General features: G+C 68.2%; 49 protein-coding genes, 1 tRNA gene, 1 other RNA gene and 1 pseudogene (1 of these 52 running past the window's edge). 6 read left to right on the top strand and 46 right to left on the bottom strand.

The window, feature by feature from the left end; genetic code table 11:
- The 20 genes and pseudogenes from murB to VD964_RS24740 form a co-directional block, all read right to left on the bottom strand.
- Positions 1-588, bottom strand: a pseudogene (gene murB, locus VD964_RS24835) (UDP-N-acetylmuramate dehydrogenase) (its annotated part extends 321 nt beyond the left edge of the window); the annotation flags it as partial.
- A 14-nt stretch (positions 589-602) separates the two neighbouring features.
- Entirely contained in the window at positions 603-2,021 is a 1,419-nt protein-coding gene (gene murC / locus VD964_RS24830) for a UDP-N-acetylmuramate--L-alanine ligase (protein ID WP_324871161.1), read from the bottom strand.
- Between the two features lie 7 nt (positions 2,022-2,028).
- The gene (locus VD964_RS24825) at positions 2,029-2,214 is read right to left on the bottom strand and encodes a hypothetical protein (protein WP_236783611.1); all 186 of its coding nucleotides are present in this window, start codon (positions 2,212-2,214) and stop codon (positions 2,029-2,031) included.
- Between the two features lie 59 nt (positions 2,215-2,273).
- Positions 2,274-3,521, bottom strand: coding sequence for an undecaprenyldiphospho-muramoylpentapeptide beta-N-acetylglucosaminyltransferase (gene murG / locus VD964_RS24820; RefSeq protein WP_324871160.1), 1,248 nt, complete (start codon positions 3,519-3,521; stop codon positions 2,274-2,276).
- Positions 3,518-4,639: a putative peptidoglycan glycosyltransferase FtsW gene (locus VD964_RS24815; RefSeq protein WP_324871159.1), complete on the bottom strand. Its 1,122-nt coding sequence runs from the start codon at positions 4,637-4,639 to the stop codon at positions 3,518-3,520. Before VD964_RS24815 ends, murG begins: the two co-directional genes overlap by 4 nt.
- Positions 4,636-6,045, bottom strand: a complete 1,410-nt coding sequence (gene murD / locus VD964_RS24810; RefSeq protein ID WP_324871158.1) for a UDP-N-acetylmuramoyl-L-alanine--D-glutamate ligase — start codon at positions 6,043-6,045, stop codon at positions 4,636-4,638. Before murD ends, VD964_RS24815 begins: the two co-directional genes overlap by 4 nt.
- Before the next feature lie 13 nt (positions 6,046-6,058).
- Complete coding sequence (gene mraY, locus VD964_RS24805; RefSeq protein WP_324871157.1) at positions 6,059-7,144, bottom strand: phospho-N-acetylmuramoyl-pentapeptide-transferase; 1,086 nt, start codon at positions 7,142-7,144, stop codon at positions 6,059-6,061.
- A gap of 9 nt (positions 7,145-7,153) precedes the next feature.
- A complete protein-coding gene (locus VD964_RS24800) occupies positions 7,154-8,653 on the bottom strand; it encodes a UDP-N-acetylmuramoylalanyl-D-glutamyl-2,6-diaminopimelate--D-alanyl-D-alanine ligase (RefSeq protein WP_324871156.1) in 1,500 nt (499 codons plus the stop codon).
- Complete coding sequence (locus tag VD964_RS24795) at positions 8,650-10,089, bottom strand: UDP-N-acetylmuramoyl-L-alanyl-D-glutamate--2,6-diaminopimelate ligase (RefSeq protein WP_324871177.1); 1,440 nt, start codon at positions 10,087-10,089, stop codon at positions 8,650-8,652. Before VD964_RS24795 ends, VD964_RS24800 begins: the two co-directional genes overlap by 4 nt.
- Positions 10,090-10,102: 13 nt before the next feature.
- Positions 10,103-11,998 carry a penicillin-binding protein 2 gene (locus VD964_RS24790; RefSeq protein ID WP_324871155.1) on the bottom strand — a complete coding sequence of 632 codons (1,896 nt, stop codon included), beginning with the start codon at positions 11,996-11,998 and terminating at the stop codon, positions 10,103-10,105.
- Positions 11,995-12,810, bottom strand: coding sequence for a cell division protein FtsL (gene ftsL / locus VD964_RS24785; RefSeq protein WP_324871154.1), 816 nt, complete (start codon positions 12,808-12,810; stop codon positions 11,995-11,997). The genes VD964_RS24790 and ftsL overlap by 4 nt, the downstream gene beginning before the upstream one ends.
- Complete coding sequence (rsmH, locus tag VD964_RS24780) at positions 12,807-13,781, bottom strand: 16S rRNA (cytosine(1402)-N(4))-methyltransferase RsmH (protein WP_324871153.1); 975 nt, start codon at positions 13,779-13,781, stop codon at positions 12,807-12,809. Before rsmH ends, ftsL begins: the two co-directional genes overlap by 4 nt.
- Positions 13,781-14,227 (bottom strand): division/cell wall cluster transcriptional repressor MraZ, encoded by a 447-nt coding sequence (locus VD964_RS24775; RefSeq protein ID WP_014248340.1) that lies wholly within the window; start codon positions 14,225-14,227, stop codon positions 13,781-13,783. The genes rsmH and VD964_RS24775 overlap by 1 nt, the downstream gene beginning before the upstream one ends.
- 768 nt (positions 14,228-14,995) lie before the next feature.
- An RNA gene (rnpB, locus tag VD964_RS24770) (RNase P RNA component class A) lies at positions 14,996-15,397 on the bottom strand.
- An 85-nt stretch (positions 15,398-15,482) separates the two neighbouring features.
- Positions 15,483-16,079, bottom strand: a complete 597-nt coding sequence (locus VD964_RS24765) for a Uma2 family endonuclease (protein ID WP_324871152.1) — start codon at positions 16,077-16,079, stop codon at positions 15,483-15,485.
- Between the two features lie 69 nt (positions 16,080-16,148).
- Positions 16,149-16,841, bottom strand: a complete 693-nt coding sequence (locus VD964_RS24760) for an N-acetylmuramoyl-L-alanine amidase (protein WP_324871151.1) — start codon at positions 16,839-16,841, stop codon at positions 16,149-16,151.
- Entirely contained in the window at positions 16,838-17,716 is an 879-nt protein-coding gene (locus tag VD964_RS24755; protein WP_324871150.1) for a DMT family transporter, read from the bottom strand. Before VD964_RS24755 ends, VD964_RS24760 begins: the two co-directional genes overlap by 4 nt.
- Entirely contained in the window at positions 17,713-19,542 is a 1,830-nt protein-coding gene (locus VD964_RS24750; protein ID WP_324871149.1) for an ATP-binding cassette domain-containing protein, read from the bottom strand. Before VD964_RS24750 ends, VD964_RS24755 begins: the two co-directional genes overlap by 4 nt.
- Positions 19,543-19,673: 131 nt before the next feature.
- On the bottom strand, positions 19,674-20,810 hold the full coding sequence (locus VD964_RS24745; protein WP_324871148.1) for a hypothetical protein: 1,137 nt from the start codon (positions 20,808-20,810) through the stop codon (positions 19,674-19,676).
- 129 nt (positions 20,811-20,939) lie between these two features.
- On the bottom strand, positions 20,940-21,719 hold the full coding sequence (locus VD964_RS24740; protein WP_324871147.1) for a TerB family tellurite resistance protein: 780 nt from the start codon (positions 21,717-21,719) through the stop codon (positions 20,940-20,942).
- A gap of 307 nt (positions 21,720-22,026) precedes the next feature.
- Here VD964_RS24740 and VD964_RS24735 point away from each other — a divergent pair, with 307 nt between their 5' ends.
- Together VD964_RS24735 and VD964_RS24730 are read left to right on the top strand one after the other, a co-directional pair.
- Positions 22,027-22,608 carry a GNAT family N-acetyltransferase gene (locus VD964_RS24735; protein WP_324871146.1) on the top strand — a complete coding sequence of 194 codons (582 nt, stop codon included), beginning with the start codon at positions 22,027-22,029 and terminating at the stop codon, positions 22,606-22,608.
- 219 nt (positions 22,609-22,827) lie between these two features.
- Entirely contained in the window at positions 22,828-26,496 is a 3,669-nt protein-coding gene (locus tag VD964_RS24730) for a hydantoinase B/oxoprolinase family protein (protein WP_324871145.1), read from the top strand.
- 168 nt (positions 26,497-26,664) lie between these two features.
- Here the strand turns inward: VD964_RS24730 and VD964_RS24725 are convergent, their stop codons facing one another.
- Positions 26,665-28,596, bottom strand: coding sequence for a sigma-54-dependent Fis family transcriptional regulator (locus VD964_RS24725; RefSeq protein ID WP_324871144.1), 1,932 nt, complete (start codon positions 28,594-28,596; stop codon positions 26,665-26,667).
- 254 nt (positions 28,597-28,850) lie between these two features.
- On the opposite strand from VD964_RS24725, the gene VD964_RS24720 reads away from it, so the two are divergent.
- Positions 28,851-29,765, top strand: a complete 915-nt coding sequence (locus VD964_RS24720) for a diguanylate cyclase (RefSeq protein WP_324871143.1) — start codon at positions 28,851-28,853, stop codon at positions 29,763-29,765.
- A gap of 111 nt (positions 29,766-29,876) precedes the next feature.
- Here VD964_RS24720 and VD964_RS24715 read toward each other — a convergent pair.
- The 7 genes from VD964_RS24715 to epsC form a co-directional block, all read right to left on the bottom strand.
- Positions 29,877-29,951 (bottom strand) — tRNA-Met (locus tag VD964_RS24715).
- A 169-nt stretch (positions 29,952-30,120) separates the two neighbouring features.
- Entirely contained in the window at positions 30,121-31,284 is a 1,164-nt protein-coding gene (gene mnmA / locus VD964_RS24710; protein ID WP_324871142.1) for a tRNA 2-thiouridine(34) synthase MnmA, read from the bottom strand.
- 134 nt (positions 31,285-31,418) lie between these two features.
- A complete protein-coding gene (locus VD964_RS24705) occupies positions 31,419-31,748 on the bottom strand; it encodes a ferredoxin family 2Fe-2S iron-sulfur cluster binding protein (protein ID WP_194913406.1) in 330 nt (109 codons plus the stop codon).
- A 67-nt stretch (positions 31,749-31,815) separates the two neighbouring features.
- Positions 31,816-32,517: a molecular chaperone DnaJ gene (locus VD964_RS24700; RefSeq protein ID WP_324871141.1), complete on the bottom strand. Its 702-nt coding sequence runs from the start codon at positions 32,515-32,517 to the stop codon at positions 31,816-31,818.
- A 234-nt stretch (positions 32,518-32,751) separates the two neighbouring features.
- On the bottom strand, positions 32,752-33,891 hold the full coding sequence (locus tag VD964_RS24695) for a cysteine desulfurase family protein (RefSeq protein WP_324871140.1): 1,140 nt from the start codon (positions 33,889-33,891) through the stop codon (positions 32,752-32,754).
- A gap of 35 nt (positions 33,892-33,926) precedes the next feature.
- Positions 33,927-34,412, bottom strand: coding sequence for an Rrf2 family transcriptional regulator (locus tag VD964_RS24690; RefSeq protein WP_324871139.1), 486 nt, complete (start codon positions 34,410-34,412; stop codon positions 33,927-33,929).
- Positions 34,409-35,203: a serine O-acetyltransferase EpsC gene (epsC, locus tag VD964_RS24685; RefSeq protein WP_324871138.1), complete on the bottom strand. Its 795-nt coding sequence runs from the start codon at positions 35,201-35,203 to the stop codon at positions 34,409-34,411. Before epsC ends, VD964_RS24690 begins: the two co-directional genes overlap by 4 nt.
- A 345-nt stretch (positions 35,204-35,548) precedes the next feature.
- Between epsC and VD964_RS24680 the strand changes: the two genes are divergently transcribed.
- Positions 35,549-36,211, top strand: a complete 663-nt coding sequence (locus tag VD964_RS24680) for an alpha/beta hydrolase (protein WP_085089866.1) — start codon at positions 35,549-35,551, stop codon at positions 36,209-36,211.
- Between the two features lie 153 nt (positions 36,212-36,364).
- Here VD964_RS24680 and VD964_RS24675 read toward each other — a convergent pair whose 3' ends face one another.
- The 9 genes from VD964_RS24675 to VD964_RS24635 form a co-directional block, all read right to left on the bottom strand.
- Complete coding sequence (locus VD964_RS24675) at positions 36,365-36,769, bottom strand: DUF2155 domain-containing protein (RefSeq protein WP_324871137.1); 405 nt, start codon at positions 36,767-36,769, stop codon at positions 36,365-36,367.
- Between the two features lie 151 nt (positions 36,770-36,920).
- Positions 36,921-37,187: a hypothetical protein gene (locus VD964_RS24670; protein ID WP_324871136.1), complete on the bottom strand. Its 267-nt coding sequence runs from the start codon at positions 37,185-37,187 to the stop codon at positions 36,921-36,923.
- Positions 37,188-37,311: 124 nt separating this feature from the next.
- Positions 37,312-37,821: an outer membrane lipid asymmetry maintenance protein MlaD gene (mlaD, locus tag VD964_RS24665; protein ID WP_324871135.1), complete on the bottom strand. Its 510-nt coding sequence runs from the start codon at positions 37,819-37,821 to the stop codon at positions 37,312-37,314.
- A gap of 92 nt (positions 37,822-37,913) precedes the next feature.
- Complete coding sequence (locus VD964_RS24660; protein ID WP_310112758.1) at positions 37,914-38,306, bottom strand: NADH:ubiquinone oxidoreductase subunit NDUFA12; 393 nt, start codon at positions 38,304-38,306, stop codon at positions 37,914-37,916.
- A gap of 134 nt (positions 38,307-38,440) precedes the next feature.
- Complete coding sequence (locus VD964_RS24655) at positions 38,441-38,848, bottom strand: hypothetical protein (protein WP_324871134.1); 408 nt, start codon at positions 38,846-38,848, stop codon at positions 38,441-38,443.
- Between the two features lie 10 nt (positions 38,849-38,858).
- On the bottom strand, positions 38,859-40,109 hold the full coding sequence (locus VD964_RS24650; protein WP_324871133.1) for an MFS transporter: 1,251 nt from the start codon (positions 40,107-40,109) through the stop codon (positions 38,859-38,861).
- Between the two features lie 139 nt (positions 40,110-40,248).
- On the bottom strand, positions 40,249-41,190 hold the full coding sequence (locus VD964_RS24645) for a LysR family transcriptional regulator (protein ID WP_324871132.1): 942 nt from the start codon (positions 41,188-41,190) through the stop codon (positions 40,249-40,251).
- Positions 41,187-41,600: a type II toxin-antitoxin system VapC family toxin gene (locus VD964_RS24640; RefSeq protein WP_324871131.1), complete on the bottom strand. Its 414-nt coding sequence runs from the start codon at positions 41,598-41,600 to the stop codon at positions 41,187-41,189. The genes VD964_RS24645 and VD964_RS24640 overlap by 4 nt, the downstream gene beginning before the upstream one ends.
- The gene (locus tag VD964_RS24635; protein ID WP_324871130.1) at positions 41,600-41,902 is read right to left on the bottom strand and encodes a type II toxin-antitoxin system prevent-host-death family antitoxin; all 303 of its coding nucleotides are present in this window, start codon (positions 41,900-41,902) and stop codon (positions 41,600-41,602) included. The genes VD964_RS24640 and VD964_RS24635 overlap by 1 nt, the downstream gene beginning before the upstream one ends.
- Before the next feature lie 84 nt (positions 41,903-41,986).
- Between VD964_RS24635 and VD964_RS24630 the strand changes: the two genes are divergently transcribed.
- Positions 41,987-42,478 carry an NUDIX hydrolase gene (locus VD964_RS24630; protein ID WP_324871129.1) on the top strand — a complete coding sequence of 164 codons (492 nt, stop codon included), beginning with the start codon at positions 41,987-41,989 and terminating at the stop codon, positions 42,476-42,478.
- Here the strand turns inward: VD964_RS24630 and VD964_RS24625 are convergent.
- The 7 genes from VD964_RS24625 to VD964_RS24595 form a co-directional block, all read right to left on the bottom strand.
- Positions 42,426-43,298 carry an EAL domain-containing protein gene (locus VD964_RS24625; protein WP_324871128.1) on the bottom strand — a complete coding sequence of 291 codons (873 nt, stop codon included), beginning with the start codon at positions 43,296-43,298 and terminating at the stop codon, positions 42,426-42,428. The genes VD964_RS24630 and VD964_RS24625 overlap by 53 nt on opposite strands.
- A 199-nt stretch (positions 43,299-43,497) precedes the next feature.
- Positions 43,498-45,168, bottom strand: coding sequence for a Na/Pi cotransporter family protein (locus VD964_RS24620; protein WP_324871127.1), 1,671 nt, complete (start codon positions 45,166-45,168; stop codon positions 43,498-43,500).
- A gap of 148 nt (positions 45,169-45,316) precedes the next feature.
- Positions 45,317-46,417: a redox-regulated ATPase YchF gene (gene ychF / locus VD964_RS24615; RefSeq protein WP_324871126.1), complete on the bottom strand. Its 1,101-nt coding sequence runs from the start codon at positions 46,415-46,417 to the stop codon at positions 45,317-45,319.
- A gap of 104 nt (positions 46,418-46,521) precedes the next feature.
- The gene (pth, locus tag VD964_RS24610; protein WP_324871125.1) at positions 46,522-47,094 is read right to left on the bottom strand and encodes an aminoacyl-tRNA hydrolase; all 573 of its coding nucleotides are present in this window, start codon (positions 47,092-47,094) and stop codon (positions 46,522-46,524) included.
- Between the two features lie 90 nt (positions 47,095-47,184).
- Positions 47,185-47,781: a 50S ribosomal protein L25/general stress protein Ctc gene (locus VD964_RS24605; RefSeq protein WP_324871124.1), complete on the bottom strand. Its 597-nt coding sequence runs from the start codon at positions 47,779-47,781 to the stop codon at positions 47,185-47,187.
- A gap of 291 nt (positions 47,782-48,072) precedes the next feature.
- Positions 48,073-49,695 (bottom strand): hypothetical protein, encoded by a 1,623-nt coding sequence (locus VD964_RS24600; protein ID WP_324871122.1) that lies wholly within the window; start codon positions 49,693-49,695, stop codon positions 48,073-48,075.
- A gap of 240 nt (positions 49,696-49,935) precedes the next feature.
- The gene (locus tag VD964_RS24595) at positions 49,936-50,904 is read right to left on the bottom strand and encodes an SDR family oxidoreductase (protein WP_324871121.1); all 969 of its coding nucleotides are present in this window, start codon (positions 50,902-50,904) and stop codon (positions 49,936-49,938) included.
- Positions 50,905-51,225: 321 nt separating this feature from the next.
- Between VD964_RS24595 and VD964_RS24590 the strand changes: the two genes are divergently transcribed.
- Complete coding sequence (locus tag VD964_RS24590; RefSeq protein ID WP_324871120.1) at positions 51,226-51,711, top strand: hypothetical protein; 486 nt, start codon at positions 51,226-51,228, stop codon at positions 51,709-51,711.
- 45 nt (positions 51,712-51,756) lie between these two features.
- Here the strand turns inward: VD964_RS24590 and VD964_RS24585 are convergent, their stop codons facing one another.
- Complete coding sequence (locus tag VD964_RS24585; protein WP_324871119.1) at positions 51,757-54,801, bottom strand: transglycosylase domain-containing protein; 3,045 nt, start codon at positions 54,799-54,801, stop codon at positions 51,757-51,759.
- A gap of 81 nt (positions 54,802-54,882) precedes the next feature.
- Entirely contained in the window at positions 54,883-57,483 is a 2,601-nt protein-coding gene (locus VD964_RS24580; RefSeq protein WP_324871118.1) for an N-6 DNA methylase, read from the bottom strand.
- Positions 57,484-57,671: the final 188 nt, after the last annotated feature.

The raw sequence follows: 57,671 nt of genomic DNA, 5'->3' as shown, positions 1-57,671 counted from the left end.
GCCGGGTTCGCCGCGCAGCACGGCGCCGGTGAAGATGCAGTCCTCGGGCGCCGCGCTGTGGCGGTAGGTGAAGCCCATGCCGGCATGGCTGAACTCCAGCATCCGGCCGTCGCGCGCCACGGCGGTGGCGCTGACCAGCACGTCGGCCAGCTCGCGGCCATAGGCGCCGCCGTTCATGCGCAACGCGCCGCCGATGGTGCCGGGGATGCCCGACAGGAACTCCAGCCCGGCGATGCCGGCGTCGCGGGCGACCATGGCGACGTTGAGGTCGAGCGCCGCAGCACCGGCGGTCAGCGTCATGCCATCAGCCGAGATGTCGGTGAAGCCGCGGCCGAGCCGGATGGTGACGCCCGGCACGCCGCCGTCCCGCACCAGCAGGTTGGAGGCGACGCCGATCACCGTCACCGGCACCTCGGCCGGCAGGGCCGCCAGGAAGTCGGCGAGGTCGTCGGCATCGGCCGGGCGGAACATCACCTCGGCCGGGCCGCCGACGCGGAACCACGTCACCGGCGCCAGCGGGGCGTCGGCGGTCAGCCGGCCGCGCACCGCGGGCATCCGTTGGATCAGATGGCCGTCAGGGAGGCTCATGCGCGGCGCCGCCGTCATCGGGTAGCGCCGTAGAGGGCCGACAGCTCGCCCGGCAGGGCATTCGCCCACTGGGTGATGTTGCCGGCGCCGAGGCAGACGACGAAGTCGCCGGGCTTGGCCATCTCGCGCACCACCTGCGCCAGCTCCTGCTGGTTGTGCAGGGCGACGACGTGGCGGTGGCCGTGCATGCGCAGGCCCTCCACCAAGCTGTCGCGGCTGACGCCCTCGATCGGCGCCTCACCGGCGGCATAGACGTCGGCGACGATCACGGCGTCGGCGTCGTTGAAGCAGGTGCAGAACTCCTCGAACAGGGCGGCGAGGCGGGAATAGCGGTGGGGCTGGACCACGGCGATGGTGCGGCCGGTGCCGGCGGTGCGCGCGGCCTTCAGCACCGCGGCGATCTCCACCGGGTGGTGGCCGTAATCGTCGATGACGGTGATGCCGTTGGCTTCGCCGGTCTTGGTGAAGCGGCGCTTCACGCCCTGGAACTTGGCCATGCTGTCGCGCATCACCACGTCGGGCAGGCCCATCTCGTTGCCCACCGCGAAGCAGGCCAGCGAGTTCTGGACGTTGTGCGGCCCGTACATCGGCAGGCGCACGCCGGCGATGGCGCGGCTCTCGCCGCTGTGGCGGTCGTAGATCAGCACGTCGTACTTGGCGCCGTCGGGACCCAGCTCCACGTTCACCGCGCGGATGTCGGCCTGCGGCGAGAAGCCGTAGGTGACGATGCGGCGGTCCGACACGCGGGGGATCATCGCCTGCACCTCGGGATGGTCGATGCAGAGTGCGGCGAAACCGTAGAAGGGAATGTTCTGGACGAAGCTGTCGAAGGCGGCCCGCGCGTTGTCGAAGGTGCCGTAGAAGTCCAGATGCTCCGGATCCATGTTGGTGACGACCGCAATGCAGGCCGGCAGCTTCACGAAGGTGCCGTCGCTCTCGTCCGCCTCCACCACCATCCAGTCGCCGGTGCCGAGCCGGGTGTTGGAGCCGTAGGCGTTGATGATGCCGCCGTTGATGACGGTCGGGTCGAGGTTGGCGTGCTCCAGCATGTGGCCGACCATCGAGGTGGTCGTGGTCTTGCCATGGGTGCCGCCGATGGCGATGGCCCATTTCAGGCGCATCAGCTCGCCCAGCATCTCGGCGCGGCGGACCACCGGTACCAGGGCCGCGCGGGCGGCGACCACTTCCGGATTGTCGCGCTTGACGGCGGAGGAGACGACGACCACGGCGGCGCCGGCGATGTTCTCGCCGCGATGGCCGACGAACACCTTGATGCCCAGTTCGCGCAGGCGCTTGACGTTGGCGTTCTCGGCCAGGTCGGAGCCCTGGACGGTATAGCCCAGGTTCCGCAGAACCTCGGCGATGCCGCTCATGCCGATGCCGCCGATGCCGACGAAGTGGATGGTGCCGATCGAGAGGGGGAGGGCGCGCATGTCAGGCTTACTTTCCGCGGCGAAGCATCAGGCGAAGGGTGGCGTCGACCGCCCCGTCGGACAGGTCGTTGGGAAGGGGTTGCGATCCGTGGATCATCGACAGGCGATCCCGCAGAAAGCCGCCTTCGGCGAGGAAGCGCGGCACCAGCGGGCAGCCCGGACGGTTATACCAGCCGCCCTCGGTCCGCGTCATGTCCGCCGGCCAATCCTGGAGCGGGCGCGGCGTCGGTCGGGTCAGAGTCCTGGCTTTGATCATTCCGCGGCCCCCTTGGCGCTGGCGCCGGCGGCCCGCCGGGCGTTGTGGGATCGGTCGTGGTTGGTCCTTGTCGGGTCGGTCTGGTTGGAGCCGGCGTCGGCGGAGCGGTTTGCCCCGGTGCTGCCATCCAGCATCGCCAGAACGGCGTCGGCCAGGGAGCTTGCGGCGTCGGCGGTGCCCCAGCCATGGGCGGCCTGCGCCGATGCTGCGAGCGCCTGCGGGTCGGCCAGCAGGGCGGACAGCCGGTCGGCCAGGGCCTGGGCGGTGAAGGACGGCTGCGGCACCAGCCAGGCGCCGCCGGCCTCCGCCAGATGGCGGGCGTTGGCGGTCTGGTGGTCGTCGGTGGCGTGCGGGTAGGGCACCAGGATCGCTGGGCGGCCGACGCAGGTCAGCTCGGCGATGGTGGAGGCACCGGCGCGGGTGACGGCGAGATGGCAGGCGGCCAGCCGTTCCGGCACATCGCGGAAGAAGGTCTGCAACTCCAGCCGGGCAAGGCCCAGCGGCTCCAGCGCGGCACGGGCGGCTTCCAGATCTTCCGAACGGCATTGCTGCGCCAGATGGATGCGGGCGCGCAGGTCCTCCGGCAGCAGGGCCAGCGCCGCAGGGATCACCTCGGAAAAGACGCGGGCGCCCTGGCTGCCGCCCATCACCAGCAAACGGACGGGACCGCCGGGCTGCGGCGCCTCGTAGGGGGAGAGGCGGCGGGCGGCGACGGCGGGGCGGACCGGGTTGCCGGTGCGGACGATCTTGGCGCGCTGCGCCTCGCCCAGCTTTTCGATTCCGGGGAAGGCGACGGCGATGCGGCGGGCGCCCGCGATCAGCATCCGGTTGGCGCGGCCGAGAACGGCGTTCTGTTCGTGCAGAAGGGCCGGCAGCTTGGACTGGATGGCGGCATAGACGGTGGGGACGGACGGATAGCCGCCGAAGCCGACCACCGCGGCGGGAGCGAGCTGCCGCATCAGGGCGCGCGCCTCCAGCAGGCCCATCCCCATCTGCAGGGCGGCCTTCAGCTTGCCGACGATCCCGGCACCGGGGGAGGCGGCGCGGATGCGGTGGACCGGCACCTCCGGCAGATTGTCGCCGAAGGCATGGCCGCGCTTGTCGGTGACCAGCGTCACGGCACGGCCGCGGGCCAGCAGTTCGCGCGCCAGCGCCTCCGCCGGGAACATATGCCCGCCGGTGCCGCCGGCGGCCAGAACGATCACCTTGTGCGCTGCGGGGTCCAAATCCGTCGGCCTCCTCATTCCGCGGGGCCGAAGCGTTTGCGTGTCAAAGCCAGAACCATGCCCATGCCGAACCCGAGTGCCAGCAGCGAGGAGCCGCCGTAGGAAATGAACGGCAGGGTCATGCCCTTCGTCGGCATAAGATGCAAGGACGATCCCATGTTGATCGCCGCCTGAAGCCCGAACTGGATCAGAAGGCCGGCGGTCGCCAGCAGGACGAAGTAGTTGTTGTCGTTGAAGACCCGTGCGAATCCGCGCAGGACGACAAAGGCGAACAGCACCACCAACCCGAGGCAGAAGATCAGCCCCAGCTCCTCGCCGGCGACGGCGAAGATGAAGTCGGCGTGGCTGTCGGGCAGATAGAACTTCACCGTGCCCTGGCCGGGGCCGGTGCCCATCAGTCCGCCGTTGGCGAAAGCCTCCAGCGACCGGTTGACCTGATAGTTGTCGCCGGCATTCGGGTCGAGGAAGCGGTCGATGCGGCTGGTGACGTGGGGCAGCGTGTAATAGGCGCCGATCAGCCCGACCACGCCGAGCCCGCCGAGCCCCATCACCAGCACCAGGTTCAGACCGGCCAGGAAGAATTGGGTGAACCACACGGCGGAGACGACGAAGGTCATGCCCAGGTCGGGCTGCAGGATCAGCCCGGCAACGGTGATGCCGTAGAGCACGATCGACACCAGCGCGCCGGGAAAACCGGGATTGGTGCGCGACAGCGAGAACAGCCATGCCGCCACCACCGCGAAGGCAGGCTTGACGAACTCCGACGGTTGGATCGACAGGCCGGGGATGTGGATCCAGCGCCGGGCGCCCTTGATCTCCATGCCCACCACCAGGGTGGCGAAGACCAGCAGTACCGAGAACAGGAACACGCCCAGCGCCACCCGCCGCACCCCGCGCGGGCTGAGCAGCGAGACGCCGACCATGATGATGACCGCTGGGATCAGCATCATCAGGTGGCGTTCGACGAAATAGAAGGTGTCCTGGATGCCGATGCGCTCGGCGACCGGCGGGCTGGCCGCGGTGATCAGGACCGTGCCGAGGAACATCAGCAGGGCGATGGCGCCCAGTTGCCAGCGGTCGACGGTCCACCACCAGCGGCCGAAGATCGATTGGTCGGTACGGTCGAAGGTGATCATGCAGCGCCCCCGCTCGTCGCATCGCGCGCGCCGAGTATGCCCGCGACATAGGCTGCGAAAGCCTCTCCGCGCTTTTCGAAGTTGGCGAACTGGTCCCAGGACGCACAGGCCGGCGACAACAGCACGCAGGCGCCCTCCAGCCGTTCCGCCAGAGCCAGACCGGCCGCCTTCGCGGTTGCGATATCCAGCGTTCCGCAGCGTGTATAAGCAACACCTTGTGCGTCAAGCCATGCGGCGAATTGTTCCTGCGCCTCGCCGATCAGGAAGGCGTGGCGGACGCGGCCCATATAACCCTCCAGCCCGTCCAGCCCGGTATCCTTGGCCTGTCCGCCGAGAATCCAGTAGATCGGGTCGAAGGTGGCCAGTGCCTTTTCCGTCGCGTCGGCGTTGGTCGCCTTGCTGTCGTTGACGAAGCGCACGCCGTCCGCCTCGCCGACCAGCTGCTGCCGGTGGGCGAGGCCGGGAAAGGTCGCCATCGCCGCGACGATGGCCGGCACCGGCAGGCCGGCGGCCTTGCAGGCGGCGAAGGCGGCGGCGGCGTTCTGCCAGTTGTGGGTGCCCAGCAGGGTGGGCAGGGTGGACAGCTCCACCACCCGTTCGGCCGCGCCGTCGGTGTCGTCGACCAGCCAGCCGTCGGCGGCATAGACGCCGCCCGCGACCGGCCCCAGGGCGGAGACCGGCCAGATGCGCTGGTCGCCGGCCGCGCCGAGATCGGCGTGGATCTTCCGGCAATGCTCGTCGTCCACGCCGATCACCGCGGTGCGCGGCCAGGTCTGGCGGTGGAAGATCAGCGTCTTGGCGGCGATGTAGCCCTCCATCCCGCCATGGCGGGCGAGATGGTCGGGCGTGATGTTCAGCAGGACGGCGATGTCGAAGGTGATGGAGTGGGTCAGCTCCAGCTGGTAGCTCGACATCTCCAGGACACAGGTGCCGCCGGACCCGATCGGGTCGAAGGTCAGCACCGGCGTGCCCAGGTTGCCGCCGACCGCGGCCTTGCGCCCGGCGGCGGCCATGATGTGGCCGATCAGGGTGGTGGTGGTCGACTTGCCGTTGGTGCCGGTGATGCCGATGAAGGCGCAGTCGCGCTCCGCCCGGCCCAGCAGCTCGATGTCGCAGATCAGCTCGATCCCCAGCGCGCGGGCGCGCTCGGCGACCGGATGCGGCTTGGGGTGGGTGTGGGGGATGCCGGGCGACCAGACGATGGTGGTCAGGTCCGACAGGTCGGCTGTGGCGAGATCGACCACGGCGAAGCCCTCGGCCTCCGCCGCGGCGCGGGAAGCGGGGTTGTCGTCCCACACCCGCACCTCGGCGCCGCTGTCGCGCAGCGCGCGGGCGGTGGCGAGGCCGGACTTGCCCAGCCCCATCACCGCGACGGGCAGCTCCTGCATATAGAACAGGTCGATCATCGCCGGTGCCCCCTCAGCGCAGCTTCAGCGTGGACAGGCCGACCAGCGCCAGGATCGAGGCGATGATCCAGAAGCGGATCACCACCGTCGGTTCGGCCCAGCCCTTCTTCTCGAAATGATGGTGCAGCGGCGCCATGCGGAACACGCGCTTACCGGTCAGCTTGAAGGACGCGACCTGCACGATCACCGACACCGTCTCCAGCACGAACAGGCCGCCGATGATGGCCAGCACGATCTCGTGCTTCGTCACCACGCTGACGGCGCCCAGCGCGCCGCCCAGCGACAGCGACCCGGTGTCGCCCATGAAGACCATGGCCGGCGGGGCGTTGTACCAGAGGAAGCCCAGACCGGCGCCGACCAGGGCGCCGCAGAAGACCGCCAGCTCGCCCGACCCCGGTACATGGTGGATCTGCAGGTAATTGGCGAAGATCGCATTGCCCGACAGGTAGGAGATCAGGCCGAAGCAGCCGGCCGCGATCATCGTCGGCACGATGGCGAGCCCGTCCAGACCGTCGGTCAGGTTCACCGAATTAGACGCGCCGACCATGATGAAGGCGCCGAACGGCACGAAGAACCAGGACAGCTGGATCAGGAAATCCTTGACGAAGGGCACCGCGACGCCGCCCGACAGCGGCGGGGCGGACACCCACATGATCAGCGCGGAGGCGACCAGCCCGATGGCGATCTCCCAGCCCAGGCGGAAGCGGCCGGACAGCCCCTTGGTGTTGCGCTTGGTCAACTTCAGGTAATCGTCGCCGAAGCCGATCAGGCCGTAACCGATGGTCACCAGCAGGACGATCCAGACATAGGGGTTGGTCAGGTCGCCCCACAGCAGGGTGCTGACCGTCATGGCGATCAGGATCATCAGGCCGCCCATGGTGGGCGTGCCCTTCTTCTTGAAATGGCTTTCCGGGCCGTCGGCACGGATGGGCTGTCCTTCGCCCTGCTTGCGCTTCAGCCAGGCGATCAGGCGCGGAAAGAACACGAAGCTGATGACCAGCGACGTGATCACGGCGCCGCCGGTGCGGAAGGTCAGGTAGCGGAACAGGTTGAACGGCGTGAAGACGTCGGCCAGTCCGAAGAGGAGGTTGTAGAGCATTTGGGTCCGTCAGCCTCGCGGGCCTTGCTGGCCTTGCGCGGCCGCCTGCGGCTGGTTGGTGGTTCGGGAGGCGGCTTTGTCCTCGCTTTCGCGTCCGCTGTCGAGTGCCGCGAGCGCATCGACGACCAGACCTGTACGACTGCCCAATGACCCCTTGACCATGATAACGTCGCCGCCTTTTACGGCCGCGGTCACGATGGGCGCCAGGTCGACGCTGGTCTCGGTCCAGGCGCCGCGCATGGCCTCCGGCAGGCGGTCGAACAGCGCCTTCATGTGAGGGCCGCAGGCATAGACGGTGTCGACCTGCGCGGCGCGCAACGGCTCGGCGAGAGCGATGTGCAGCGTGTCGGCGCGGTCGCCCAGCTCGCGCATGTCGCCCAGCACCGCGATGCGGCGTCCGCCGGCGCCGGGATCGATCTTGCCCAGAACCTCCAGTGTCGCCGCCATGGCGGCCGGACTGGCGTTGTAGCTCTCGTCGATCAGCGTGAAGGCGCCCTGGGGCAGCTTGATGCGCTTGCGGGTGCCGCGGCCCTTGACCGGCTGCAGGCTGGACAGGGAGCGGGCGGCTGCGGCGACGTCGGCGCCCAGCGCCTTGACCGCCAGCAGCACCGCGAGGCTGTTCATCACCCAGTGCCGGCCGGGCTGCGACAGGCAGTATTGCAGCCGCTCGCCGCGGATGACGGCGGTCACAGCGCTGCAGGTGGCGTGCAGCGAGCAGTCGATCAGGCGGGCGTCGGCCTCCTCATGGGTGCCGAAGCTCCAGATGTGGGTCAGGCCCTGGCGGCGCGCGGCGGCGGCCAACCGGGCATACTGCCCGTTGTCGCGGTTCAGAACGGCGATGCCGCTGGCATCCAGCCCCTCGAAAATCTCGGCCTTGGCGTCGGCGATGGCCTCGACGCCGGAGAAGAACTCCAGATGCGCCGCTTCCACCGTGGTGATGATGGCGACATGCGGCTTGACCTGCCGCGACAGCGGGCCGATCTCGCCCGCATGGTTCATCCCCAGCTCGAACACGCCATAGGCGCTGGCTTCCGGCAGTCGGGCGAGCGACAGCGGCACGCCCCAATGGTTGTTCAGGCTGCCTTCGGTGGCGTAGGTCGCACCTTGCGCCGACAGGACGTGGCGCAGCGTCTCCTTCGTGCCGGTCTTGCCGACGGAGCCGGTGACACCGACGACCCGCGCGCCGCAGCGCGCGCGCGCGACGGCACCCATCGCCGCCATCGCCTCCAGCGTGTCGACCGGGGTGATCAGAAGCGGCGCATCTGCCGGCAGCCCGTCCGGCACATGGTCGACCAGCGCCGTCGCGGCCCCGGCGGCCAGCGCCGCGCCGACGAAGGCGTGCCCGTCGAAATTCGGTCCGCGGATGGCGACGAACAGGTCGCCCGGCGCCACCTTGCGGCTGTCGATGGTGACGCCGGTGGCGGTCCAGGCAGCCGGACCGGCCAGACGCCCGCCGGTGGCGGCCGCCGCGTCCCGGGCAGTCCAGAGGACCGTCTTATCGTCGCTCATGCTCCAACCTCCGCTACGGCTTTCCGGGCCTCGTCCGCGTCGTCGAACGGACGCACCTCGGTGCCGATCGTTTGTCCCTGCTCGTGGCCCTTGCCGGCGATGACCAGGACGTCGCCGGGCTGAAGCTGCCGCACCGCGGTGCGGATCGCCTCGGCCCGGTCGCCGATCTCCTCCAACCGGCCGGCCAGTTCCCCGGTGGCGCCGGCCAGCACCTGACCCCTCACGAAGGCGGGATCCTCGGTGCGCGGGTTGTCGTCGGTGACGATGGCACGGTCGGCCAGTCTGGCCGCCAACGCCCCCATCACCGGCCGCTTGCTGCGGTCGCGGTCGCCGCCGCAGCCGAACACCGTCACCAGATGGCGCGCGGCATGCGGCTTCAGCGCCCGCAGCACTGTTTCCAGCGCGTCGGGCGTATGGGCGTAATCGACGTAGACCGTCGCCCCGTTGGGGTGGGTCGCGACATGCTGCAGCCGGCCCGGCACGCCTTCCAGCGAGGGAAGGGTGGCGAGCGCCCGCTCGGCGTCGCCGCCGGATCCGATGACCAGACCCAGCGCGCAGAGCACGTTCCAGGCCTGGAAGCGACCCGCCAGCGGCAGGTCCACCGTCACGTCGCGGCCGAGCACGGACAGGGCAAGGCGCTGGCCATGGGCCAGCGGCTCGACCCCGGTCACCCGAAGCTCGGTTCCGGCCAGACCATAGGAGAGGACCCGGTGACCACGGTGGTTACAAATGGTGGCAAAATGTTGAAATTCCGGAGAGTCGGCATTCAGCACCGCGACGGCGCCCGGCGGCAGGACCCGATCGAACAGCATCGCCTTGGCGTCGCGATACGCCTCCATCGTGCCGTGATAGTCCAGATGGTCCAGCGTGAGGTTGGTGAAACCGGCCGCCTTGATCGCCACGCCGTCCAGCCGGAACTGCTCCAGGCCGTGGCTCGACGCCTCCATCGCCAGATGGCCGATGCCGGCCTCCGCCGCGGCGGCGAGGTCGCGGTGCAGCGACACCGGGTCGGGCGTGGTCATCCCGCCATAGCCCTGCAGTCCGGGGCCGAGCAACCCGAGCGTGCCCAGGCTGGCGGCGGGCAAGCCGAGCCGCGTCCAGATCTGGGCGGCGAACTGGACGGTGGAGGTCTTGCCGTTGGTGCCGGTCACCGCCACCACCGTCTCCGGCTGGCGCCCGCCATGGAAGGCTGCGGCCATGCGCGCGAAGGCGAGGCGAGGCTGGGGATCGGTCAGCAGGACGGCGGTGGAACCGGGCGGGAGTTCGGTGCCCTCGGGCGCCAACACCGCGACGGCGCCCTTGGCGAGCGCGTCGGCGATGAAGGCGCGGCCATCGGCCTTCACGCCGGGCAGGGCGGCAAAGACGAAGCCGGGCCTGACCGCGCGGCTGTCGGCGGTCAGCCCGGCGATGTCGGGGTCGGCCACACCATGTGCCACATGGGCGGTGGCGTCAGCGGGGCTTGGTCTGAGTTGGGAAAGACGCAACGGTGCTTCCCTTCGACGGGGGTGGGGCGGAGACGGGAGGCAGGGACTGCTGCCAGTTGGTGGACCCGGCGGCGTTCAGGAAGGTGGAGTTCAGGATCTCGGGCGAATTCTCGTCCACCGTCGGCACGTTCAGCAGCGGGCCGATCTGCTTGATGATGCGGCCGGCCGCCGGAGCGGCGACCCAGCCGCCGGTGGCGTAGCCGTAGGTCTTTGCCGTCGCCTTCGGCTCGTCGACCAGCACATAGACGACATAGCGCGGGTCGTGCATGGGGAAGGCTCCCAGGAACGACGACATGCGCGAGTTCTTCTGGTAATGCCGGCCCTTCTGCTTGTCGGCCGTGCCGGTCTTGCCGCCGACGACATAGCCCTTTACATCGGCCGACTTGCCGGTTCCTTCGGTGACCACGAAGCGGAACATGCGCCGCATCAGGTCGGATGTCTGGCGCGACACCACCTGTTCGGTCGGGATTTCGGCGTCCGAGTTGCGCTTCAGCAGCGTCGGCTTGTGGAAGAGGCCGCCGTTGATGACGGATGCGGCGGCGGCCACGGTGTGCATCGGGCTGACCGACAGGCCGTGGCCGAAGGAGATGGTGTAGCTGTTGACCTCGCGCCACGGGTTGGGCACCAGCGGCCAGCCGCTTTCCGGCAACTCCAGCCCCGTGGGCTTGGTGAAGCCCATCTTGGTCATGAAGGCCTTCTGCGCCGCGACGCCCACCTGCTGGACCATGCGCACGGAGCCGAGGTTGGAGGAGTGCTGGAACACTTCCGCCACCGTCAGGGCGCGATGCAGGCTGTGGTAGTCGTTGATGGTGAAGCGGCCGATCTTGATCGGATTCTTGGCGTCGAACATGTCCGACGGGCGGATCCTGCCGGCGTCGAACGCCAACGCCGAGTTGAAGATCTTGAAGGTCGAACCCATTTCGTACACGCCGAGCGTCGCCCGGTTGAACAGCGTGTCGGGGTTGAGGCCGGTCGGATCCTGCGGGTCGAAATCGGGCAGCGAGACCATCGCCAGGACTTCGCCGCTGCGCACGTCGAAGACGATGCCGGCGGCGCCGATGGCGCTGAATTCCTGAACGGTGGCCGTCAGTTCCTTCTTCAGGACGTGCTGCAACCGCAGATCGAGAGACAGCTGCAGCGGCGTGCCGGGATCCTCGGTCAGGCGCTTGTTGAAGCCCTGTTCCATGCCGGCGAGGCCGCTGTTGTCGATGCCGGTGAAGCCGACCACATGCGAGGTCAGCGGGCCGGCCGGGTAGAAGCGGCGCTCCTCGCGCTCGAAGGCGATGCCGGGAATGCCGAGCCGGTGGACGGCGGCCTGCTGCTTCGGTGTCAGGTTGCGCTTCAGCCAGACGAAGCGGCGATCGCCGCTCAGCTTGCCCACCAGATCCTTGTAGTCCATGTCCGGCAGGACGCTGACCAGCTTCTGCGCGGCCTCTTCCGGGCGCGAGACCAGCTTGGGATCGGCGAAAAGCGACTGGGTGACCAGCGAGGTCGCCAGCAGGTTGCCGTTGCGGTCGACGATGTCGGCCCGGTTGGTGGTGGTGGTGTCCACCTCCAGCGCGACATGCTGGCGCGGCTCGCCGCCGCCGGCGAACAGGGTCGCCATCGCCAGCTTGACGCTGATCGCGGTGAAGACCGTCGTGACCACGGCAGCCGTCACCAGCAGACGGTAACGGCTCTGTTCCAGCGCGACGGCCAGCGACGTCCGCGGCTTGGCGGGCGGCTGCTGGGGCGGCTGCTGGTAGGGCGAGGGCGCCGGGGGCGGGACATAGGTGCTGCCGGGGCTGCCGGGCACCCCGCCACCGGATCCACCGCCGGGCTGGCCGTAACCGGCCGGGCCGCCGTGGTCGTAACCGCTCATCGATTGGCCCCCAGACGCGCGACGAGCAGGCCCAGGCTGTCGGTCGGCTTGGGCTGGTAGGGCTGCTGGGCCGCCGCAGCCTTGGGCGCGGGAACCGGAGCGGCGGACGGCGGCATCGGCCGGGTCGCCACCTCGGTCGTCCGGTTGGGCGCGGTCGGGGCGTTCGGAGCGAGCTTGCCGGCGGCGCGGTCGGTCGCAGCCCTCTCAGGAGTCTTCTCCACCGGCGCGCGGGCCGCACCCGGTATCAGGGCGGAGGGCTTGACGCGGGGAGCCGGATCGGCAAGGCCGCCGCCCGACGGCAGGGAGGCGGGCACGACGACCGCCGCGCGTTCCAGCGCCTTTTCCATCGGCAGCGGCTTCGCGGCCGCCGGCACGCTGGCCGGAACGATTCCGGCGGCGGTGTTGTTGGGAATGGCGGGGACGCGGGCGGAAGCGACCTGAGAGGTGCCGGTGCCGGGCGCGCGCACCATCGGCGGCAGCGGAGCGGCACCGGGCTGGCCGGGCAGGGCAGGGGCAGGCGGCGGAACGGCGTCGGCCGGGCGCATGGGAATCAAGTCCATCGCCACATACTGGCGCGGCTCCGTCGGATGCAGCGCCAGATAGGACTGAGCCATCTGCTCCAGCTTGGTCGGATCGTTCAGGTAGCTCCACTCGGCCTTCAGGACCTGGATGGACTCCTGCTCATGGATGATCTTGCGGTTCAGCCCGGCGAGCTTTTCCTCCAGATCCTGGACGTCGTAGCTGGTCTGGAACAGCACGCCACCGGCGGCCGCGATCAGGCCACCCCAGAACAGCCAGGTCTTGCCTTTCATGCTGCCTCCTTGCCGGGCGCCGGGAACGCGGGCGCCTCGGTACGTTCAGCCGCGCGCAGCCGGGCGGACCGGGCGCGGGGATTGTTGCGGGCTTCGGCCTCGCTCGGGTCCACGGGTTTCCGGGAGAGCAGGCGGAAGGATGGGTGATGCGCCGCGACCGCGGTCACGGGCGTATGACGGGACGGGGAGGGCGGCGGCGACGACCGTTCCCGCAGGAACGCCTTGACCTCGCGGTCCTCCAGCGAATGGAAGGAGACGACGGCCAGACGCCCGCCGGGCGCCAGCAGCGACTCGGCGGCGGACAGGCCGCGCCGCAGTTCGCCCAACTCGTCGTTCACATGGATGCGCAGCGCCTGGAAGCTGCGGGTGGCGGGATCGATCCCGTCGCCCTTCCCCTTCGGCACCACGGAGCGGATGATTTCGGCCAGCCGCGCCGTGCGTTCGATCGGCGCCTCGCGGCGGGCGGCGACGATGGCGCGGGCGACGCGGCGCGCCATCCGCTCCTCGCCCAGGTGATAGATGATGTCGGCCAGTTCCGCCTCGTCGGCGGTGTTGACCACGTCGGCGGCGGTCGGCCCATCCCGTCCCATCCGCATGTCGAGCGGACCGTCGAAGCGGAAGGAGAATCCGCGCTCCGGCTCGTCAATCTGGGGGGAGGAGACGCCGACGTCGAGCGCCACGCCGTCCACGGTCGCGACGCCATGGTCGGCCAGCAGCCTGTCCATGTCGCCGAAGCGGCCCTCGATCACCTCCAGCCGGCCCGGGAACTCCTGGGCCAGCGCGCGGCCGCGCTCGATCGCGGCGGGATCGCGGTCGATGCCGATCACGCGGCAGGACGCCGACCGCAGCAGGGCGCGGCTGTAGCCGCCGGCGCCGAAGGTGCCGTCGACATAGACGCCGCCGTCGCGCGGGGCGAGTGCCGCGATCACCTCGTCCAGCAGGACGGGAATGTGAATGGGGGTATCGGTCATCAGGCGCCCTCCCCGCTCCGGCTGGCGGCGCCGCGGGAGGCCTTGGCGACGATCTGGCTGAGGGAGATGTCCTTGCGAACGACCTGCTCGCGCAGCGCCGCCTCGTGGGCCTTCAAAGCGTCGGGTTCCCAGATCTGGAAGGTCTTGCGGCGGCCGATGAAGGCGGCCTCCTCGGTGATGCCGGCGAACTCCGCCAGCTCCTTGGGCAGGACGATGCGGCCTTCGGCGTCGGAGGAGACGGGGATCAGCTTTCCGAAGATGAAGGTCTCGATCATGTCGCGCTCGTCGGCATCGAGGTCAGGGGATTCGAGGCTTTCGGAGAGGACGTCGAGATAGTCCTGGTCGGCGCCTTCCAGCGCCTGGTGGTTCAGCGAGGGCCAGAGATAGACGGTGCTGGGAGCCGACGTCTTGGCAAGCGACTGCCGGAACTGTGCCGGGATGGACACACGCCCTTTCCTGTCAACTTTGTTGACGTATGTGGACAGGAAAACGGCCATAGGCCCGGCGATCCCCCCTGCTATCCCCCGTGCGCGGTCGGGTGCTCCGCGCTAGCCCCGCTTGGCCCATTCAGCCCCCGCCCCCGGTGTTAACCAGAATGGGTAAGAGCCCCCCTTAAATGGGCATTCTTGGGATAGCATGGGACGGCATGGGCGTCAACGGCCCCCCGAGTATTCAGACGGGGGTGTCAAGACTTTCGGGTCAGGCTGTGGCATCTGCGCAAGTTGGTGTACGAATTTCCGGAATCCTCGCAGTATTCCGCTGGACTCCGCCAATGTGGATAAAGTTATCCACACAGGTTCTCCGAATGTTCCAAAATTTTAAGAAAATGTGACCGATCCATGGTTTGTTACACCGTCGAATCGACCCCCTCCGACGGCATAGGACCTTGGGTGGGAAAGCCCCGTCCGGCATGGGATGGCATGGGAAATCGCCCCACAGTTATCCACCGGCTGTGGATTAGTCTGGGGAAAATGTGGATGGGGCCGTGCACATCCTGGGGATGGCTGCGGGAAAGCCCGGCAAACTGCGGGATGCGGGGAAGGAGGGATGGCCCGCGCCCTGTGGATGACGCCGGAGAGCGCCCATGCCGTCCCATGCCGAACCATCCGATTGGGCGGCGCAGGGGCAAAAGGGTGCCACCATGGGGCGGCATGGGATCATGCGCCCAACCGGGGACTCCGGATTGGGATGAACTGGGCAATGGGCAGGGGAAAAGCGCCAGATGGCCTGTAAGCCGGGTTCTGTATCCCGCCCCGAAGGGCAGGCGATGGCCATTCGTCTGGGACGCCGGTTGCCCGGACGCCTCGCGCGACCAACCCGAGCGGCGGCGCGGAAACGCGCTTGACCCACGCCCGTCCCGTTGCGGGGACGGTGGTCGGGCCGCTCCTATTCGGTCTTGCTCCCGGTGGGGTTTACCGTGCCGTCCCCGTTGCCGGGTCCGCGGTGCGCTCTTACCGCACCCTTTCACCCTTACCTGGGTCGAAACCCAGGCGGTTTGCTTTCTGTGGCACTGTCCCTAGGGTCGCCCCCGCCGGCCGTTAACCGGCACCGTGTTTCCGTGGAGCCCGGACTTTCCTCCCCCGGTCGAAACCGAAGGCGGCCATCCGGCCATCTGGCGCGACCGTTCATATAGAGAAGCGGCGGTGGGGGCAAATCCCAAATCGCCGCTTCGGATTAGGGGGGGCGGATCAGGAGGGCGGATCAGGGAGCCTGTTCGACGTCCGACGGTTCCGGCCCCAACTCCACATTGGCATAGAGCGCCGACACCGGAACCTCGACGCCGACGCTGTCCAGACGCAGGGTGTCGCCGGGCTCAACCAGCAGATCGCATTGCCAGCGGCTGTCGTCCAGCCGGCGATGCACCTCGACGAACAGGAACTCGCTCTGCACCAGCAGGATCTCCTGCACCGACGGGATGGCACGGTAGACCGGCAGCTTCACCCTGCGGTCGTGGTCCTCGGTGGAGCGCGACAGGACCTCCACGATCACCAGCGGGTCGGGCGTGTGGTACTGTCCATGCCGGTGCGGCGTGCAGGTGACGGCAAGGTCGGCCTGGAAGAAGTTGCGGAAGCTGTTGGGCTTCAGGATGCCGGCTTCCGACCGGACGTGGCAGGGCGGGCGCTGGCGTAGAACGCTACCAATCTCAACCGCGATGTTCCCGGCGACGATCTGGTGGGCGCCATAGCTCGGCGCCATCGCCACCGGCACGCCGTCGATCAGTTCGTAGCGGGTCTGCGTCCCGTCGTCCCACGACAGGAACTCGTCGAGGCTCATCCGCTTGTAGGCCAGGGACGACATGCCGCTCTCCCGCTCAGTTGGGCCGGAGTGGCTAATATAAGGGATCGGCCCCGCCGGGGCGAGAGGCCATCACCGCCCCGTCAGCCGCAGCAACGCGCGCAGGCGCCGCACCGTCTCGGCATCGGGGGTGCCGGTCAGGCAGTTGGGATGGAAATGGCGCTGGAAGGCCAGCAGCGCCCGCGGTTCGGCCGGGTCGTAGCCATAGCGTCCCAGCAGCGTGGCGACTTCGGCGTCGGTGAAGGGACCGTCATCAGCCTGGGATGGCGTGGGCCAGAGGCCGATGCCCTGGGCTGCGAGGCCCGGCCAGTCGAACAACTCGCCCGGATCCTCCTTGCGGGCCGGCGCCACGTCGCTGTGGCCCAGCACGTCGGCAGGGGCGATCCCGTGGCGCTGGATGATGCCGCGGCAAAGCTCCGCCACCGCCGCCATCTGCACCGGCGGGAAGGGGCGATAGCCGAACTCGTGGCCGGGGTTGACGATCTCGACGCCGATGGAGCGGCTGTTGACGTCCTCCGCCCCGCGCCAGCTCGACCTCCCGGCATGCCAGGCGCGGCGGTCCTCCGGCACATGGGCGTAGACGGTGCCGTCCTCGTCCACCGTGTAATGGGCGCTGACCTGGGCCGCCGGATCGCACAGCCGATCCAGCGCATGGGCGGCGGTCGGCATGCCGGTATAGTGCAGGATCAACAGTTCCACCCGCGCACCATCGGCCCGAGGGCCATGGTTGGGGGAAGGGCGGTCGATCCGGCGGATGGTGTTCATGTCGGATTCGTGACCGTTTCGTTGACCGCCTTCGCTCCGCGCCGGACGATCACCGCCACTCCGCCGATGGTCAGCAGCCCGCCGATGGCGAGGTTGATCGTCAGTGGATCGCCCATCAGCAGCGCGCCCGATGCGACGCCGAAGATCGGCACCGTCAGCAGGTAGGGCATGGTCTGATTGACGGAATAGCGGCCGAGCAGCGGATACCACAGCCCATAGGCGATGATGGTGACGGCGACAGCCATGTAGACGATCGATGCCCAGCCCACCCAGGTGGAGTTGGCGAGCGCCTCCATCTGGCCATGCTCCAGCAGCAGCGACAGGACCAGCAGCTGCGGCATGGCGAACAGCGCCATCCAGCCGTTGACGGCGAAGCCGTTCACCGCGCCGATCAGCTTCATCTGCACGCTCGCCACCGCAAAGGCGAAGCTCGCGGCCAGGATCAGCAGCAGCGAGTAGAGCGAATTGCCCAGCCGCGGCTCGCCCGCGATCACCGCCACCCCGGCAAAGGCGGCGGCCATGCCGATGCCGCGGCGCCAGCCCAGCTTGTCCTTGAAGACCACGGCCGCCAGCAGGGAGGAGAAGGGCACCTGCGCCTGCGCCGCCAGCGAGGCGGTGGCGGCGTCGATCCCCTGCAGCCCGGTGAACATCATCGGGAAATGGATGCTGCCGAGCGTCACCGACAGCAGCGCGATCTTCCACAGCTTGTCACGCGGCACGCGGAAGAAGGGGATGATCAGCACCGCCACCAGGGCGAAGCGCAGGAACATGACGAACAGCGGCGGGAATTCCGCCAGCGCCCATTTCGCTACGACGAAGTTCAGTCCCCACAGCGCCATCACCACCAGCGCCTGGAGCGTGTGGGCGAAACTCATGCCCGGCCGCCTTCCAGCTCCTCGCGCATCGCCTCCAGCTCCAGCCAGCGTTCCTCCGCCGCGGCGAGATTGGCCTGCTTGGCGTGCAACTGCTCGCTGGTCTTCTGGAATTTGGCGGGGTCGCGGGTGAACAGGTCGGGGTCGGCCAACGCCTTCTCCAGCTTGGCGATCTCGGTGCCCAGCCCGTCCATGCGGGCCGGCAACTCGTCCAGTTCGCGCTGGTCCTTGTAGCTCAGCTTGCCGCGCGGCTTGGCCGTGGCGGCCGGCGCCGTGGCGGGCTTCGGCTTGGCCGCGGCGGCGGCGGGAGCCGCCTTGGCAGGGCGCTGCACCAGATAGTCGGAATAGCCGCCGGCATATTCAGTGGCGGTACCGTCACCCTCCAGCGCGATGGTGGCGGTCACCAGCCGGTCGAGGAAGTCGCGGTCGTGGCTGACCAGCAGCAGCGTGCCCTGATAGTCGCCCAGCACGTCCTCCAGCAGGTCCAGCGTGTCCATGTCGAGGTCGTTGGTCGGCTCGTCGAGGATCATCATGTTGCTGGGCTTGGCGAACAGGCGGGCCAGCAGCAGCCGGTTGCGCTCGCCGCCCGACAGCGCCTTCACCGGGCTGTCCAGCTGCCGGGTGTCGAACAGGAAGTCCTTGATGTAGCCGGCGACATGGCGCGACACGCCGTTGACCATCACCGCGTCGCCGCCGAAGGGGCACAGCACCTTGCGGATGGTGTCCTCCGGATCCAGCCCCTCGCGCCGCTGGTCGAAGTAAGCGGTGTCGAGGTTTGTGCCCAGCTTCACCGTGCCCTCGTCGGGCTCGAGCTGGCCGGTCAGCATCTTCAGCAGGGTGGACTTGCCGGCGCCGTTCGGCCCGATCAGACCCACCCGGTCGCCGCGCAGGATGCGGGTGGAGAAGTTCTTCACGATGGTCTTGCGGCCATCGGGCGTGTCGAAGCCCTTGGAGATGCCGATCGCCTCGATCACCAGCCGGCCGCCGCGCTCCGCCTCGGCGATGGCGAGCTTGGCCTGCTGGCCGCCCTTGATCTGCTCCGCGCGCCCGGCGCGCAGGTCCAGCAGGTTGCGCACGCGCCCCATGTTGCGGGTGCGCCGGGCGGAGATGCCCTCGCGCAGCCACTTCATCTCGCTTTCGATCTTGCGGTCCAGCTTGTGGGCCGCTGCCTCCTCCGCCTCGAACACCTCCGCCTGCCAGGTCTCGAACTCGGCGAAGCCGCGGTCGGTGGCGCGCACCGTGCCGCGATCAAGCCACAGCGTGCGCTTGGCGAGCCGGTTCAGGAAGGCGCGATCGTGGCTGATCAGCAGCAGCCCGCCGCGGAAGGACAGCAGTTCCTCCTCCAGCCACTCGATGGTGGGGAGGTCGAGGTGGTTGGTCGGCTCGTCCAGCAGCATGACGTCGGGGTTGCCGACCAGCGTGCGTGCCAGCGCCGTGCGGCGCGACTCGCCGCCCGACAGGGTGCGGGGGTCGAGGCTGCCGTCCACCTGCAGCCTGTCCAGCACGGCGTCGACCCGGTGCGCCTCGTCCTGCTCGTCGGCGGGCAGGCCCTGCACGACATAGTCGTGGACGGTGGCGCAGCCGGTGAAGTCCGGTTCCTGCGGCAGGTAGGCGAGGCGGGCGCCCGGCTGGACGAAGACGGTGCCGCCGTCGGGTTGGATCATCCCGGCCAGCACCTTCATCAACGTCGACTTGCCCGACCCGTTGCGGCCGACCAGACAGGCGCGGTCGCCGCGGGCGATGGACAGGTCGATGCCGTCGAACAGCGGACGGCCGCCGAAGGTGACGGAGACGCCCTGGAGCGCCGTGATGGGTGCGGGAGGAGCCATGGACCGTTCGTGCGCCGGAAAATCGAGGGAAGGGGATGGGTTATAGCGCGCCGTCCCCCTCCACCGCGACCCGGAAAAACGGTTGGGCGGGTTGCGTCCCGCGGAGCCGGGCTCCCGTCACCCGATCTCCGTCACCCGGCCGCCGGAACCGGCCCCGTCGGCGTCGCCACCTGCTGCTCCTGCATCTTGAAGCCGAAATAGGTGCCGTTGCTGATGCCGGTTAGGGCCAGCAGGTTGGCAGACAGCTCCGGCATGCCCAGCGTGCGGGTGACCTCGTAGAGGAAGGTGATGCCCAGCACCATGGTCCAGGCCAGCAGTTGCAGGCGGTGGATGTTGTAGCCGGAGGCATCGCTCAGCAGGTCGGCCAGCCATCCCTGCGTCGGCGGATAGACCTCGTTCAGGCTCGCGGCCATCGTCGCCCGGTCGGGCGGGTTGGCCGCGGCGGCGGCGATGTAGGCGGCGGCATGCTGCTGGCGCCGGATCTCGTCGTCGCCCGGCCGGCGGTCCTGGAAGGCCGCGAGCACGGAGGTGCCGCCGACGATCCCCATCAGCGCCATGGTTCCGGTGGTGATGGTGTCCATCGATCCGGTGATGGTCAGGATGGCGACGTAGGAGGCGGTGACGATCCCGCTCCACCACAGAAGCTGGAAGCGGGCGAGGCTGTAAGGCGCCCGGTAACCGGCCGGCATCGGCACGCCGGAAATGGGGGTGATCGAATCCATGCGGCCGAAATGGCGGAAGAAGGCGAACAGGAACCCAGCCGCCACAAGCGCGAACCACAGGCCGGCCAGCCCGAGGTCGCGGTCGCTCGCCCCCTGGATGGCGACCAGCTTCGGTGCGGTGCTCATGCCGCCGGTGGCAGGACCGAAGGCGATCGGCAGGGTCTTGGTGCCGGAAAGGCTGAAGAAGCCGTTGAAGGCGGTTTGCCATGCCGCTCGCCGTTGCGCCGCGTCGTCGCCGTTGCCGGCGATGGAGGTGGAGGCGGTGCCCACCAGTTCCCCCTTGGCGGAGCAGCCGAAGCTGGCGCGGGCGCCCGGAATGGTCTGGCCGTTGGCGACCAGGACCAGCCCTTGCGCGTTGAGCGCCGCGGCTTGCGTCGGACAGTCGGTGCCGGACGGCGGCGCTCCCAGAGTCAGCGTCAGCGGCTGGCCCAGCACCACCGGGCTGTCGATGGAGGCGGTCTGCGCCTGGGCGGCGCAGAGCGTACCTGCCGCCAGCGCCGTTCCCAGAGCCGCAGCGAAGATCGTCCGGATGATCGTGCGTTGCATGTCGTGTCGTTCCCAAATCCTGCGGGCAATCGGTCGCCCGCCCCATCGGGGACGATACGTCAGGAAACGGGATAAGGCCCATGACAAAGCAATTTAAAATCCAGTCACATCGTGACGAATCGCGACATGCTAGAGCAGAGCGGCGCTTCCTTCCCGCTCGCGACGGATGCGGTCATAGGCGGCGTTGACGAGCGCGAGCTTCTGCGTCGCCAGATCGACGAACTCCTGCGGCATGCCCTGGGCGATCAGCCGGTCGGGGTGGTGTTCGCGCACAAGTGCACGGTGAGCGGCCTTGACCGCGTCGTCGCCGGCGGTGCGCGCCACGCCCAGCACAGCGTAGGGGTCCGAATCCGTTGGGCCGCCGGCCATATGGTGCCCGGCGACGATGCGGCGGAATTCCGCCTCGTCGAAGCCGAAGATCACGGCGATGGCATGCAGATACTCCACCTCCGTCTCGTGCAACTCGTCGTCGGCCTCGGCGATCATCAGCAGGCTGTCGAGCAGTTCCTCCAGCACCGCGTGCCTGTCCTCGAACAGGTTGGCGATCTGGTGGGCATACTCTTCGAAGCCATGGGTGTCGCGGCGGGCAAGGTCGAAGACTCGGCCGACATTCGCCAACTCGTCGGCCGGAACGCGGAACAGCCGCTTGAAGGTATCGACCTCCACCCGCTTCACCACGCCGTCGGCACGCGCCATCTTCGCCGCGAGGGCGATCACGCCGATGGTGAAGGCGACGGTCTGCTTGGCCTCCTCGGCCTCCGCATCGGTCATGGCCCTGCGCTGGTCGCCGGGGCCGCAGGGCGACCACAGGTCCACCGCCTGCCCGGCAAGCCCGCCCAGAAGGCTGCCCAACGGCCCGCCGCTGAACAGGCTGGCCGCGCTGCCCAGGATCCTGCCCCAAATGCTCATGCTCCGCCTTCCGCGTTCCGCTCGCCCGTCATCCTGTGGGCCGGCAGCATAGCGACCGTATGGTTATTGGCCAACTGTGGCGCAGCTGCAACAGGCCAGCATTGTTCGCATTGCGAATTTCTAATAAGCGCTTGCGAAATCCGCCCGGGACGCCATGTTGCACTGCAATAAAGGGCGCCGCAGAGAGCGCCGGTTTCGATAACAACGGCGACCGCCAAGCGCTTGTCACGAGCGTGCGGCGCCGGGTTCTGGGGAAAAACGTTCTGCGCGAATGCGTTTTCGAATTTCGAGAACCGTGAGCAGAGCCATGCCTGTCATCCGCAAGATCATGCCGACCGAACTGCCCCAGTACCGGGCGCATCTCCTCCGTCTGGACCGTGCCGACCGCTATGCCCGCTTCACCGGCACGCTGTCGGACGAGGCGGTGGAGCGGCATTGCGCTGCCATCGACTGGGGCCGGACGGTTCTGCTGGGCGCGTTCGAGGACGGTGTGCTGCGCGGCGCGGTGGAGCTGTGCGGCGACCGCATCCTCTGGCCCGATCAGGCCGAATTCGGCATCAGCGTCGAATCGGAGCTTCAGGGCAAGGGCGTCGGCAGCACGCTGGTCCGCCGCATCCTGACGGTCGCCCGCAACCGCGGCATCCGCCATGTCCACATGATGTGTCTGGCCGGGAATGTCCGGATGCGTGCGCTGGCCCGCCGTTTCGGCGGCCGGCTGGCGCTGGACGGCGGCGAAGTCGCGGCCCTGTTCGAACTGCCGCCGCCCAACCAGTTCTCGCTTGCCCTGGAAGCGTTGGAGGACGGCAGCGGCGCCTTCAACAGCATCCTGTCCGGCAACGCCATCCTGGCCCGCCTGCCCGGCGTCCGGCCGCAGCGGCTTGCCGCTTGACCAGGTAGCGGCTTGCCGCCTGAACGGATAGCGGCTCGCCGCCTGACGACAGAGCCGCTTCATCGGTGATCCTGTGTTCTTTCCGCCGCGGCCGCCCGCCTTGATGGCTGCCCTGATGGGCGTGGGGCACGCAGGCGGTTGAAATTCGCTGCCGGATCGCGAAACTCCGGCCCACGCGCGGTGCGGTTGCCGCGCAGGGATTCGGCGGGTGCGACGACGATGGCTGAGAATCAAGGTGCGGCGATGGGCGGGACGGCGGAGGTCAAGCCCGCCCGATGGCAGTTCTGGATCGATCGCGGCGGCACCTTCACCGACATCGTCGGCCGCCGGCCGGACGGGTCGGTCGTCACCCACAAGCTGCTGTCGGAGAATCCGGAGCGCTATGCCGACGCCGCCGTCCAGGGCATCCGCGAGCTTCTGGGCCTGAAGCCCGGCCAGCCGATCCCGCCGGATACGGTGGAGGTGGTGAAGATGGGCACCACCGTCGCCACCAACGCCCTGCTGGAACGCAAGGGCGAGCCGACCGTCCTGCTGATCACCGAAGGGCTGGGCGACCAGCTGCGCATCGGCCATCAGGCCCGGCCGAAGATCTTCGCCCGGCACATCCATCTGCCCGACCAGCTCTATTCCCATGTGGTGGAGGTGCCGGAACGGGTGATGGCCGATGGCCGCGTGCTGAAGCCGGTCGACCTCCATGCCGTCCGCCGCGGGTTGGAGGAGGCCTACCGCCAAGGCTTCCGCGCTGCCGCCATCGCGCTGATGCACGGCTACCGCTATCCGGAGCATGAGCGGCAGGTCGCCTCGCTGGCCCGGGCCGTCGGCTTCACCCAGGTCTCGGTCAGCCATCTGGTCAGCCCGTTGATGAAGCTGGTCGGGCGCGGCGACACCACGGTGGCCGACGCCTATCTCTCTCCGGTGCTGCGCCGCTATGTCGACCGGGTCGCCAACGACCTCAGCGTCGACGGCACGCCGGTGCCGCTGATGTTCATGCAGTCCAACGGCGGCCTGACCGATGCCCGCCGCTTCCAGGGCAAGGACGCCATCCTGTCCGGCCCGGCCGGCGGCGTGGTGGGCGCGGTGCGCACCGCCGGCATGGCCGGTTTCGACCGGGTCATCGGCTTCGACATGGGCGGCACCTCCACCGACGTGTCGCACTATGCCGGCGAGTATGAGCGCGCCTTCGACGCGGTGGTGGCCGGTGTGCGGGTGCGGGCGCCGATGATGCACATCCACACCGTGGCGGCCGGCGGCGGTTCGCTCTGCGTCTTCGACGGCACCCGTTTCCGCGTCGGGCCGGACAGTGCCGGCGCCAATCCCGGCCCGGCCTGCTACCGTCGCGGCGGGCCGCTGACCGTCACCGACTGCAACGTGATGGTCGGCAAGATCCAGCCGCGCTTCTTCCCGCATGTCTTCGGCCCGAACGGCGACCAGCCGCTGGACGCCGAGGTGGTGAAGGCCCGCTTCACCGAACTGGCCGCCACCGTCAACGCCAAGCTCGGCACGGCGATGACCCCGCAGGAGGTCGCCGAAGGCTTCCTGCGCATCGCCGTCGACAACATGGCCAACGCCATCAAGAAAATATCGGTGGAGCGCGGCTATGACGTCACCGGCTACACCCTGAACGGCTTCGGCGGGGCGGCGGGCCAGCATGTGTGCGCCGTCGCCGACGCGCTGGGCATGACGCGGGTCTTCCTGCACCCGCAGGCCGGCGTGCTGTCCGCCTACGGCATCGGTTTGGCGGACACCGTCGCCATCCGCGAGCGCGCGGTCGAAGGCCCGTTGAGCGACCCCGTGGTCGACCGGCTGACCATGCTGTTCACCGACCTGGAGACCGAGGGGCGGGCGGAACTGGCGCGCCAGGGTGTCGCCGCCGACCGGCAGGCGATCAACCGCCGCGTCCACCTGAAGGCCGCCGGGTCCGACACCACGCTGACGGTGGCCTTCGGCTCCAAGGTCGCGATGACCAAGGCCTTCGAGGAGGCGCACCGCCGCCGCTACGGCTTCCTCACCCCCGGCACCGAGCTGGAGGTCGAATCGGTGACGCTGGAGGCGGTCGGCCTGACCGACGTGCTGGAGGATCCGGAGCTTCCCGCCACCACCGCCGTGCTGCCGCGCCGGCTCGCCACCGTCGCCACCCATATCGGCGGCCAGCGCCGCGAGGCTCCGCTCTACGACCGCCGCCAGCTTCAGCCCGGCAACCGGGTGGTCGGCCCGGCGATCCTGGCCGAAGCGGTCTCCACCACCGTGGTCGAGCCCGGCTGGATGGCGGAGGTCACCCGCAAGAACCATCTGGTGCTGACACGGCTGGAACCGGCGACCCAGCGTCAGGCCGCCGGCATCAAGGGCGGGGCGAAGGTCGATCCGGTGATGCTGGAGGTCTTCAACAACCTGTTCATGTCCATCGCCGAGCGGATGGGCGTGACGCTGGAGAAGACCGCCCGGTCGGTGAACATCAAGGAGCGGCTGGACTTCTCCTGCGCCCTGTTCGACCGCGACGGCGGGCTGATCGCCAACGCCCCGCACATGCCGGTCCATCTGGGATCGATGGGCGAGAGCGTGCGCGCGGTCATCGAGCGGCGCGGCGGCACCTTCACCGCGGGCGAGAGCTTCGCGCTGAACGACCCCTATCATGGGGGCACGCATCTGCCGGACATCACCGTCGTTTCCCCGGTGTTCGACGAGGCCGGCAAGGATCTGCTGTTCTTCGTCGCCTCGCGCGGCCATCACGCCGATGTCGGCGGCATCACCCCCGGCTCCATGCCGCCCGACAGCAAGACCATCGCCGACGAAGGCGTGCTGATGGACTGCGTGCCGCTGGTGGAGAACGGCCAGTTCCTTGAAGAGGCCATGTTGGAGCTTCTGCGCTCCGGCCCCCATCCGGCGCGCAACCCGGCGCAGAACATCGGCGACCTCAAGGCGCAGGTCGCCGCCAACGAGCAGGGCACCCGCGAACTGCACCGCGTCGTCCGCCTGCACGGCCTGTCCACCGTCATCGCCTATATGCGCCACGTCCAGGACAATGCCGAGGAGCAGGTCCGCCGCGCCATCGGCGTGCTGAGCGACGGCGATTTCGCTGTGACGCTGGACAATGGGGCGGTGATCAAGCTGCGGGTGTCGATCGACCATGCCGCGCGCTCGGCGATCGTCGACTTCTCAGGCACAAGCACGCAGCTCACCAACAACTTCAACGCTCCCTCGGCGGTCTGCCGGGCGGCGGTGCTCTATGTCTTCCGCTGTCTGGTGGATGACGAGATCCCGATGAACGAGGGCTGCCTGCGCCCCATCGAGATCGTCATCCCGCCGGGGTCCATGCTGTCGCCCAACCCGCCCGCCGCGGTGGTCGCCGGCAATGTGGAGACCAGCCAGTGCATCGTCGATGCGCTGTTCGGCGCGTTGGGGGTGATGGCGTCGGCCCAGGGCACGATGAACAACACCACCTTCGGCAATGAGTGGCACCAGTATTACGAGACGGTCTGCGGCGGCTCCGGAGCCGGCAACGGCTTCAACGGCACCGACGCGGTGCAGACCCACATGACCAACTCCCGCCTGACCGATCCGGAGGTGCTGGAATGGCGCTTCCCGGTGCTGGTGGAGGGCTTCCGCATCCGCCGCGGCTCCGGTGGGGCAGGGCGCTGGCGTGGCGGAGACGGCGTGATCCGCCGCCTGCGCTTCCTGGAGCCGATGACCGCCGCCATCCTCGCCAACCATCGCAAGATCGCCCCCTTCGGGCTGAAGGGTGGGGCGGACGGCGGGCTCGGCCGCAGCTGGGTCCAGCGCACCGACGGCAGCGTGCAGGAACTGGCCTCCCAGGACAGCACGGCGATGCGGCCGGGCGACGCCCTGGTGGTGGAGACGCCCGGCGGCGGCGGGTTCGGGGCGGTGGGTTAAGTATTGGCGGCGAATGCCCCCTCCCTAACCCTCCCCCGCTAACGCGGGAGAGGGAACTCCGCCGGACTTCCCGCAAAGCTCCTACCCCCTCTCCCACGATCGGATCGGCCTTTGGCCGACCGAGGGTGGGGGAGGGATGGGGAGGGGGCAACCGCGGCAGAACCCCCCTCACTCCGCCCGATGCGGCGCCACGATGCCGAAGCGGTGCATCTGCCGATGGACGGTCGACCGATCGACCCCCAGCGCCCGCGCCGTCGCCGACACGTTCCAGTGATGCCGCCGCAGCGTCTCGCGCAGCCGGGCGGCGGGATCCTCCTCAGCCACCACCGTCCCTACCGCCTCAGCCGGCCAGGCCTGGAACAGACCGCTGTGCTGCACCGGCTCCGGAATGTCGGCGAGGTCGATCAGCCCGCCGTCGCTGACCGCGCAGGCATAGTCCAGCGCATTCACCAACTCCCGCACATTGCCCGGCCAGCCATGGCCGCGCAGAGCCGCCAGCGCCGCCGGGGCCAGGCGGTAGCCGATGCCGTCACGCTCTGCCCGTTCGGCCAGCAGCCGTTCGATCAGCCAATCCAGGTCGCCGCGCTGGCGCAGCGGCGGCACGGTGAACACCGCGCCGTTGAGACGAAAGTACAAGTCGTCGCGGAACTTGCCGGCCTTGACCAGTTCCACCAGATCGCGGTGGGTGGCGCCGATGACGCGGACATCCACCGACACCGCCTTGGTTCGGCCGATCGGCGTCACCTCCCGCTCCGCCAGCACGCGCAGCAGGCGGGTCTGCGACGACAGCGGCATGTCGCCGATCTCGTCCAGGAACAGGGTGCCGCCGTCGGCCTCCAGGATCAGCCCCTTCTTGCCGCGCGCCGTCGCCCCGGTGAAGGAGCCGGGCTCGTAGCCGAACAGTTCGCTCTCGATCAGGTTTTCCGGCAATGCGGCGCAATTGACGGCGACGAAGGGCTTGTTGCGGCGAACGCTGGACTTGTGCAGCGCCTTGGCCAGATGTTCCTTGCCGGTGCCGGTCTCGCCATGGATCAGCAGGCTCATGCGGGTGTTGACCAGCTTCGCCGCCCGCGTCAGCACCGCCTTCAATGCCGGGTCGCCGCCGGACACCACGCGCAACGGCTCCGGCAGAGGATCGTTCCCCTGGTCGTGGGGGTGGTTGCGGGGCAGGGACACCGCCGGCGGCGGCATCGCCTGGGCGAACAGCGGCAGGCCGGTGCGGCGCAGGCGCAGCGTGCGCTGTTCGGTCGGGAGCGCGCGGACGAAGCGGACCAGATCGTCCACCTCGCAGTCGAACAGTTCGGCGAAGGTGCGGCCGAGCGGCGACATCCCGTCTTCCGCCAGCAGGTCGTGGGCCTTGTGGTTGAAGCCGACCACCCGGCCGCCGCCGTCCAGCGCCATGACAAAATCCGGATCGACCTCCGCGAATTCCTGCGACGCAGACAGCTTCACCACCCAATCGCGGCGGAAGTTATTGTAGAGGTTGGCGGTTTCGATCTTGTGGACATAGGCCTTCACCATCTGCAGCGCCAGATACTGGCTGATCTTCGGTTCCGGCGAATGCAAGGCGGAGATGTCGAGGACCGCTGCCAGCTCTCCCCCGCTGTCGAAGACGGGGGCGGCGGTGCAGGTCAGCGGGATGTGGGTGGAGTCGAAATGGTCGGTCTGGTGCACGGTCAGCGCCTGGGCCGTGGCGATGCAGGTGCCGACGGCGCAGGTGCCGGCATGCCCCTCGTTCCAGTCGGACCCCAGATACAGCCCGGCCCGGCGCAGATGGTTGTCGAAGGTCGGGTCGCCGATGAAATCCACCGTGACGCCGTTGCTGTCGGTCAGCAGCAGGACATACCCCATGCCGGCGACCTGCCGGTACAGCGCCTCCAGCCCGAAGCGGGCCATGCGCAGGAATTCGTCCATCGCGTCGCGGTGCTCGCGCAGCCGCTCCTGCGGCAGGATATGGGCCTCGCGCCCGATGGTGGGGTCCAGCTTGTGGTCGGCGACGCAGCGGCGCCAGGAGCTTTCGATGATCGCATCGCGGGCTGACGGCACACCGGCGGAGACACGGACGAGTTCATCGATGTGGGCCGCGCGCGCGCTGTCCATGGTCGTGCCTCCCGCAATATCGTCCGCTTGTCCCGCGAACAGATTTGAATGAAACATTACCAATCGGGCGACCCGGTAGGCAACATGTGCAAAAGCATCAGACCCACCCAGCGGCCGATCGCGGACAGACCCTCCGCCATACCTGCGTATGACCCTCGCTTTTCGTTATCGTTCTGCGACATGACGTTAAGGACATTTGCACAAGTCGGGCCTCATGCTCCATAAACGGGAAGGGATCGCCGGGAGCTTTCGATTTGCGGATTCTGATCGTCGACGATTCACCGCGCCACCTGACCATGATGGTGTATGAGCTGACGAAGCTGGGCTACGCGACCAGCGTGGTCGAGACCGGGGCCGCCGCCATCGAAGCGGTGGCGAACGAGCGGTTCGACGTGGTCATGGCCGACATCCGGCTTGCCGACATGACGGGGATCGAGCTGTGCTGGCACCTGCGCACCGCCCAGGGGCTGCGCCACCTCTATCTGATCCTGATGATCCCCGGCAGCATGACCGACCAGTTCCACGAACTGGTGGAGGCCGGCGCCGACGAGTTCCTGCGCAAGCCGCTGGATTGGAAATGGACGGCGGCGCGCCTGCTGGCCGCCTCGCGCGTCGTGGCGATGCAGCGCGACCTGGAGCGGCTTGCGACCACCGACGCCCTGACCGGCGCCCTGAACCGCCGCCGCTTCCTGGAACGTGGGGATGAGGAGTTCGGCCGCTCGCGCCGCTACGAGCGTCCTCTGTCGGTGGTGATGCTGGACATCGACCACTTCAAGCGGGTCAACGACACCCACGGCCACGCCACCGGCGACGAGGCTATCCGCAGCACGGTGCGCGCCTGCAAGGAGAGCTTGCGCACCAGCGACATCATCGGCCGCTTGGGCGGCGAGGAATTCGCCGTGGTGATGCCCGAAACCCCGCCGGTCAACGCCTACGCCGTCGCCCAGCGCCTGCGCCAGGCCGTCGCCGCCATGCCGGTCCGTTTGGAGACCGGCGGCGAGATGACCGTGACGGTCAGCCTGGGGTTGAGCTGGCTGAACGCGACCGACACGGGCATCGAACCCCTGCTGGCCCGCGCCGACGCCGCCCTCTACCGCGCCAAGCATGCTGGTCGCAACCGGGTCGAGGTGGAGCCGCGGATTGCGCTGCCGAAGTCGATGATGGGGTAGGGGAGACCGGCATACCGCATTGGTCGCGCTGCAATCGACGCCGCGTCAACCCGATGATGTGCAAAGAAAAACCCCCTGACTTCCGGCTGGAAATCAGGGGGCTTTCTATGATGGTAGCAGCGGAGGGATTTGAACCCCCGACCAAGGGATTATGATTCCCCTGCTCTACCACTGAGCTACGCTGCCATCGTGTTCGCCTTTGTTGGCGTTTCCGCCGCCGTTGGCTACCATCGTGTCCCGTCGTTGCCGCCGGGAGCCGCTATATAGGATAGGGCGACTTGGCCTGTCAACGCGGAATTTTCGGGGGGTGCGATTTTTTTCGGCCGGACGACGGAAAGACACATAACCCCCTGATTCAGGCCACCGTTTCACCTGCCTCCACAGCATCGGCCACACCCCCGGCGGTGCCGGAAATCCAGCCGCCGCCCAGCACGCGGTCGCCCTGGTAGACGACGCAGGCCTGGCCGGGGGCGATGCCGTGCTGGGGCTCCTGCAACTCCACCCGCGCGCTGCCGTCCGGCCCGGCGCGCCAGACGGCGGGAGCGGCGGGCTGTGCGGAGCGCAGCTTCACCGACACCTCGATCCCCGCGCCGTCGGCCAGATCGGGACCCAGCCAGTTCACCTCGCGCACCATCACCAGCGAGCGGGCGAGGTCGCGGCGCGGGCCGACGACGACGCGGCGGCGGGCGGGCTCCAGGCGGACGACGTAGAGCGCCTCCTCCTCCTGGCCGCGGATGCCGCCGATGCCCAGCCCCTTGCGCTGGCCGACCGTGTAGTGGACGACGCCCTTGTGGCGGCCCAGCACCCGGCCGTCGACATGGACGATGTCGCCGGGCTCGACGGAGCCGGGGCGGAGCTTCGCCACCACCTCGGCATAATTGCCGTTGGGGACGAAGCAGATGTCCTGGCTGTCGGGCTTGGCTGCCACCTCCAGCCCATGGCGCTCGGCCAGCGCGCGGGTTTCCGGCTTGGTCAGGCCGCCAAGGGGGAAGCGCAGGAACTCCAACTGCTCGCGCGTGGTGGCGAACAGGAAATAGCTCTGGTCCTTGGCGGGGTCGACGGCGCGGTGCAGCTCGGCGCCCTGCGGGCCGGCGATGCGGCGGACGTAATGGCCGGTGGCCAGCGCATCGGCGCCGAGGTCACGCGCGGTGTTCAGCAGGTCGCGGAACTTGACGCGCTGGTTGCAGCGCACGCAGGGGATCGGCGTCTCGCCGCGCAGATAGCTGTCGGCGAAATCGTCCATCACGTCCTGGCTGAAGCGGCCCTCGTAATCCAGGACGTAATGCGGGATGCCGATGCGGTCGGCGACCTGACGGGCGTCGTAGATGTCCTGGCCGGCGCAGCAGGCGCCCGGCTTCTGCAATGCCAGACCGTGGTCGTAAAGCTGGAGCGTGATGCCGACGACGTCATAGCCCTCCTCCCGCAGCACGGCGGCGGTGACGGAGGAATCCACCCCGCCGGACATCGCGACGACGACGCGGGTGTCCTGGGGGCGCTTTGGAAGACCGAGGGAGTTCATGGCGCCCTATATGGTACGGGCAGGCGCCCGGGAAAGTAGGAAATCGGAACAGGGGAAGGTGAGGGGGAAAGAGGCCGCCGGGTTTTGCGTCGCATGACGCTGGTCCGGCGGCCGGAACAGGTTCCCCCGCGCCGTTACTTCATCGCGTTGTTGCTGCCGCCCGGCAGGCGGACGACCAGACCGTCCAGTTCTTCGGTCATGATGATCTGGCAGCCCAGGCGCGAGGTCTTGGTCAGGCCGAAGGCGAGGTCCAGCATGTCCTCCTCGTCCTCCTGCGCGTCCGGCAGCACGTCGAACCATTCCGGCTCGATCACGACATGGCAGGTGGAGCAGGCCAGCGAGCCCTCGCAGGCGCCTTCCAGGTCCAGGCTGTTCTTGTGCGCGATTTCCAGCACGGACAGGCCGAGCGGGGCGTCCACCTCGCGGCGGCTGCCATCGGGCTCGATGAAGGTCATCTTGGGCATGGGGTCCTCGTTCTTCTAAGGTTGCCTAGCGATTGAAAGGGCGGATTTTGGTAGCGGGTTGGCCGGATCAGGGCCGCGGCGGCGTCCGGGCGGCGCGGCGGTCACGGACGTCGGCAGCCAGTCCCTCCAGCCGTTCCAGCCGGGCCAGGATGCGCGCTGCACCGTCCGTGGCCGGCGGGCTGTCCGGGCCGGATGCCGTCTGCGCCTTGCGGAAGGCGGGGGTGAGATACTTGATGCAGGCCTCGATCCGCTGGCCGAGGTCCAGGCCGATGCGGTCCAACTCCAGCGCGTCGTCGGCGCGGGTCAGCCGGGCGGCAAGATCCGCGATCTCCTCATCTCCATTTTCGGCCCCATTCCCGGCCCCATCGCTCGCGGCCGGGGCGCCGCCCAGCAGCGACAGCAGCGCGTGGGCGCGGCGGATGGGATCGCGCAGAACCTCAAAGGCCTCGCGCAGGGCATCGACCTGGGCCTTGGCATTGGCCTGCTGGCGCGGGCCGCGGGCGGCAAAGCGCTCCGGGTCCATGGCGCGGGTGAAGCCGGCATGCTGTTTCGACAGCTGCTCCAGATCGATGTCGAAGCGCCGTTCCAGCCCCAGCCGGGTGAAGGGGTCGAGCGGCCGCGGCGGCTGCGCGGCGCCGCAGGCGTGACAGAACAGGGCGCGCGGCGCCACCGAGCGGCCGCAGGTGCCGCAGGGCTCCAGATCGCCGGCGATTGCGCCGGAAATTCCGCCGCTGTTGTTGCCGGGCGGGCCGGATTTGGAACGGGTCATGCGCGCTGTCCGTCAAAACGCCGAAAGGCTCGGCCGATAGGTTGGTTTACCTGACATCATGCCTCCGCCGCCATCCGGCCCGACAGCATAGGGGCCTTCCGCGGCGTCATACCCAGAAGCCGCATCCGGCGCAATGCGCGAATGCAGGCTTTCCCGATGGGAGACAGATGGTCGCGCAGCCATGCCGGCGGTCGGGGGCATGCCGGCGGTCGGGGGAACGTCAGCGGGGGAACCTTAGCCATCCGCAGGCGCGCTTCGCCGCGCCATCGCGGTCCAGGCCGTCAGGAAGCGGTCCACCGCCTCGTCGTCGCTGGTCCAGCCCAGGCTGACACGGATGGCGCTGGCGGCGGAGCGGTCGTCCTCGCCCATCGCCGCCAGCACATGGGACGGCTTCACCTTGCCGCTGGAACAGGCTGATCCGGCGCTGACCGCCACCCCGGCGAGGTCGAGCGTCATAACCTGGGTCTCTCCGGGCAGGCCGGGCAGCATCAGGCAACTGGTGTTGGCGACGCGCGCCGCGCCGGCACCCATCACGCGGGCGCGCGGCATGGCGGCCAGCGCCTCGCGCTCCAGCCGGTCGCGCAGGGCCGCGAGGTCGGCGGCCTCCGCCAGCCCGTCCAGCGCCAGACGCACCGCGGCGCCGAAGCCGACGATCCCCAGCAGGTTCTCGGTGCCGGCGCGCTTGCGCCGCTCCTGCCCGCCGCCGCGGATCAGCGCATCGGGTTCCAGCCCCTCGCCCAGGATCAGGGCGCCGACGCCGGTCGGGCCGCCCAGCTTGTGGGCCGACAGCGTCATCAGGTCGGCGCCGAGGGCGGACAGCGACAGAGGCAGCCGGCCTGCCGCCTGCACCGCATCGCAATGGACCAGTGCGCCATGGGCGTGCGCGATCCTGGAAGCGTCCGCCACCGGCTGGACCACCCCGGTCTCGTTGTTGACGAGCATCAGCGAGACCAGCGCCGGCTCGTCCCCACGGGCCAGACGGCGTGCCAGATCCTCCAGATCTGCGACGCCGTCGCGTGTCACGCCGAAGCGCTCCGCGTCGGGCCGGGCGGCCAGCACCGATTCATGCTCGATGGCCGAGGTCACCACCCGGTGGCCGGCGAAGCCGCGCAGAGCGAAGTTGTTGGCCTCCGTCCCGCTGCCGGTGAACAGCACCTGCGCCGGCTTGACCCCGGCGAGAGCGGCGACGGCGGTGCGCGCCTCCTCCACCGCGCGCCGGGCGCTGCGGCCGAAGGCATGCACGGAGGACGGGTTGCCGACCAGATCCATCGCCTGACCCATCGCCGCCTTCACCTCCGGCTTGAGCGGGGCGGTGGCGTTGTGGTCGAGATAGACTCCGGTCCGCCGGAACGGGCTGACGGGCAGAATGGTCACTTTTCAGGCGTACTCGCGTCCGGACAGGGTCGTCTTCACTCGGCGGCGGCGATCGCGGCGCTGTCGGCGGCCGGGGCCGGGCGCAGCAGGTTCAGGCCGCTGGTGCCGATGATCCGCCGTTCCACCACGTCGGCCACGGTGACCGAGCTGAGATACATGTGGATCTGGTTGCCCAACTCCTCCCACAGGTCGTGGGTCAGGCAGCGCGAGCGGTTGGTGCGGCAACCCTGCGGCGTGCCGTTGGCGCAGCGGGTGGTGCGGATCGGCTCGTCCACCGCCAGGATGATGTCGGACACCCGGGTCGCGTCGGCCGGATGGGCGAGCAGATAGCCGCCGCCGGGACCGCGCACGCTCTTGACCAGCCCGCCCTTGCGCAACTTGGCGAACAGCTGCTCCAGGTAGGAAAGCGAGATCTCCTGCCGTTCCGCGATGTCCGCCAGCGCGACCGGGCTGCCTTGGCTGGTGGCGGCCAGATCGACCATCGCCATCACGGCATAGCGTCCCTTGGTGCTGAGTCTCATCGCGGATCTCCTTGGGCTTCGTGCATCCCGACATGGTGGGACGCCACCGCTTCCAGCGGTGTGGGTGTTGAACGGGGAAGTACGGTTGCGGCCGATGACGGGTTCGCCGCCTCTAGTTCGCCGACACGCGCCTGCAGCGCCGTCACCTGATCGAGCAGGCCGGACAGCGCGCGGGCCACCGGATCGGGGATCTCGCCGCAGGGGGTGCCGTAGGGCATGAATTTGCGCGTTTCCGCCCGGTCGCGCGGGACGACGGGCTTGGCCGGGATGCCGACGACCGCGGTGTCGGCCGGCACGTCGGCCACCACCACGGCGTTGGCGCCGATGCGCGCGCCGCGCCCGATGGCGATGGCGCCCAGGATCTTGGCGCCGGCGCCGACGATCACGCCGTCGCCCAGCGTCGGATGGCGCTTGCCCGGGTTGAGCGAGGTGCCGCCCAGCGTCACCCCATGATAGAGCATGACGTCGTCGCCGATTTCCGCCGTTTCGCCGATCACGACGCCCATGCCGTGGTCGATGAAGAAGCGGCGGCCGATGGTGGCGCCGGGATGGATTTCGATGCCCGTCAGCGAGCGGGCGATCTGCGAGACGAGGCGGGCGGTCAGGTGCCAGCCGGCGTCGCGGGCACGCCGGGCGATGCGGTGGAGCACGATCGCGTGAAATCCAGGGTAGCAGAGCGCCACCTCAAGCCGGGACCGCGCCGCCGGGTCGCGCGCCATGATCCCGTCGATCTCTTCGCGAAGATGCTTGAACACGCCATCACCCGCCGTGGTATAGTCCGCCGCTCTCATCGGCCGCCCGCGCCCGGCTTCGGCCTGTCGGAACCTTGCGGTTCAGGACCTTCCGGTCCGGAACCCTGCGGATCCGGCCGGCATGGACCCGGTCTTTCGGCCGGTCCCGCTAGCGCTGGGCCGATCGGGCGGGTCAGGCGGGTTGCCCCGGAGGACGTTACGACGCATATATGATGACCAAGCAAAACGGTCAAGAATTGTGTGCGAAAAACCCCACTCCAATGCGGGAAAATCCGTGACGGGCTCGTAAAGGCCCCGTGCGTCGGGGCGGCAGGCCGGATGATCTCCGGTTGGTCGCTGCGGCGGTCCCAATAACCCTTTGTCCGCGTCAGGAACGTCGTTCCCATGCCTGAAGTGCTCTTCAACGGTCCCGCCGGTCGCCTGGAAGGCCGTTACACCCACGGCAAGCAGCCGAACGCCCCGGTTGCGCTGCTGTTGCACCCGCACCCGCAGCACAATGGGACGATGAACAACAAGGTGGTCTTCACCCTGTTCCAGTCCTTCACCAAGCGCGGCTATTCGGCGCTCCGCTTCAACTTCCGTGGCGTCGGGCGCAGCCAGGGCACCTACGACAAGGGGGAGGGGGAGCTGGCCGACGCCGCGGCGGCGCTGGACTGGCTGCAGACCTACAACCCGAACGCTCCGCTCTGCTGGATCGGCGGTGTGTCGTTCGGTGCCTGGATCGGCATGCAGTTGCTGATGCGCCGTCCGGAGATCGACGGCTTCGTCTCGGTCTCGCCACCGGCCAACCTGTTCGACTTCTCCTTCCTGGCGCCGTGCCCGTCCTCCGGCCTGATCATCCACGGCGACAAGGACGAGGTGGTGCCGCAGGCCGCGGTGACCAAGCTGGTGACCAAGCTGTCGCACCAGAAGGACATCCGCATCGACCATCGCGTCGTCCCCGGCGCCAGCCATTTCTTCGTCAACCGCACCGACGATCTGGCGACGCAGGTCGACGATTATCTGGATAAGGCGCTGGGCAATCCCATCGCGGCGGTGGCGGAGTAAGTTAACCCCCCCACCCTGACCCTCCCCCGCTGGGCGGGGGAGGGAACTGCCGCCGCTTCGCATTTCAGTTCACGTCGGCAAGCATTCCACCCCCTCCACCGCTGACAAGCGGGGGAGGAATGGGGAGGGGGCAGTAAGCTTGGCCCCCACACCTCACTGCTCGCAGCCCAGAACCCACACGTCGTAGATCGGGTTCTCCATCGCCGACAGGGCGGGGCTGGAGGCGAACATCCAGCCGCTGAAGACCTGTTCCGCCTGCTCGCCGGGCTTGATTTCCGTCACCTCAAGGAAGGCGGCGGATTCCGGTGTTTCGATCGGCGGGTTCTCGCGGCAGGCGCGCAGGGTGATGCGCAGGCTGCTCATCGCCTTCGTCTCTCCGACCTTCATGGTGAAGGTGGAGGTGCGGGCGGTCACCTTGTCCAGCCATTGCAGCTCTGCCGCCGGCCGCTCCATCATCTGGCTCGGAACCGGGGCGGCCTGGACGGCCAGCGGGACCAGCACCGCGGCGGCACCCATCAGCCGGGCGGCCGGACGGAAAAATCTTGAGAGTCGCGTCACGTCGGATCGCTTCCGTTATTGCGGACGGCGCCCACGCGGCCGGCCCTGCCTGTCGGCGTGGACTCTGCCGGGGGCACTCCGCCTTCTAGCCCGGAAGCGGGTCAGCGTCCAGTGGCGGGGACGCCGGGATGGGGTGTCCGTGCAGAATGGATCAGCGCGTGACGCTGCTGCGCGACGCAGGGGCGCTGTAGGTGGAGCCGGAACCGCTCTGCGCTTCGTTCCGGTCTTCGATCTTCTGGGTCGCCGCCCCGGCTCCGGCACCGGCCGCGGCGCCGACGACCGCACCCACCGGGCCGCCGACCACGGCGCCCGCGGCGGCACCGCCAAGTCCGCCGCTGGCGGATTTCTCTTCCATGTTGGCGCCGCAGGCGGCGGTCGCCAGGGCCAGACCGAACACGGCCAAGTGGGAGAGACGCATCGCACTTCCTCCTGCTTCATGATCCGGCAGCGCCTATCCGATGGCCGCCATCCGGATATGGGAGGAACGCTTGAGCGTGGCCGCTGGTTCCGGCCACGTCCCTGCTTCGTATCGGAGCCCGGTGTCAGAGCTTCGGCGGCTGGGCCGGCGCCTGGGAGGACTGTCCGTTCGACGAATCGCCCGGCTTGCTCATGCTCTGCAGCGAGAAGATGACCTGACCCAGCAACTGCTCCAGGCCCGGCGTGCTTTGCGTGAATTCGATCTTGCCGTTCGGCTTGATGGTGTCGGGATCGCCGCCCGGTTCCAGGGACAGGAACTTGCCGCCCAGCAGGCTTTCCGACGCGATGACCGCCGCGGTGTCCTTCGGCAGCTTCACCGAATTGTCGACCGACAGGTGGACCACCGCCTGATAGCTAGTGGGGTCGAGAGACAGCCCGGTGACGGTGCCGACCTTCACGCCGCTGATACGGACGTCGGCGCCGCCCTGCAGGCCGGTGATGCTGGTGAAATTGGCGGTGATGTCATAGCCCTGCACCTTGCGCAGATCGGCGCTTTTGTAGGCGAAGGCAAGGAACACGGCGGCCACGGCGAGCACGACGCCGCCCAGCACGGTTTCGATCACATTCCGGCGCATAGAGCTATCCTGCTGCGAGTTCCAGAAACGAAACCCGGCCCGAAAGGGGCCGGGCTTTCCGCTCTGACGTGAGGGTCAGTCCTTGGCAGGGATCAGCTCGGAGTCCAGGGCTCGTAGTCGCCGGTGGCCGGCACGCGCTTGCCGCCGGCCAGCACATGGCCGGGGGGACGATAGGCCTGGACCGAGCCCGACATGTTGGGCAGATGCTCCTTCTGCCAGGGCTTGTGGAAGGCGCTCGACCCCTCGGGCAGCGGCTCCTTGGTGGTGTGGTGCAGCCAGCCGTGCCATTCCGGCGGGATCTTGGACGCGTCGGGCTCACCGGCATACAGGACCCAGCGGCGCTCGCGCGTGCCGGCCTTGGTGTCCTTGCTGCGGTAATAGACGTTGCCGAAGCGGTCGCTGCCGACCTTGGCGCCCCGACGCCACGTGACGTAACGGATGTGGATGTTCGCCAGTTTGGTGAACAGGGAGATCGGCTCGCTCATCGTCGCTCACGAATTCCGGAGTCTGGCCCCGCGGACACGGGGCTGGTCGAATGCGGGCCGCACTATGACACCGCAACGGACGCGCGTCCACCGTTGGTGAGGCCCAAGCTGCTCCGCAGGGTGGAAAGAGGCGCCTATTGCAGGCGGGTCGCGGCGATCTTGGCGGTGTCGACCGGGGTGGCGGTGCAGCCGCCCAGCGTCGGCCCGACCGGAAGCTCCCCGAAGGCGCCAAGCGCGCCCTCCGCCTTCAGCCGACCGACGAATCCGGGCTCCGTCCCGCGGGCGACCCAGGCGAATCCAAGCCAGGTGGAGCGCACCGGCTCGCCCCCCGCCCGCACCATCGCCGCCATGGCCTCGGCGTCGCTGGTGCCGGGGGAGAAGACCGCCAGAATCATGCCGTCGGTCGCATCCGGCAGGGCGGCGCGTTGCAGCGACAGCCCCATCAGCGCCGCCCACACCAGCAGAACGCCGCCGAACAGCGCCGCGGCAAGGCCGTGGCCGATGGGGAATCCGGAAGGGGAGGGGGCGGGGCGGTCGCTCATGGTGCCTACCTTACGCCTTCGCCTCGGCCGCCGCCAGCGACGGGGCGGGCTTCTCGGCGATCGGCCAGTGGACGATGGTCGCGAACATGGCCAGCGCCACGCCTAGCCACCAGACGACGTCGTAGGACCCCGTGCGCTCATACAGAACGCCGCCCAGCCAGACGCCCAGGAAGCCGCCGACCTGATGGCTGAAGAAGGCGAAGCCGTACAGCGTGCCCATGTAGCGGGTGCCGAACATCAGCGCGACGAGGCCGGAGGTCGGCGGCACGGTGGACAGCCACAGCAGGCCCATCACCGCGGCGTAGACGATCACCGTCACCGACGAGATCGGCAGCAGGATGAAGATCGCCGTAGCGATGCCGCGCGAGAAATAGTTGGCGCACAGCAGGTAGCGCTTGCTGACCTTGCCCGCCAGCACGCCGGACGCATAGGAGCCGATGACGTTGAACAGTCCGATCAGCGCCAGCGCCCAAGCGGCAAGCGACGCGCTGATCCCGGCCTCAGTCAGGTAGGGCGGCAGGTGGGTGGTGATGAAGGCCAGCTGGAAGCCGCAGACGAAGAAGCCGGCGACCAGCAGCACGTAGCTGCGGTGCTGGAAGGCCTGCCGCACCGCGGCGATGTAGCCGATGTTGGCGCCGGTCACCGCCGGGGTCCCGCTCGCCGTCATGCCCTTCGGTCCGGGGAAGACGCCGGCCAGCAGCGGCACCGCGATCATCGACGCCGCCAGCAGAAGCAGGGCGGTCTGCCAGCCGAAGCCGGCGATGAAGGCCTGACCCATCGGCGCGAACAGGAACTGGCCCATCGACCCGGCGGCGGTGGCGATGCCGACCGACCAGCTGCGCTGTTCCGGCGGCAGCAGCCGGGTGAAGCCGGCGATGATGATGCCGAAGGAAGCGCCCGACAGCCCCAGCCCGATCAGCACGCCGGCCGTGAGGTACAGTTCGACGCTGGTCGTCGCGTAGGGCATCAGCGCCAGCCCGGCGGCGTAGAGAATCCCGCCGCCGGCGAGAACCGGAGCGGGGCCGTAGCGGTCGGTCAGCGCACCGGCGAAGGGGCCGCCGGCCCCCCACAGGATGTTCTGGATCGCCATCGCCAGCGCGAAGACATCGCGGCCCCAGCCACGGGTTTCCGAAAGCGGCCCGATGAACAGGCCCATGCTGGACCGCGGTCCGAAGGCCAGCATCGAGATCAGGCAGCCGCAGACGACGACGAGTGCGGGCGTCCTCCAAGAGGGCGCCGGTGCGGGGGTGGCGGTGGTCAAGGCGTCCTCCCGGAAGGGGCCGGCGTCGAGCGCCGGTGTTGCGGAACCGCGTGCCGCGGGGTTGCGCATCGTGGTGGTGTGTTGTCACCGACGATAGGCGGGCATCAACAGTTCGGCAAATTCATAATCGGCAACCGGGTCATTCCGCGGCGGAATGCAGAAGCGCGAACTGTTCCATCGCTTGAGGCGCCGGGCGTCCGGCCGCCATCTCGCGCCGCAGTGCGTCCTCCAGCCGGTCGAACACCGGGGCGATGCGTCCGGTCGTCCGCGATTGGACCAGCCAGATGGTCACCGACATCCGAAAATCGGGCAGATCGACCGGCCGGACCATGGCGGCACCGGGGATCGGCGCGATAAGGCCCATCGGCGCCAGCCCGAATCCGACGCCACGCGCCACCAACGACACCAGCAGGCTCTGGTCGTAGGCCTCCACCGTCACGTTCGGCTGCAGTCCCAGCGGCGCCAGCGCCTGATGAAGCGCTTCGCGGTACCTGCAGCCGTTGGGCTGCAGCACCCAGCCGCGCTCGTTCATCGATGCCAGATCGGCGCCGACCGACCGGTCGGGGGAGGCGACGATGCTGACCGCCTCGGTTCCGATCCGGCGGGCCGGCAGATCGTCGGGCGGGGTCTGTTCCTCGCACATCAGGATCAGCCCGCCGTCGAGCGTACCGGCGCGGACCTGCTCGATCAGCGGGTTGCTCCAGTCGGAATGCAGCCGCAGCGTCAGGCCGGGAAAGCCGGCGCGCAGGTCGTCTAACGGCCGCCCGGCGGCGAGCGCAGTCAGTACATGCGCGACGCCGAGCCTCAGCAGACCACGCGGTTCCACGGATCCGGCAAAGGCGTCGGCGAAGTCGCTGGCCGCCGCCAGGATGCGCCGTGCATGGGCAAGTGCCAGTTCCCCGTCGCGGGTCAGCGCCAGCGGCTTGGTCTGCCGGTCGAACAGCACGACGCCCAGTTCCGCCTCCAGCCGCTGGATCAGCCGCGACACCGCCGACTGCGTCAGCCCCAGCCGGTTGCCGGCCTCCTGCACCGACTGCGCATCGGCCACGGCGATGAAGGTGCGGATTTCGTTGAGCTTCATGGGGCCTCGAACGGGTTCAGCAGCGGAATGCCGAAGGCTTGGAAATCGCGTGTGTTGCGTGTGGCGACTGTCAGCCCGTGCGCCTGGGCAGTGGCGGCGATCAGAGCGTCCACCGGATCACAGTTCCGATGTGCATCGCGAAGATGGCCCCAGATGGTCGCCACCGTCAGTGAAACCGGCAGTATGCGGTCCGTCCAGGCTTCCACACCCCTTAACCAGGTTTCAAGCTGCTCCGCCTTCGCGGCATCGGTGCGGCGGATGTTGGTGATCCCGCGATGGATCTCTCCGATGCTGATGACGCTGACGAAGACTACTGATGGCGCAAGACGCTCCAGCCAGCCAATCACCTGCGGATTGGGCCTTGGCCGACGTGGTTCGGACAGGATGTTGGTGTCCAGCAGGTATCCCATCAGATCGGATCTGTACCGAAATCCACCGGCTTGCGGGTTTCCGGCCCATGGCGTCCGCCGATCGCATCGTCGAGGTCGATATCCGCCGTGTCCACAGGGCGCAGCAATGCCTCGATCAGGTTTCTGGGCATCTGCGAGGGTGGCGCGGCAAGCTCCCCGCGAAGACGCTCATAGTCGGAGGCAGACAGCATCACCATCGACGGCTTGCCAGGACGCACGATGGTCAAAGGGCCTTCGGCCAGTGCACGCTCGATGGCTGCATCCAGGCCCGGTTCGTCGGCCTTCGAGTATAGAACGCCCATCGCCTGCCCTCCGCAGCCCTTCGCCATATGGTGACTCTCGGGACGGGGTGACACGCTGTCAAGCGGTGCGCTAGGCTGTGGCTAATGACCGCATCGTCCGATCCGACCGTCACCCGGCCCGACCGTTCCAGCCGCGAATATCCCGACCGTCCCTGGGTGGGGGTGGGGGTCGTCGTCTGGCGTGGGGACCGGGTCCTGCTGATCCGGCGGGGCAAGGCGCCGCGGCTGGGGCAATGGAGCCTGCCGGGCGGGGCGCAGTCGGTGGGCGAGACCGTGTTCGAGACGGCGATCCGCGAGGTGCGGGAGGAAACCGGGCTGGAGGTGGTGCCGACCGGCATCGTCACCGTCGTGGACGCCATCACCCCCGATGCCGAGGGCCGCGTCCATTACCATTACACCCTGGTGGAGGTGGCGGCGGACAGTGCGGAGGGCAATCCGGTTTGCGCCGACGATGCGCTGGAAGCCTGCTGGGCCACCGCCGAAGAGGCCGGCGACCTGACGGAGTGGGATGAGACCCGGCGGGTCATCCTGATGTCGGCGGAACAGCGGAAGGCCCATCCGGCTTCAGGCCGATGACGACGCTGCGTTCGGCCAGGAACTCAGCCACGCCGTCGGCGGTCAGCGGGCGCGACAGCCAATAGCCCTGCAGCGTGTCGCAGCGGTAGGCCTGGAGGTACAGGCGCTGCTCGGCCGTCTCCACCCCCTCCGCCACCACAGCGAGGTCGAGGGCGTGGGCAAGCGCCACCACCGCCTGGACGATGGCGGCGGCGTCGCGGTCCTCCACCATTGCCTGGACGAACTGCTTGTCGATCTTCAGCGCTTCCACCGGCACCCGGCGCAGGGTGGCAAGCGACGACCAGCCGGTCCCGAAATCGTCCAGCACCATCCGGATCCCGGCGCCGCGCAGCTGCAGCAGGGCCTCCCGCGCGTCGGCGGTCTGGCTGAACATCGCGGTTTCGGTCAATTCCAGCTTCAGGTTGGCGGCGGGCAGGCCGGTTTCGGCCAGGATCCCCAGCACCTTCAGCACCAGACCCGGATCGTCGAGCTGACGGGCCGACAGGTTCACCGACACCGGTACGTCGACGATGCCGGCGCGAAGCCAGCCGGCCGCGGCCGTGCAGGCGGCGCGCAGGGTCCATTCGCCCAGCAGGTGGATCGCCTCGCCCTGTTCGGCCATCGGCACGAAGACGTCGGGGGGCAGCATCGTGCCGTCGGACAGGCGCCAGCGCGACAGCGCCTCGAACCCGGTCAGGCGGTTGGTGAAGACGTCGGCCTGCGGCTGGAAGACCAGCGACAACTCCTGCCGGTCGATGGCGTCGCGGACCCGCTCGACGAATCCGGCGTCGGATGTCCCCGGCGTATCGGGCCCGTTCGACGTCGCGTGCGTGTTCGCCACCGTCCGCTCCATTCCGCCAACCTTTGCCGGTCGCTGCCCGGCTCTCCCTGGCATAACAACCACAGCAATGGTTTGTTAACCATGTCGCGAAAGAGCTTGACGAATTTTATATGGTTACGAAAGGATTAACGTTGCTGGGCTGGTGACAAGAAAGAGGCGAAGCGTGGGCAATGCCGCACCTCATCCTTGGGTCGGGAAATCACCCACGGGTTGCCTCATGCTTGAGTCGGCTGGGCAGCAACTCCCCCGATTTATCGAGCACCGGGTAGGCGGCGGCCACCAGATGGGCATTGATGCGGCGCAGGTCGCGCAGGATGTCCAGATGCAGGGCGCTGGTTTCCACGCTTTCGGTCCGTCCGGCGCGCAGGCGGGCGAAATGCGCCTCCGTTGCACTGGTCTCCAGGTCGCGGATCACCTCCTTCTCGCGCATCAGCGCGCGGGCGGAGCGGATGTCGGCGGACACGAAGACGGCGGCGGCCAGCCGCTGGGTCTCGCTCAGCCGTTCCAGCATGCCGGCGATCTCGGCCGCCCCTTCGGTGGAAAAGCGCAGCTTGCGCCTGATCTTCTTCGAAGCGGCCTCCATCAGATTGCGGTCGACGATGTCGCCGACATGTTCGAGGTTGATGGTGAAGGTCAGCACGTCCGATACCCGGCATGCATCCTGCTCGTCGAGATCCTCGACGTTGATCTGCGTGAGGTAGCGCTTGATCGCGTCGTGCAGCCGGTCCAGCACGTCGTCCATCCGCCGGATCTCCTGCACCCGCTTGCGATCGTCGGTCTGGAGCACGTCCAGCGCGCCGCGCAGCATGCTGTCCACCGTGTCGGCCATGCGCAACGCCTCGCGCGCCGCGTTTGCGATGGCGAGGTGGGGGACGCGGAGCGCGCTGCGGTCGAGATAGAGCGGCATCGCCGGATCGGCGACCGCCACCCGTTCCGGGAACAGCCGGGTCAGCGCCCGCGCGAACCAGGGCAGGGGACCGATGAACAGCGCGGCCATCGCCAGATTGAAGGCGAGGTGGAAATTGGCGGCCAGCCGCGTCGCATCCGGCGACACCATCTGCAGCCCGGCGGTGATCGGCCCCAGCAGCGGCACGACGATCAGGCAGCCGACAAGGCGGTTGACCAGATTGCCCACCGGCAGCCGTCGGGCCGCCGGATTGTGGCCGTCGCCGCCCGGTCCTTCGATGACCGGGTTGACGGCGCTGCCCAGGTTGGCGCCCGCCACCATGGCGACGGCGGCCTCCGGCCCGATCACCGCGCCGCCGGCCAGCGAGGCGATCAGCAGGATCGCGGCGACGCTGGAATGGGCGGCCCAGGACAGGATAGCGGCCAGCATCACCGCCACCACCGGATCGGCGGTGAGCATGCCCAGCATCCGGCGCAGCAGCGGCGCGTTCTCCGCCGGGGCGATGGTCGCCAGCAGCAGGTGCAGCGACAGCAGCATCAATCCCAGCCCGATGGCGACCCGGCCCAGGTCGCGGCTGCGCGTCCGGCTGCCGCGGCGGAAGGCGAGGAAGCCTCCCAGCAGCAGCACCGGCGCCACATGGGAAACGTCAAAGGCGAGGACCTGAACGATCAAGGTGGAGCCGACATTGGCCCCCAGCATCACCGCCAGTGCCGGCATCAGCGACACCAGCCCGTTGGCGGTGAAGCCGGTCGCCATCAGGCCGGTGGCGGTGCTGCTCTGCAGCAGCATGGTGATGCCCATGCCTGACAGGAAGGCGGTCCAGCGGTTGCGCAGCCCGGCTCCCAGGATGCGGCGCAGGTCGCCGCCCAGCGCGCGGGTCAGCCCGCTCTGCACCATGTGCAGCCCCCACAGGAGCAGCACGACGTTCCCGGCCAGCTCCAGCAGCACCCGCGTCGCCTGCATCGCACCCCCTGTGTCGGATCGGGGGCGGTCAGGCCGCACCCCTAACTGAAGGGTGGGGTGTGCCGATTGTTACGACAATATGACAGTTGGATGACAGCGGAAGTGGAATGGGGGCTGTTACGCCCCCGTCCCCTCAAACCTCGTCTGATCAGACATTGAAGCGGAAGTGGAAGATGTCGCCGTCCTGGACGACGTATTCCTTGCCTTCCTGGCGCATCTTGCCGGCGTCCTTCGCCCCCTGCTCGCCACCCAGCGTGACGTAGCTGGTGTAGTCGATGGTTTCGGCGCGGATGAAGCCGCGTTCGAAGTCGGTGTGAATGACGCCCGCCGCTTCCGGCGCCTTGGCGTTGCGGCGCACGGTCCAGGCGCGCGTCTCCTTGGGGCCGACGGTGAAGAAGGTGATCAGGTCCAGCAGCTTGAAGCCGGCGCGGATCAGCTTGTTCAAGCCGGTTTCCTCCAGCCCCATCGACGCCAGGAACTCCGCCTTCTCGGCCGGGTCGGTGAGCTGGGCGACCTCGGACTCGATGGCGGCGGAGATCACGACGACCTCGGCATTCTCGGCCTTGGCCTTCTCGGCGACCTTGGCGGAGAATGCGTTGCCGGTGGCGGCGGACGCCTCCTCCACGTTGCAGACATAGAGGACCGGTTTGTCGGTCAGCAGCATGAACTGCTTGAACACCGGCCGCTCCTCGTCCGACACCTCGACCACGCGGGCGGGCTTGCCGTCCTGAAGGACCTTCAGGGCGCGCTCCATCAGGTCGGCCTTGATCTTGCTGTCCTTGTCGCCGCCCTTGGCCTTTTTCTGCAGGCTGGTCAGCTGGCGTTCCAGGCTTTCCATGTCGGCGAGCATCAGCTCGGTCTCGACCACCTCGGCGTCGCGCAGCGGGTCGACGCTGCCCTCGACATGGGTGATGTCGTCGTCCTCGAAGCAGCGCAGCACATGGACGATGGCGTCGACCTCGCGGATGTTGGCGAGGAACTGGTTGCCCAGCCCTTCACCCTTCGACGCGCCGCGGATCAGGCCGGCGATGTCCACGAATTCCAGCTGGGTCGGGACGACCTTCTGCGACTTGGCGATTTCCGCCAGCTTGTCCTGCCGCGGGTCGGGCACGCTGACGCGGCCGACGTTCGGCTCCTTGGTGCAGAAGGGGAAATTCGCCGCCTCCGCCGCCTGGGTGGCGGTCAGCGCGTTGAAAAGGGTCGACTTGCCGACGTTCGGCAGGCCGACGATGCCGCAATTGAAGCCCATGGGTGGGTGCTCGCCGTCGGAAATGCTGGAATTGTTGCGCTTTATCCTACGAAGGGGGGCAAAGCGCAAACGCGAAGTGGAGGAGGGGACGGGCAGGCTGCGGCTTATCGCGCCTGCGTCGCCACCGTCACCTTGTTCATGAACAGCTCCGGCTGGCCTTCCACCATCAAGGGGAGGTTGTCGGAGACGGCGTCGAGTAGCGGGTCGATCCAGGTCTGGTCGGCCTTGGCGAAGTCGTGCAGGACATAGCCGCTGACCAGATCCTTGTTGCCGGGATGGCCGATGCCCAGCCGGATGCGCCAGTATTCCTTGCCGATATGCGCGTCGATGGAGCGCAGGCCGTTGTGCCCGCCATGGCCGCCGCCCTTCTTCACCCGGATCTTGCCGGGGGGCAGGTCCAACTCGTCATGGATGACGACGACGTTCTCGGGCTTCAGCTTGTAGAACTGCAGGGCCGCCACCACCGACTGGCCGGACAGGTTCATGAAGGTGGCGGGCTCCAGCGCCAGCACCTTGTCGCCGGCAACGGTGCCCTCGGCGGCCTGGCCCTGGAAGCGCTTCTTCCACGGGGTGAAGCGGTGGCGCCGGGCGATGGTCTCCACCGCCATGAAACCGATGTTGTGGCGGTTGCGGGCATACTCGTTGCCGGGGTTGCCCAGTCCGACCAGAAGCAGCATGTCCCTCACCCTTTGGAAAGCACTCTCCACAAACGAAGCGGGGGGCCGAAGCCCCCCACTGTACCCATCGTCGAAGAACGGACGCTCCGGTTAGGAAGCGGCGCCCTCTTCCGACTTCAGGCCCGACGGAGCAACGATGGTCGCGATGGTGAAATCGCGGTCGGTGATCGTCGAGGTCACACCCTCCGGCAGCTTGACCGAGGAGATGTGGATCGAGTCGCCGACGTCGAAGCCTTCGCACGAGATCGTGATGCTCTCGGGGATGTTGTCGGCCGGGCAGCTCAGCTCCAGCTCGTGACGGACGATGTTCAGCACACCGCCGCGCTTCAGGCCGGCCGACTTGTCCTGGTCGACGAACTCGACCGGAACCTGCACGTTGGTGCGGGTGTCGGCCGAAACGCGCAGGAAGTCGACATGCAGCGGGAAATCGGTCACCGGGTGGAACTGCACGTCGCGCGGCAGGACGCGATGGGCGGCGCCGTCGACGGTCACCTCGAACAGGTGCGTGAAGAAGCCCGGCTGATGCAGGACGCGGGTGAACTCGAACTTCTCGAGCGAAATGGTCAGGGGAGCCTGCTTGCCACCGTAGATGACGGCCGGAATGCGGCCGTCACGGCGGGTCTGGCGGGCGGTCCCCTTGCCGGCCCGTTCGCGCGTCTCAGCGCCGAGCGGAATGATCTTGGTCATGACGATGCTCCAAAACGAAAAGGGCGCCGGCCTCCAGGGGTGCCGACGCGTGCGCGGCGTGCTTACGGCAATCGGACCGGCACGTCAAGGGCCGTGGCGGGATTTCGCATGAACCGGCGACGAATGGAACGTTTGAAACAGCATGAAACAGGTTCCGCGACCCTGTTCAGGTGTTCACTTCGCAGGGCGTGCAGCGGCGCATGCGGGACCATCCATGGACGGGGAGTTGATCCGTCCACCCTACCACGGGCGGCGGGACGGCTTAAGCAATCCTGGAAAACGCGCCTCCGGTCAGGTCACCGCAAACCAGGCGGACGTGATGTCGTCCGCCGCGATGCCGGCCAGCGTCAGGCTGCCGGAGCCCCTGAAATCGACCACGGCGTCGCCCGATCCGTTGGAGCGGACCCGCCAATGGTGACCGCCGGCAAGGCCGATGCGGTCGCCTTCGGCGAAGTCGAAGTCGGTGACGAGATCGCGGCCAGCGCCCCGGCCGGTCACGAACAGGTCCGCCCCCTCGCCGCCGGTCAGCGTGTCCTTTCCCCGTCCGCCTGACAGCAGGTCGTCGCCGGCCCCGCCGGCCAGAAGGTCGTTGCCCGACCAGCCGCAGAGCGTGTCGTCGCCGTCGCCGCCGGTCAGCGTATCGGCCCGCCGCGTGCCCCGGATTTTCCGGCCGGGCTCCGTCCCCAGCGTGGCGACGAAGACGTCCAGCAGGGGGCCGTTGGCGTCGTCCGGCGACAGGTCGGGGGCGGCGCTGCCGAAGGCGACCCGGCTGCCGTCGAAGGAAACGCTTGCCGCATCGCCCCAGTTCACCCCGCTGCCCGTCCGGCCGTCCGGCGACAGGCTGACCAGCGTGATCTCTCCGCTGGTCAGGTCCTTCATGAACACGTCGGTCAGACTGTTGGTGTCGTCAGGCACGAGGTTGGTGGCGCTGCTGACGAAGACCACCTTCGTTCCGTCGCCGGACAGGTCCGCGTCGCCCGACCAGCCGTTGGACTGGACGCCCGCGGCGGTCTGGCTGACCAGAGTCAAGGTGCCGGTCGCCAGATCCTTCACGAACACGTCGTCGGTGTCGTTGAGTTCGTTCGGAACTAGATTGTCGGCGGCGGTGACGAACACGACCTTGCTGCCGTCGGCCGAGAAACCCATTCCGCCGGACAGCCGGTTCGGCTGGGTTCCGTCCGCCGCCTGGCTCACCAGCGTGACTTGGCCCGTGGTCAGATCCTTGAAGAAGGTGTCCATCTCCCCGTTCACGTCGCCGGGCACGAGGTTGGTGGCCGAACTGGTGAAGACAAGCTTCGATCCGTCGGCCGACAGCAAGGGTGAGACGCTATAGTCGTTGGTCCGGGTGCCGTCTGCGGTCTGGCTGGCCAGGGTAAGGGCCCCTGTGGATAGATCCTTCACGAAGATGTCGCCGTGGCCGTTGGTGTCTCCGGGCACGAGATCGTTGGCCCTGCTTTCAAAAGCCACGATGGTCCCGTCGGCGGACAGGGCCGGAAACGAGCTGACTCCGTTGGCGGAAACACCGCCGGCCGTCTGGCTGACCAGCGTTACCTGTCCGGTGACCATATCCTTCACGAAAACGTCGAAGGTGCCGTTCGTGTCGTTGGGAACGAGCGAATCCGCATCGCTGGCGAAGGCCACCGTCGTTCCATCGGCCGACAGGGCGTATCTGAAGAAGCTGCCTTGCGCGACCGTGCCATCGGCGGCGGTGTTGACCAGCGTGATGGCGCCGGTCGTCAGATCCTTCAGGAAGAGGTCGTACTGGCCGGTGGTGTCGCCCGGGACCAGATCGCTGGCACCGCTCTGGAAAACCACCTTGGTTCCGTCGGCGGAGATCACCGGGGCGGAGGAGTTGGAGTTTCCCCCGACGCCCTCCGCATTCGAACTGGCAAGCTCGATGTCGATGACAGGCATGGCGTATCCTCCCCCGTGCCCGTCCTGGGGCTTCGGTGTCGTGAAGGGTCCGAAGGATGGCGGGGGCAGTCCTTCTCCAGCGCCGCTCCGGCATCAATTCGCGGTCGTTCGCCGTCCGCCACCGATCGAGATCAGGCAGAAATGTTCGCGGATTGATTGTAGCGGAAAGCAGCTTCCGGCGCGGTGAAATTATAGGTTACGGACAGTCCCGATCGGTGCGAGCGGAAGCTGCAAGAGCGGTCAATGCCGCCGCAAGCCGCGGTAGGCGGCAAAGGCAGCCACCGCAGCGCCGGCCATCAACACCGGCGAAACCCAGGCGGGCGGCGGGGTGTAGAAACCACCGGTGATGTCCCGGCCCCGTTCCACCGGCTGGAACAGGTTGCCGTCGTCGTGCGGCGCCGGGGGCTGGCGGTCGAAATGGCGGTGGGCGCCATAGCCGGCCACCGCCTCCACCAGACGCGGCGCCACGGCATGGCCGAGCCGGGCCAGCGGCGTCAGCGCCCCGACCATGGCCTTGGCGCGCGGACGGCGGGCGACCGCCACCATCGTCGCCGCAACGTCCTCGGGATCGTCGTAGATCGGGCCTTCCGGCGACAGCTCGTGCCCGGTGTAGTTGGCGCCGTGCATCATGCCGGGCGTGTCGGTGAAGGCGGGATAGACGCCGCAGACATGCAGGTCCGGGCTGTCGACCAGCTCCGCCCGCAGGCTTTCCAGCATCCCGTCCAGCCCGTACTTGCTGGCGGCATAGGCGGCGGCATAGGGCGCCGGCGCGAAGGCGCCGACCGAGACGGTGGCGATGAAGGTGCCGTGGCCCTGGCGGCGGAAGAGGGGCAGCACCGCATGGGCGCCGTGGAGCGGTCCCAGCAGGTTGGTCTCGATCACCCGGCGATGCGCCTCGATGGGAGTGTCCTCGAAGCGGCCGACCGCGCCGACGCCGGCATTGGCGATCCAGATGTCGATGGAGCCGAATTCCTGCACCGTCCGCTCGGCGAGGCGCTTCACCGCGTCCGCATCGGTGACGTCGGTGGGGATGACGACGGCGCTGGCGCCCAGGCCGCGGCACTCCTCCGCCACCTCCTCCAGCAATTCCTCCCGCCGGGCGCCCAGCGCCAGCCGGGCGCCTTCGCGGGCAAAGGCCAGCGCGGTGGCCCGCCCGATCCCGCTTGATGCTCCGGCCACCACGACGGTGGCGCCTTGCAGATCCTGCATCTCTCTCCCCTCCGGCCTGCGCTGTATCGACAGCCTCAACAGGAGGGGAGGGCGGTTGTCGCGGTCACCAAAGCCCAACCCTACGTACCAGCCTCGACGGGTCGGTTGGCGGCATCAAGAGATTTTTCCGCAAATTTGAAAATGCCAGTGCATCAACAAAGTAACATATTGATAAACGATGTACCTTAATTTATGCTAATAAGGGAAACATGCGTAAGCATACGCTTTGAAGGTAGATTATTGAGAGCCACGCTCTCGTACGACGGTCTCGGAGCTAGTGACGCTATCCAGTTAATTTTGTTTTAAAAAATGGAGCTAACAGTGAACAATCCAGATATTGTGCGCGACTTGAAGGAAATCGCTGGGGTAAAAGATGCAAGAAATATGACTATTGAGGAGGGACGAAGGGTATTTGACCTTGCTGGAAGGGGAAAGCTTCGTGAGTCTCATGTCAAATTTCTTGCAGACAATTTCCCGCACTTCGTTGACCTCACTAAGGATTCTGTTCAAACCATTAGAGAGATTTCTGCAAGTGCTTCAAAGTCACAGATTGCAGGAATTGACGCTATAAGGTCAAGTATTGAAGCAAATTCAAAAATAATCTACCGATTCCTCGAGATGATGGATTCGGAAGAATCGAAAAAAACCCTCTCATCTGCAATCGTTGAGATATCAAGGTGCAATACTGAGTTAGGGAAGTGCTTGGAAAAAATGAATGACAGCAACAATGATACATGGAAAGGAATGGCAAAGGCGGGGCTAGTCGGAGCATTGGCAGCGTTTACTATATTTAAGATGATCCGATAAGGGTTGAATTCGATTTTCTCTAATAATGTTCGCGGAGGTTTTTTATCATAGACCGGCCGGCGCCGGGCGGGTGTCGGCGGTGCGGGTGGTGCCCTGGTCGATCAGGGGCTGCAGCGCGGGAGCGAGGCTTTTCAGCAGCTGGGCGGGCAGGGCGCTGGTGAAGCGGTAGTCGTCGGCCTCCGGCCCCTGGACGAAGGCGGTCATGGTGCCGAAGAAACGGTCGCCGATGTAGAAGACGAAGGTTGCCGTGCGGGCCACCGCCTTCGATTCCAGCAGCACGCCGCCCGGACCCCAGCGCTCCAGCCGGTGGTCGCCGGTGCCGGTCTTGCCGCCCATCGGGACCGCCGCGCCTGACTGGTCCTTGAAGGAGCCCCAGACCCGCTTGGCGGTGCCGTTCTGCGCCACGTCCATCAGCGCGCGGCGCAGGGTGGCGCAGACCTCCGGATGCAGCACGCGCTCGCCCTTCAGCGGACCCAGGCCCAGCTTCGTCTCGTAAGGCGTGCCGGCGGCGAAATGCAGCGAGCGGATGCGCACGGTGGGCTGGCGCACCCCGTCGTTCAGGATCAGCCCCATCAGTTCCGCCAGCGCCGCCGGACGGTCGGCCGAACTGCCGATGGAGGTCGCCAGCGACGGCACCAGCGTGTCGAAGGGATAGCCGACGCTGCGCCACTGGGCGGTGATGCGCTTGAACGCCTCCTCCTCCAGCCCGATGCGGATGCGGGTGTTCTGGGCGGCCATGCCCTTCTTGAACAGCCAGCGGTAGCTTTCCTGGCGCTGGTCGGCGCTGGCGGCCAGAATTTCGGCCCGCGTCGCGTTGGGATTGTTCTGGAGGTGGGCGACCAGCCACAGTTCCAGCGGATGGACGCGGGCGAGATAGCCGAGGTCGTTCAGCGGGAAGCGGTCCGGCCCGTATTTGGCGTAGAGCGCCGACAGTTCGCCGTCGGACAGCGTCTTGTCCGGCAGCCGGGCGCGCAGGAAGGTGGAAAACTCGGCAAGCCCGGCCTTGGGCCGCACGGTGCGGAAGACCACCGCCAGCCGGTAGGGCACCGGTCGCGAGCGGGTCGCCAGCCGGGCCAGCGCCTCGTCGGGCGTGCGCCTGCGGTAGTCGTTGTAGAAGCGGTTGAGGAAGTCCGACCCCTCGCGGTCGGCGAACCGGGCCAGATAGGCCTGACGGGCGGGGTGGTCGGGCGTGCGCAGGATCTCGGCGCCGTCGTCGGCGCCTTCGTCCATGTAGAACTGGACGATGTCGCGCATCAGCCGGATGAAGGGCAGGTTGACGCTGCTGCGCAGTGCTTCCTGTATGGTCAGGATGCGGCCGTTGTCGTCCTTGTTGAAGTTCACGAAGCTGTGCTGGCCGCCGCCGGTGAAGAACACCTCGCCCGGGCTGGCGGAATAGCGCCGCTCCATCGCCGCATCCAGCATGGCCGGCAGGCGCCGGTCCGGCGCGGTCGTCAGCCAGGAGGCCGCCCAGCGCGTCAGGTTGTCCGACGCCTCGGACTCGACATCGGCCAGGAAATCCTTCGGCAGATGGGCGTAGCGGCTGTGCAGCTCCGCCACGATCTGCAGGTAGGTGGTCAGCGTGCGCAGCTTGGCGGTGGAACCGAGGTCCAGCTTGGCGCCTTCGTTGATGTCCAGCGGCTGGTCGAGGTTGTCGGCCTGGACGCGCAGGTAGTTGGCCTCGGCCCCCCGCTCGTACAGCGTAATCGAATAGACCAGCTTGGACAGGTCGTTGTTGCGGGCGTCCAGCAGCCGTTCGCCGGTCAGCCCCAGCGTGCGGGCATAGTCTGGATCGTTCAGCTTGCCCAGCACCTCGACCACGCGGGCCTGGGTTTCCGCATCCAGGGTCGATTGCGCGGTCAGGTCGAGCCGGTCGAGCTGGTAGAGGCTCTGCACCCCCAGCATGCCGAGCAGCCGGGCGCGGACGGCGTTGGTCGCCTTCTGCTCGATGAAGGAGGTGGCGGGGGGCATCGGCGCCTCCTCGCGGAAGGCCAGCCGGATGGCGAGCGCGGCGTCGCGCAGAGCCGGGTCGATGACGCCGGCCTGGGCCAGCGCCCGCAGATGGGCATCGGCCAGCCGGTCGAGCGCCACGCGGTCCTGGATCAGGTAATAGGACGGCCGCCGCTGGGCCAGCAGCAGCCCCAGCACCTGCTTGTAGGCCAGCGCCTTCAGCCGCAGGGCGCGCGGCTCCGCCGCGGGTTCGGCCAGCACGCGCTTGGCGATCGACAGGTCGGTGCCGAACCAGGCCCACAGCCCGTCGCCCAGCCCGTTCACCTCGCCGAAGCCCTGCCGCGCGGTCAGCGGGGTGGAGTTCAGGTAGTCGACCAGGACGCGCCGGCGCGCCTGGGTGGTGTCCTCGCCGTCGCGATAGGCGCGGACGCTGGCTGACGCCATCTGGCGCAGCTTCTCCACGCTGCCTGTGGTCTGTCCGTCCGGCGAATGGCGGTACTTCTCGATCTGGGTGGCGAGCGTCGAGCCGCCGGGAGAGCGCTGGCCCGGCCGGATCATCTGCAGCGGCAGCATCGCCACCGCGGCGCCGAAGCGGTCCCATTCCACCGCCGGGTTGCGGCGCGGCTCGTCCTCGTTCAGAAGTTCGCGGTTCTCGATGAACAGCAGGGTATCGGCGACCAGCGCCGGCACATCCTCGAAGCCCTCGAACACCCGCTCGGGGAAGCGCGCGGCGTACATCGGCACGCCGTTGCGGTCGAGCAGGGTCAGGCCGGCCTGGGTCTTTTCCCGGTAGATCGGAAAGCCGCCGCCGGCCATGAAGCGGTCGAGCGCCGGGGACAGCACCGCCTGCTGTTCGACCGCATAGATGTCGCGGGTCAGCGTGTCGAGATAGCCGGGCAGGGCGGTGTAGCCGAGGCGTTCGTTATAGGGGCCATGGGCGGGATAGCGCGCCGCCGCGTTGGGGCCTTCGCGCAAGGACACGGTCATCGACTGGGCGACGCCGGACAGCAGCCGCGCCTGGAGCCGCGACGTTTCCATCTCGCGCCAGCCCGCATAGCCGGCGGCAGCCACGGTGGTCGTCAATGCGACCCCGATCACCGCCCGCCGCGCCCAGCGCCCCGCCTGCACCCACGCCTTTGCCATACCGGATGCGTGTCCCCTGCCGTCCGACCCACATGATCGGTGTCGGTCGGAACGGTAGGGGATTCATGGTTAACGGGGGGTTTAAGCCGCGCTGTCGAGCAACCGTTCCACCAGCCCGTCGATTTCGGTGGCAATGCCGGCCTCGGTCAGGGCGCGGCGCACCAGCGAGCGGGCGCGCTGGAAGGGGATGCCGTCGGGCAGTTCCACCAGCGCCGCCAGATCCTCCGCCCGCTTCGCCGCGTCGGCCAGATCGAGATGCAGGGAGGCATCCGGATCGAAACGCGGAATCGGCAGGTTGAAGGCGACCTTGTCGAAGTGGCGCGCACCCCATTGACCACGGGATTGGTAGCGTTCGGCTCGTTCGCGAGTTGTCTCGCTGTTGAGGATGGCTATCAGGTACCGGCCTTCCGATTCACTCTCAACGCTTTTCCAATAAAGCATATGATCTATAACGGCTCTATTTTCCCTTATTATGCATGCTGCGGGCTGAGTTCCCGCCTTTGCATAGACAACTCTGTTTTTTCCAAGCGGAAACTGAGAAGAGAGTTCGCGATGATAATCCCACCTTCCAATTATGGTCATATCATTGCTTTCGCTGTTCTTTGACCACACCGCTTCAGCCTTGCGCATCCACCCGTAGAGGTTATCGAACCCTCGATTAGCCGCCCCTTCCGAATCCAGCGGCTCCCCCGCATCGCTTACCGGCACGACACCTTCCAACGGCCGGAAAACCCGGAACGGGACGATGCTCTCGCCCAGCAGGACTGGACGAAGAAATTCCTTTTCGACCCGGTTCTCAATACCGGGCAGATCCTTCCACGGCTGCTTTTCCTGGGTGCTGCGGCGGCTGACCACATAGGGCGCGCTGGGATCGGCGCCCAACCGGCCCATGCTCTTGCGCTCGACGAAGCACAGCATGCGCGGCACCAGAGTCGCGCCCTGGCGGAAGGCCTTGCGGTAGGGGGAGCCGCCCTCGAAGCTGCCGACATCCAGCGCCGGGGCGTTCTCCTGAACGGTCAGACGCTTGTCGGCGATGTCCTCCGGCGCGTCGCGCAGGGGCAGGCTGCCGGAATAGGCGCGTACCGTTTCCGGCAGCGGCTTGCCCACCGCGCGGCGGCGGCCGAAGACGACGCAGGATGGCACCGGGAACAGCGGCTGCACGCTGTCGTCCATCGTCCAGGCCTCGTCCCAGGCGATGCGGGCGGAATGGAAGGATCCCTTGCGCAGCAGCTCGAACTGGCCGCGCGTCAGCACCGCCATCGGCATAACCAGCGCCAGCCGCCCGCCGGAGCGCAGATACAGATGCGCGGCGCGCACGGCGAACAGGGCGCAGAGGTCGTTCTGGGTGGCGAACTTGCCGCCGACGAACACCCGCTCGCCCTTCGCCAGCTCCTTGAACCGCTTCTGCAGATCGGCGTTCATGTGGCGGAACGCCACCCAGGGCGGGTTGCCGACCACCACCTGGGCCCAGCCGCCGCCTGCCGAATAGGCCAGCGGCCGCGACAGGTTGCGGGCGACATAGGCCCAGACCGTGTCGCGCCCCTCGCGCCGCAGCCGGTCGAAGGTGACATAGGTCTTGCCCAGATCCTGGATCGCCAGTTCCTGTTCGCGGGTCACGTCGGCGCGGTAATGCTGTTCGGTGATGCGGTACAGCGCCTTTTCGATCTGCGCCCGCGTCATCCCCTGTTCCGACCCGGTGCGCATCCGTTCGATCGCCTTGTCGAACAGGGCGGGATCGCGGCAGAAGGTGTCGGGGAAATCCAGCTGTTCGCGCCCGTCGGCGCGCGGCGCGCCGCTCTGTCCCTCGCCGGCCGGCGGCGGCGGCACGCGGATGGTCAGCTCCTTGCCCGCCATGAATTCGGAGATCGACAACTGCATGGCGTCGCCGAGATAGACCGGGATCGACAGCTCTCCGGTGCGCGCCGACAGGACCGGAGACAGCGCCAGCAGATAGGTGACGCGGGCGATGATGACCGCCACCGGATGGATGTCGGTGCCGGCGACGTAGCTGCAGGCCTCCAGCGCCCGGCGGTCCTGCTCCAGTCCGGCCTCTTCCGCCTCGGCCAGGAAATGGCGGATGGCGTGGAACAGGAAGGTGCCCGATCCGCAGGCCGGGTCCATCACCCGCTGTTCCAGCGGCCGGTCTACCGCATGGCGGACCACTTTGGCGGCCAGCCAGTCGGGCGTGTAATATTCGCCCAGCCCGTGGCGTTCGTCGCGGTCGATCAGTGATTCGTACAGGATCTTGAGGACGTCGCTTTCCACCTCCGACAGGCGGAAGCGGCGGACATGGGCCATGATGCGGCGGACCAGCGCCTCGCCGTCGGCATCGGCCACCACCCAGTCGAAGAAGTCGCTTTCCACCGCGCCATGGATGCCGGCGGACTTGAAGGCCTCGCCCGACAGTAGGCGGGTGGGATCGTCTTCCGGCAGTGCCATCACCGCCAGCGCGATGCATTTGGCGACCACCACCAGGAAGCTGTGCTGGAACCACAGGTCGTCGCCCTCGACCTCGCGGCCATAGACCTGCTTCAGCAATTCCGCCCACAGGTCGCGTTTCAGCGCCACCGCCGGATCGGATTTCAACCGGCCCCACAACGCCCGCATCTCGCCGTCCACCCGGTGGAAGGCCAACGACTCCTGGCCCAGTTCCGCCCGGATGGTCAGCGGATCGGGCGGCAACGACGATTTCAGGGCCAGCGCGCCGTCCAGCCAAGCGAGGAACTGTTCCCCCTTGTATGTCGGCGATCCGATAGAATGTTCCCCGGGCGGCGCGTTGGCCGACGCTCCGCCCGGGCCGACCGACCTCCATCCCCCCGTGGCGCTTGGACGCCGGGAAAAAGCTCGAGGCGGCCGGCCTTCCTTGAAGC

This window comes from Azospirillum sp., assembly GCF_035628975.1.
Taxonomy (GTDB): Bacteria; Pseudomonadota; Alphaproteobacteria; order Azospirillales; family Azospirillaceae; genus Azospirillum.
This window is presented reverse-complemented; position numbering and strand designations above follow the sequence as displayed.

Coding starts and splice junctions, on each gene's coding strand:
- murC (WP_324871161.1), bottom strand. CDS start 2,021: ATGCGCGCCCTCCCCCTCTCGATCGGCACCATCCACTTCGTCGGCATC.
- VD964_RS24825 (WP_236783611.1), bottom strand. CDS start 2,214: ATGACGCGGACCGAGGGCGGCTGGTATAACCGTCCGGGCTGCCCGCTG.
- murG (WP_324871160.1), bottom strand. CDS start 3,521: ATGAGGAGGCCGACGGATTTGGACCCCGCAGCGCACAAGGTGATCGTT.
- VD964_RS24815 (WP_324871159.1), bottom strand. CDS start 4,639: ATGATCACCTTCGACCGTACCGACCAATCGATCTTCGGCCGCTGGTGG.
- murD (WP_324871158.1), bottom strand. CDS start 6,045: ATGATCGACCTGTTCTATATGCAGGAGCTGCCCGTCGCGGTGATGGGG.
- mraY (WP_324871157.1), bottom strand. CDS start 7,144: ATGCTCTACAACCTCCTCTTCGGACTGGCCGACGTCTTCACGCCGTTC.
- VD964_RS24800 (WP_324871156.1), bottom strand. CDS start 8,653: ATGAGCGACGATAAGACGGTCCTCTGGACTGCCCGGGACGCGGCGGCC.
- VD964_RS24790 (WP_324871155.1), bottom strand. CDS start 11,998: ATGAGCGGTTACGACCACGGCGGCCCGGCCGGTTACGGCCAGCCCGGC.
- ftsL (WP_324871154.1), bottom strand. CDS start 12,810: ATGAAAGGCAAGACCTGGCTGTTCTGGGGTGGCCTGATCGCGGCCGCC.
- rsmH (WP_324871153.1), bottom strand. CDS start 13,781: ATGACCGATACCCCCATTCACATTCCCGTCCTGCTGGACGAGGTGATC.
- VD964_RS24765 (WP_324871152.1), bottom strand. CDS start 16,079: ATGTCGTCCCTGGCCTACAAGCGGATGAGCCTCGACGAGTTCCTGTCG.
- VD964_RS24760 (WP_324871151.1), bottom strand. CDS start 16,841: ATGAACACCATCCGCCGGATCGACCGCCCTTCCCCCAACCATGGCCCT.
- VD964_RS24755 (WP_324871150.1), bottom strand. CDS start 17,716: ATGAGTTTCGCCCACACGCTCCAGGCGCTGGTGGTGATGGCGCTGTGG.
- VD964_RS24750 (WP_324871149.1), bottom strand. CDS start 19,542: ATGGCTCCTCCCGCACCCATCACGGCGCTCCAGGGCGTCTCCGTCACC.
- VD964_RS24745 (WP_324871148.1), bottom strand. CDS start 20,810: ATGCAACGCACGATCATCCGGACGATCTTCGCTGCGGCTCTGGGAACG.
- VD964_RS24740 (WP_324871147.1), bottom strand. CDS start 21,719: ATGAGCATTTGGGGCAGGATCCTGGGCAGCGCGGCCAGCCTGTTCAGC.
- VD964_RS24735 (WP_324871146.1), top strand. CDS start 22,027: ATGCCTGTCATCCGCAAGATCATGCCGACCGAACTGCCCCAGTACCGG.
- VD964_RS24730 (WP_324871145.1), top strand. CDS start 22,828: ATGGCTGAGAATCAAGGTGCGGCGATGGGCGGGACGGCGGAGGTCAAG.
- VD964_RS24725 (WP_324871144.1), bottom strand. CDS start 28,596: ATGGACAGCGCGCGCGCGGCCCACATCGATGAACTCGTCCGTGTCTCC.
- mnmA (WP_324871142.1), bottom strand. CDS start 31,284: ATGAACTCCCTCGGTCTTCCAAAGCGCCCCCAGGACACCCGCGTCGTC.
- VD964_RS24705 (WP_194913406.1), bottom strand. CDS start 31,748: ATGCCCAAGATGACCTTCATCGAGCCCGATGGCAGCCGCCGCGAGGTG.
- VD964_RS24700 (WP_324871141.1), bottom strand. CDS start 32,517: ATGACCCGTTCCAAATCCGGCCCGCCCGGCAACAACAGCGGCGGAATT.
- VD964_RS24690 (WP_324871139.1), bottom strand. CDS start 34,412: ATGAGACTCAGCACCAAGGGACGCTATGCCGTGATGGCGATGGTCGAT.
- epsC (WP_324871138.1), bottom strand. CDS start 35,203: ATGAGAGCGGCGGACTATACCACGGCGGGTGATGGCGTGTTCAAGCAT.
- VD964_RS24680 (WP_085089866.1), top strand. CDS start 35,549: ATGCCTGAAGTGCTCTTCAACGGTCCCGCCGGTCGCCTGGAAGGCCGT.
- VD964_RS24670 (WP_324871136.1), bottom strand. CDS start 37,187: ATGCGTCTCTCCCACTTGGCCGTGTTCGGTCTGGCCCTGGCGACCGCC.
- mlaD (WP_324871135.1), bottom strand. CDS start 37,821: ATGCGCCGGAATGTGATCGAAACCGTGCTGGGCGGCGTCGTGCTCGCC.
- VD964_RS24660 (WP_310112758.1), bottom strand. CDS start 38,306: ATGAGCGAGCCGATCTCCCTGTTCACCAAACTGGCGAACATCCACATC.
- VD964_RS24655 (WP_324871134.1), bottom strand. CDS start 38,848: ATGAGCGACCGCCCCGCCCCCTCCCCTTCCGGATTCCCCATCGGCCAC.
- VD964_RS24645 (WP_324871132.1), bottom strand. CDS start 41,190: ATGAAGCTCAACGAAATCCGCACCTTCATCGCCGTGGCCGATGCGCAG.
- VD964_RS24640 (WP_324871131.1), bottom strand. CDS start 41,600: ATGGGATACCTGCTGGACACCAACATCCTGTCCGAACCACGTCGGCCA.
- VD964_RS24635 (WP_324871130.1), bottom strand. CDS start 41,902: ATGGGCGTTCTATACTCGAAGGCCGACGAACCGGGCCTGGATGCAGCC.
- VD964_RS24630 (WP_324871129.1), top strand. CDS start 41,987: ATGACCGCATCGTCCGATCCGACCGTCACCCGGCCCGACCGTTCCAGC.
- VD964_RS24620 (WP_324871127.1), bottom strand. CDS start 45,168: ATGCAGGCGACGCGGGTGCTGCTGGAGCTGGCCGGGAACGTCGTGCTG.
- ychF (WP_324871126.1), bottom strand. CDS start 46,417: ATGGGCTTCAATTGCGGCATCGTCGGCCTGCCGAACGTCGGCAAGTCG.
- pth (WP_324871125.1), bottom strand. CDS start 47,094: ATGCTGCTTCTGGTCGGACTGGGCAACCCCGGCAACGAGTATGCCCGC.
- VD964_RS24605 (WP_324871124.1), bottom strand. CDS start 47,781: ATGACCAAGATCATTCCGCTCGGCGCTGAGACGCGCGAACGGGCCGGC.
- VD964_RS24600 (WP_324871122.1), bottom strand. CDS start 49,695: ATGCCTGTCATCGACATCGAGCTTGCCAGTTCGAATGCGGAGGGCGTC.
- VD964_RS24595 (WP_324871121.1), bottom strand. CDS start 50,904: ATGCAGGATCTGCAAGGCGCCACCGTCGTGGTGGCCGGAGCATCAAGC.
- VD964_RS24585 (WP_324871119.1), bottom strand. CDS start 54,801: ATGGCAAAGGCGTGGGTGCAGGCGGGGCGCTGGGCGCGGCGGGCGGTG.